This is a genomic window from Variovorax sp. WDL1, from assembly GCF_001541225.1.
Taxonomy (GTDB): domain Bacteria; phylum Pseudomonadota; class Gammaproteobacteria; order Burkholderiales; family Burkholderiaceae_C; genus Variovorax.
The window spans coordinates 1-47,811 of sequence record NZ_LMTS01000242.1; the positions used below are offsets into that span (position 1 = coordinate 1).

At 67.6% G+C, this 47,811-nt stretch carries 41 protein-coding genes; 26 read left to right on the forward strand and 15 right to left on the reverse strand.

The genetic code is table 11. The features are described from left to right. Positions 1-120 precede the first annotated feature (120 nt). The gene (locus tag APY03_RS29850) at positions 121-504 is read right to left on the reverse strand and encodes a hypothetical protein (RefSeq protein ID WP_068682764.1); all 384 of its coding nucleotides are present in this window, start codon (positions 502-504) and stop codon (positions 121-123) included. Between the two features lie 241 nt (positions 505-745). Between APY03_RS29850 and APY03_RS29855 the strand changes: the two genes are divergently transcribed. From APY03_RS29855 to lon, 6 genes are all read left to right on the forward strand, one after another. Beyond that, on the forward strand, positions 746-1,288 hold the full coding sequence (locus tag APY03_RS29855) for a flavodoxin family protein (RefSeq protein ID WP_068682766.1): 543 nt from the start codon (positions 746-748) through the stop codon (positions 1,286-1,288). Then, positions 1,285-2,118, forward strand: a complete 834-nt coding sequence (locus tag APY03_RS29860; protein ID WP_083944647.1) for a universal stress protein — start codon at positions 1,285-1,287, stop codon at positions 2,116-2,118. The genes APY03_RS29855 and APY03_RS29860 overlap by 4 nt, the downstream gene beginning before the upstream one ends. A 176-nt stretch (positions 2,119-2,294) precedes the next feature. Beyond that, entirely contained in the window at positions 2,295-2,501 is a 207-nt protein-coding gene (locus APY03_RS29865; protein WP_068682768.1) for a hypothetical protein, read from the forward strand. A gap of 123 nt (positions 2,502-2,624) precedes the next feature. Beyond that, positions 2,625-3,221, forward strand: coding sequence for a hypothetical protein (locus APY03_RS29870; protein WP_068682770.1), 597 nt, complete (start codon positions 2,625-2,627; stop codon positions 3,219-3,221). A 175-nt stretch (positions 3,222-3,396) separates the two neighbouring features. Continuing rightward, positions 3,397-5,025: a chaperonin GroEL gene (groL, locus tag APY03_RS29875; protein WP_068682772.1), complete on the forward strand. Its 1,629-nt coding sequence runs from the start codon at positions 3,397-3,399 to the stop codon at positions 5,023-5,025. A 54-nt stretch (positions 5,026-5,079) separates the two neighbouring features. Beyond that, on the forward strand, positions 5,080-7,479 hold the full coding sequence (gene lon / locus APY03_RS29880; protein WP_068682850.1) for an endopeptidase La: 2,400 nt from the start codon (positions 5,080-5,082) through the stop codon (positions 7,477-7,479). A gap of 23 nt (positions 7,480-7,502) precedes the next feature. Here the strand turns inward: lon and APY03_RS29885 are convergent, their stop codons facing one another. Next, positions 7,503-8,405 carry a hypothetical protein gene (locus APY03_RS29885; protein WP_443082854.1) on the reverse strand — a complete coding sequence of 301 codons (903 nt, stop codon included), beginning with the start codon at positions 8,403-8,405 and terminating at the stop codon, positions 7,503-7,505. 330 nt (positions 8,406-8,735) lie between these two features. On the opposite strand from APY03_RS29885, the gene APY03_RS29890 reads away from it, so the two are divergent. Next, positions 8,736-8,933, forward strand: coding sequence for a hypothetical protein (locus tag APY03_RS29890; RefSeq protein WP_068682774.1), 198 nt, complete (start codon positions 8,736-8,738; stop codon positions 8,931-8,933). A gap of 15 nt (positions 8,934-8,948) precedes the next feature. Beyond that, positions 8,949-9,995 (forward strand): hypothetical protein, encoded by a 1,047-nt coding sequence (locus APY03_RS29895; protein WP_068682776.1) that lies wholly within the window; start codon positions 8,949-8,951, stop codon positions 9,993-9,995. On the opposite strand, the gene APY03_RS29900 is transcribed toward APY03_RS29895, so the two are convergent. Both APY03_RS29900 and APY03_RS29905 read right to left on the reverse strand, forming a co-directional pair. After that, positions 9,921-10,958: a ribose-phosphate diphosphokinase gene (locus APY03_RS29900; RefSeq protein WP_068682778.1), complete on the reverse strand. Its 1,038-nt coding sequence runs from the start codon at positions 10,956-10,958 to the stop codon at positions 9,921-9,923. The genes APY03_RS29895 and APY03_RS29900 overlap by 75 nt on opposite strands. Positions 10,959-11,001: 43 nt before the next feature. Next, positions 11,002-12,186: a thiolase family protein gene (locus APY03_RS29905; RefSeq protein ID WP_068682780.1), complete on the reverse strand. Its 1,185-nt coding sequence runs from the start codon at positions 12,184-12,186 to the stop codon at positions 11,002-11,004. A gap of 845 nt (positions 12,187-13,031) precedes the next feature. Between APY03_RS29905 and APY03_RS29915 the strand changes: the two genes are divergently transcribed. Then, a complete protein-coding gene (locus APY03_RS29915; protein ID WP_068682784.1) occupies positions 13,032-13,880 on the forward strand; it encodes a formate/nitrite transporter family protein in 849 nt (282 codons plus the stop codon). Here APY03_RS29915 and APY03_RS29920 read toward each other — a convergent pair. The 6 genes from APY03_RS29920 to pcm form a co-directional block, all read right to left on the reverse strand. Further along, positions 13,856-14,119 (reverse strand): acyl carrier protein, encoded by a 264-nt coding sequence (locus APY03_RS29920; protein WP_068682786.1) that lies wholly within the window; start codon positions 14,117-14,119, stop codon positions 13,856-13,858. The genes APY03_RS29915 and APY03_RS29920 overlap by 25 nt on opposite strands. Continuing rightward, positions 14,116-15,264 (reverse strand): dihydrolipoamide acetyltransferase family protein, encoded by a 1,149-nt coding sequence (locus APY03_RS29925; protein ID WP_068682788.1) that lies wholly within the window; start codon positions 15,262-15,264, stop codon positions 14,116-14,118. The genes APY03_RS29920 and APY03_RS29925 overlap by 4 nt, the downstream gene beginning before the upstream one ends. Next, entirely contained in the window at positions 15,261-16,247 is a 987-nt protein-coding gene (locus APY03_RS29930; protein WP_068682790.1) for an alpha-ketoacid dehydrogenase subunit beta, read from the reverse strand. Before APY03_RS29930 ends, APY03_RS29925 begins: the two co-directional genes overlap by 4 nt. Beyond that, positions 16,244-17,257 (reverse strand): pyruvate dehydrogenase (acetyl-transferring) E1 component subunit alpha, encoded by a 1,014-nt coding sequence (gene pdhA / locus APY03_RS29935; protein ID WP_068682792.1) that lies wholly within the window; start codon positions 17,255-17,257, stop codon positions 16,244-16,246. Before pdhA ends, APY03_RS29930 begins: the two co-directional genes overlap by 4 nt. Then, positions 17,254-19,032, reverse strand: a complete 1,779-nt coding sequence (gene acsA / locus APY03_RS29940; RefSeq protein WP_068682794.1) for an acetate--CoA ligase — start codon at positions 19,030-19,032, stop codon at positions 17,254-17,256. Before acsA ends, pdhA begins: the two co-directional genes overlap by 4 nt. Positions 19,033-19,116: 84 nt before the next feature. After that, complete coding sequence (gene pcm, locus APY03_RS29945; protein ID WP_068682796.1) at positions 19,117-21,117, reverse strand: protein-L-isoaspartate O-methyltransferase; 2,001 nt, start codon at positions 21,115-21,117, stop codon at positions 19,117-19,119. 101 nt (positions 21,118-21,218) lie between these two features. Here pcm and APY03_RS29950 point away from each other — a divergent pair, with 101 nt between their 5' ends. Next, the gene (locus APY03_RS29950; RefSeq protein ID WP_083944649.1) at positions 21,219-24,050 is read left to right on the forward strand and encodes an AMP-binding protein; all 2,832 of its coding nucleotides are present in this window, start codon (positions 21,219-21,221) and stop codon (positions 24,048-24,050) included. A gap of 18 nt (positions 24,051-24,068) precedes the next feature. On the opposite strand, the gene APY03_RS29955 is transcribed toward APY03_RS29950, so the two are convergent. Next, positions 24,069-25,661 carry a phospholipase D family protein gene (locus tag APY03_RS29955; RefSeq protein WP_083944650.1) on the reverse strand — a complete coding sequence of 531 codons (1,593 nt, stop codon included), beginning with the start codon at positions 25,659-25,661 and terminating at the stop codon, positions 24,069-24,071. A 159-nt stretch (positions 25,662-25,820) separates the two neighbouring features. On the opposite strand from APY03_RS29955, the gene APY03_RS29960 reads away from it, so the two are divergent. Genes APY03_RS29960 through mgtA form a run of 4 tightly spaced genes read left to right on the forward strand, consistent with a single transcriptional unit; the run spans position 25,821 to position 29,594 of the window. Next, complete coding sequence (locus tag APY03_RS29960; RefSeq protein WP_146039696.1) at positions 25,821-26,246, forward strand: hypothetical protein; 426 nt, start codon at positions 25,821-25,823, stop codon at positions 26,244-26,246. Between the two features lie 36 nt (positions 26,247-26,282). Next, complete coding sequence (locus APY03_RS29965; RefSeq protein ID WP_068682802.1) at positions 26,283-26,801, forward strand: CBS domain-containing protein; 519 nt, start codon at positions 26,283-26,285, stop codon at positions 26,799-26,801. A 34-nt stretch (positions 26,802-26,835) separates the two neighbouring features. Then, positions 26,836-27,066, forward strand: coding sequence for a hypothetical protein (locus tag APY03_RS29970; RefSeq protein ID WP_146039695.1), 231 nt, complete (start codon positions 26,836-26,838; stop codon positions 27,064-27,066). Next, positions 27,051-29,594 (forward strand): magnesium-translocating P-type ATPase, encoded by a 2,544-nt coding sequence (mgtA, locus tag APY03_RS29975; RefSeq protein WP_068682806.1) that lies wholly within the window; start codon positions 27,051-27,053, stop codon positions 29,592-29,594. Before APY03_RS29970 ends, mgtA begins: the two co-directional genes overlap by 16 nt. On the opposite strand, the gene APY03_RS29980 is transcribed toward mgtA, so the two are convergent. Then, positions 29,591-30,262 (reverse strand): DUF6064 family protein, encoded by a 672-nt coding sequence (locus tag APY03_RS29980; RefSeq protein ID WP_068682808.1) that lies wholly within the window; start codon positions 30,260-30,262, stop codon positions 29,591-29,593. The genes mgtA and APY03_RS29980 overlap by 4 nt on opposite strands. Positions 30,263-30,436: 174 nt before the next feature. On the opposite strand from APY03_RS29980, the gene APY03_RS29985 reads away from it, so the two are divergent. From APY03_RS29985 to APY03_RS29995, 3 genes are read left to right on the forward strand one after another with little or no spacing between them, the layout of a single operon-like run. Then, positions 30,437-30,955 (forward strand): universal stress protein, encoded by a 519-nt coding sequence (locus APY03_RS29985; RefSeq protein WP_068682809.1) that lies wholly within the window; start codon positions 30,437-30,439, stop codon positions 30,953-30,955. Then, positions 30,952-33,390 (forward strand): phosphoenolpyruvate synthase, encoded by a 2,439-nt coding sequence (gene ppsA, locus APY03_RS29990; RefSeq protein ID WP_068682811.1) that lies wholly within the window; start codon positions 30,952-30,954, stop codon positions 33,388-33,390. Before APY03_RS29985 ends, ppsA begins: the two co-directional genes overlap by 4 nt. After that, on the forward strand, positions 33,387-33,794 hold the full coding sequence (locus tag APY03_RS29995) for a CBS domain-containing protein (RefSeq protein WP_068682813.1): 408 nt from the start codon (positions 33,387-33,389) through the stop codon (positions 33,792-33,794). Before ppsA ends, APY03_RS29995 begins: the two co-directional genes overlap by 4 nt. 74 nt (positions 33,795-33,868) lie before the next feature. Here APY03_RS29995 and ftsH read toward each other — a convergent pair whose 3' ends face one another. Then, positions 33,869-35,722, reverse strand: coding sequence for an ATP-dependent zinc metalloprotease FtsH (gene ftsH, locus APY03_RS30000; protein ID WP_068682816.1), 1,854 nt, complete (start codon positions 35,720-35,722; stop codon positions 33,869-33,871). Between the two features lie 50 nt (positions 35,723-35,772). Here ftsH and APY03_RS30005 point away from each other — a divergent pair, with 50 nt between their 5' ends. Then, positions 35,773-36,366: a host attachment protein gene (locus tag APY03_RS30005; RefSeq protein ID WP_083944652.1), complete on the forward strand. Its 594-nt coding sequence runs from the start codon at positions 35,773-35,775 to the stop codon at positions 36,364-36,366. 55 nt (positions 36,367-36,421) lie between these two features. Here the strand turns inward: APY03_RS30005 and APY03_RS30010 are convergent, their stop codons facing one another. Continuing rightward, positions 36,422-36,868 (reverse strand): RT0821/Lpp0805 family surface protein, encoded by a 447-nt coding sequence (locus APY03_RS30010; RefSeq protein ID WP_068682821.1) that lies wholly within the window; start codon positions 36,866-36,868, stop codon positions 36,422-36,424. Between the two features lie 232 nt (positions 36,869-37,100). Here APY03_RS30010 and APY03_RS30015 point away from each other — a divergent pair, with 232 nt between their 5' ends. The 3 genes from APY03_RS30015 to APY03_RS30025 all read left to right on the forward strand — a co-directional run bounded on the left by APY03_RS30015 (position 37,101) and on the right by APY03_RS30025 (position 38,780). Beyond that, positions 37,101-37,529 carry an Hsp20/alpha crystallin family protein gene (locus tag APY03_RS30015; protein WP_068682823.1) on the forward strand — a complete coding sequence of 143 codons (429 nt, stop codon included), beginning with the start codon at positions 37,101-37,103 and terminating at the stop codon, positions 37,527-37,529. A gap of 65 nt (positions 37,530-37,594) precedes the next feature. Next, complete coding sequence (locus APY03_RS30020) at positions 37,595-37,990, forward strand: hypothetical protein (protein WP_146039694.1); 396 nt, start codon at positions 37,595-37,597, stop codon at positions 37,988-37,990. Between the two features lie 136 nt (positions 37,991-38,126). Further along, on the forward strand, positions 38,127-38,780 hold the full coding sequence (locus APY03_RS30025) for a BON domain-containing protein (protein ID WP_068682827.1): 654 nt from the start codon (positions 38,127-38,129) through the stop codon (positions 38,778-38,780). Positions 38,781-38,988: 208 nt separating this feature from the next. On the opposite strand, the gene APY03_RS44780 is transcribed toward APY03_RS30025, so the two are convergent. Further along, a complete protein-coding gene (locus APY03_RS44780) occupies positions 38,989-39,210 on the reverse strand; it encodes a hypothetical protein (RefSeq protein ID WP_068682829.1) in 222 nt (73 codons plus the stop codon). 150 nt (positions 39,211-39,360) lie between these two features. Here APY03_RS44780 and APY03_RS30035 point away from each other — a divergent pair, with 150 nt between their 5' ends. The 5 genes from APY03_RS30035 to APY03_RS30055 form a co-directional block, all read left to right on the forward strand. Further along, the gene (locus APY03_RS30035) at positions 39,361-39,816 is read left to right on the forward strand and encodes a universal stress protein (protein ID WP_068682831.1); all 456 of its coding nucleotides are present in this window, start codon (positions 39,361-39,363) and stop codon (positions 39,814-39,816) included. A gap of 13 nt (positions 39,817-39,829) precedes the next feature. Beyond that, positions 39,830-41,266, forward strand: coding sequence for a trypsin-like peptidase domain-containing protein (locus tag APY03_RS30040; RefSeq protein WP_232081273.1), 1,437 nt, complete (start codon positions 39,830-39,832; stop codon positions 41,264-41,266). Positions 41,267-41,436: 170 nt separating this feature from the next. Beyond that, entirely contained in the window at positions 41,437-42,486 is a 1,050-nt protein-coding gene (locus tag APY03_RS30045; protein WP_068682833.1) for an alpha/beta fold hydrolase, read from the forward strand. Positions 42,487-42,686: 200 nt separating this feature from the next. Continuing rightward, entirely contained in the window at positions 42,687-45,281 is a 2,595-nt protein-coding gene (locus tag APY03_RS30050) for a glycosyltransferase (protein WP_068682835.1), read from the forward strand. A 56-nt stretch (positions 45,282-45,337) separates the two neighbouring features. Next, on the forward strand, positions 45,338-47,811 hold a 2,474-nt coding region (locus tag APY03_RS30055), incomplete at its 3' end, for a glycosyltransferase family 4 protein (protein WP_232324469.1).

Genomic DNA, 47,811 nt, shown 5'->3' on the forward strand with positions numbered 1-47,811 from the left:
AACTTGGTGGTGAGTTTGTCTTGGCGCATGAATGACTCCGGTTTCCCGGGCATGTGTAGGAGGTATCCCGGCGACGGCTACGAGTCTGCGCCGGGGAATTCGTGAATCAACTGATCGAGATCAATCCAACGTCCGGGCAGGCAGCCCCTTGCTGCGGCCCTGGCCTCCGCCCTGGCCCTCCCAGCGTGAAGCAAATCCGCCCAGGCCCGCGGGCGCAGTTGCTGGCGGAAATCGGTAGAACTCATCGTTGAGATACCTCGCGACTTCGGCCACGTCATCATCGCTCCAACCGAGCGCTGCGTCCGCCTGCCAGCGCCAGACTTGCGCTCTGAGGCTGGTCCAGTCGGTGGCGAGCTTTCTCTCTCGCCAATGAACCTGCTGGGTATGGCATGCGATGCAGTGCGTGGAGTACAGCAGCTCGCCGCGAGACTGCGCGAGGACCGGGAGCGACAGGCAGGCACCCAGCAGGGCCGTGACGCCCGCAAGAATCAGTTTGCGTGCCATGTGAGTTTCTCCTTCAGCATGTGAGGACGATGCTAGGCACCGCATCTGCAGTAACGGTTGACCTGCATCAAGCTTCGCTGCCCGCCGTGCGGGGAAGTGCAAATAGCACCAAAGTTTGATCTACCGCAAGAGCGCCACACGGGGCCGAAAGCACCATGGGGGCATTCGCTGTCGACGAGCGCAAGGGCCGATCGCCCGCGCCGCTTCACGATTTTTCATGTCGCACCGATGGAGGAACTCGATGAGCAAGGTCCTTGTGGTCGTCTATTCGCGCACCGGCACCTCGCGCCGACTCGCGGAGCAGCTTTGCAGCCGGCTGGGCTGGCAGCTGGCCGAGATCGTCGAGGAACGGCCGCGCAGCGGCATCCTGGGCGTCTTCCGATGCGTGCTGGATTCGCTCTTGCGACGGCGTCCTGCCATCCGCTATGACGGACCGTTCCCGAAGAACTTCGACGTGGTCGTCCTTGTGTCGCCGATCTGGCTCGGCCGATTGGCCGCACCGATGCGCAGCTTCGTCACCAGGCGGCGGGACCATCTGCCTGATCTCGCGGTGATTTCGGTCGCTGGAGGCACAGGCCAGTTTGCCGTGGCCGCCGAAATCGCCGATCTCGTCGGCGAAACGCCCATCGTCAGTACGACATTCACTGCTCGGGAGATCGACGACGGGACATGCGCCGGCCGGCTCCAGTTCTTCGGCGCGGCGCTCAACAGCGCCGAGGCGACTCATGCAGCCGCACGACGACACGTGCACCCGCCGAAGATGGCTGCCACCCGATCGACATGACGCCCATCCGCTCGATCCTGGTGCATGTCGACGGCAGTGCGCATGCCGAGGCGAGACTGCGATTCGCGCACCATCTGGCACGATTGCATGACGCCGTCCTCACTGCCCTGTTCGCAGTAGCACCCCAGTACCTGCCGCTGCTGCCGCTCAAGGGGGACACGCTGACCGGCCGCCTGGCCGGGCGGATCGATCCGGATCATCGCGCGCATGCGTACGAGCTTGTCGAGCGAGCGCGTTCATGGGGGGAAGTCGCAGTCGATTGGCTGGAGCTCCACGGCGAGCCGGTCATCCCGAGCTTCGCACGCCGTGCACTGTCGGCGGATCTCCTGGTGCTCGGCCAGCGCGACCCCAAGGATGCCGCCGGCCTCGACGTGCCCGGCGATTTCACGGAGGCGGTGATCATCGGTGGCGGCCGCCCGGCGCTCGTCGTCCCCTTCGCAGGCTCCGCCACGCCGGCACCAAAGACGGTCCTGGTCGCATGGAAATCGACGCCCGAATGCGCCCGCGCATTGGCCGCTTCCCTGCCCTTCCTGCGCGCCGCGAGCAAGGTCCACCTGGTCTGCGCGAGCGACAACGTCGACGAGGCGTTCCCGGCGCCCGTGGAACTGATCCCGTACCTCCACTTGCATGGCATCGATCACGTCCACGAGCACCGGCGGCTCGACGACAGCGGTGCCGGCCGGGCGATCCTTTCGCTGGCCTCCGGGACCGCCGCCGACCTGATCGTGATGGGGTGCTACGGGCACACGCGGGCACGCGAATTTGTGCTGGGCGGCGCATCGCGTGCCGTCCTCGATTCGATGAGCGTACCGGTGCTCACGGCGCATTGATGCCCTGGGTACGGCGGCATCACCGTGCTCCGTTTCAGGATGACACAAAGCATTGACAGACTGTTCCTCTTCGGTGCCGGGCGTTGACTGGGCTGCAAAGCGCAGCGCCTAGATTGAGATGGCGTCCCGGCAGAGTCCCGATTCCACCAGGCTCGGGGGCGTACGAGGAGACGGCCATGACATCGCATGCATCCACGGGTTGGGAACTCCGCTTCGACGCCCTGTTCGCCGGGCGCCGTGGATTCGTCTTTCCCTGCACCGTAGAGGGTCACGTGAACATGGACGCGCTGAGCGAGCGGGCGCTCAACAACTACCTGTATGCCCGCGCGATGATGGGGCGGGAGGTGACCTGGCCCAGCGTGTACCCGAGCCGGGTGCATTGAGCGTCTGTCAAGGGCTCTCGCCCGCATCGCTGTTTCAGCAGTGTCCATTGCGTTGGCGCAAGCCTTGCCGCGGCGTTCTATCGCACGCTGGGCGTTCCTATCGACCTCATCCAAGGAACGCACATGAAACCCACCACCATGCTGGTCCTGATCGCGATGGCCTTCAGCTCAGCGACATTTGCCGCGGACTACACCCAACCTGGGCAGCTGAGTCCTCCGCCCGGCCCTGTGAAGAAGCCCCGGGATGCCGCAAACAAGGCTGCGCGCGAGACAGAAGCCGCTGCGCGCCAGGCGGCCGACGACGCGAAGGCGGCCTTGCAAAGGAGCGAAGCTACCGCAGGCAAGATCTCGAAAGCTTTCGCCGAGGCCATCCGGCGAGCGGCGCGCAAGGCTGCGGAATCCGCGAGGCGCTTCGAGGAGAAGGCTTCTGCATACGCAAGCAAGGCGGGAGACGAAAGCCGTGAAGCCGCACGCGCCGCTGCGCAGGCGAGCAGCAAATCCGCGGCCGCCGCCCGTGAGGCATTCGCCAAGGCGGAGGACGCGTCCAAACGAGCCGTGTCATCGAGCAAGGAAGAAGCCGAGAAGGCGGCCGCAGAGACCCGTGAAGCGCTCAGGAAGGCGGAAGAAGTGACGCGTGCCGCGGCAAGCGCTGCCAAGGAGGCTGCGCTGCGACCCAGGAAGACGGACCGCCCTGCATCGCCTTCACCTGTGACCAAGTGAGGCAAAGTTCTTCGCGTTCAGCGCCTTGATCCAGCGCAACCAGCGGCGATTCCCTCGCAATGATCGCTCCGGTGTGCTCCGCGTTTGCGCACGATCAACCGGCGCCGTCGCGGCGGCGTCTACCGTGTGCCCCCAGGGCGACGCTTTCGTCGCGGCAAGAAGGAGATCCGCCACCATGACCGCCAAGAAGCTGCTTTTTCGGGAAGACGCGCGCGAGAAGATCCGCCGCGGCGTCGACACGCTGGCCGACGCAGTCAAGGTCACCCTCGGCCCTCGGGGGCGCACCGTCATCATCGACAGCGAGTACGGCCCGCCCCAGATCGTCAACTCCGGCGTCGTGGTCGCCAGGTCGATCGAACTGGAGGATCGCTTCGAGAACATGGGCGCGCAACTGCTGCGGGAGGTCGCGGCCCGTACCAGCGAAATGGCGGGCGACGGCACCACGACCGCCACCGTGCTGGCGCACGCCATGATCCAGGAGGGCCTGAAGTACCTCGCAGCCGGCATGAACCCGATGGACCTCAAGCGCGGCATCGACCTCGCCGTCGAGATGGTCGTAGGCGAACTGAAGGCGATCTCGCAACCCAGCACCACCTCGCAGGAGATCGCGCATGTCGCGGCCATCTCGGCGAACAACGACCGCTCGATCGGCGACCTGATTGCGCATGCAATGGACAAGGTGGGCCGCGAAGGCGCCGTCTCCATCGAGGACGGCTCCGGCCTGGTCAGCGAGCTCGAGATCGTCGAGGGGCTCCAGTTCGATCGCGGCTACCTGTCGCCCTACTTCGTCAACAACGCAGAGAAGCAGGCGGTGGTGCTGGAGAACGTGCTGATCGTCCTGTGCGACCAGAAGCTCTCCAGCTTCAACGACCTGGTCCCGCTGCTCGAGGAAGCGGCGAAATCGGGAGCGCCGCTGCTGGTGATCGCCGAGGACGTCGACGCCGATGCACTGGCCACGCTGGTCGTCAACAGCATTCGCGGCGTCGTGAAGACCTGTGCCGTGAAGGCACCCGGCTTCGGTGATCGCCGCAAGGCGATGCTGCAGGACATGGGCGTCCTCACCGGGGGGAAGGTCATCTCGAGCGAGCTCGGGCTGACTCTTGCAAAAGCGACCCTTGACAACCTCGGCCGCGCGCGGCGCGTGGTGATCGACAAGGACAGCACGACCATCATCGGCGGCGCCGGCGACTCGACAGCCATTCGCGACCGCATCGCCTCCATCCGCAAGGAGCGCGAGGCGCAGGCCAGCGAGTACGACCGCAAGCAGCTCGACGAGCGCATCGCCAAGCTGTCGGGCGGCGTGGCGCTGATCAAGGTCGGCGCAGCCACCGAAACCGAACTGAAGGAACGCAAGCTGCGCGTCGAGGATGCCCTGCATGCCACCCGGGCCGCGGTCGAGGAAGGCATCGTCCCGGGGGGCGGCGTTGCGCTGCTGCGCGCGCGCCGCTGCCTGGCAGACCTGACGCCCCCCAATCTGGACCAGGCCTCGGGCATCAAGATCGTGCAGCGCGCGCTCGAGGAGCCGCTCAGGCGCATCGTCGGCAACGCGGCCGACGAGCCGTCGATCGTGCTGGACAAGGTCGACGCGTCGACGCAGCGAAGCTACGGCTACAACGCCGCGACGCGCCAGTACGGCGACATGCTGGAAATGGGCGTGATCGACCCTGCCAAGGTGACACGCCTGGCGCTGCAGAATGCCGCGTCCATTGCCAGCCTGGTGCTGACCACGGACTGCATGGTCGCCAACGCGCCGAAGAAGGCGCCGGCAGACGCCCGCCCGGGTCTCGAACCCGACATGTATTGAGTCCCACGCCCGCCACGCCTGCTCGAATTCCCGCTCACGCAGGAGAGAACGATGATGCAATCCACTCCATCCGCCCCTTCGACCCCGCTCCCGGAGGCGGCCCTCCAGTTGCCCCTGAACGTCGTGGCCCTGATCCCGATGCGCAACCTCGTCATGTTCCCGCATGTCCTGACGGCCGTGACCGTGGGTCGTCCGAAGTCGATCGCTGCGCTCAAGCATGCGCTCGATGGCGTCGCGCAGATCGGCATCGTGCTGCAGAAGGACCCCGGCGAGAACGAGCCTGTGTTCGACGCGCTCCATGCCGTTGGCACCCTCGCGACGGTCGTCCATCACTTCGATCCCGAGGAGGGCCAGCATCATGCGGTGTGCCAGGGCATCCAGCGTTTTCGCATGATCGAAGCGGCCGAGGGCTATCCCTTCCTGGCGGCGAGGATCGAGCGCATCGAAGAACAAGTCGACGAATCGGCCGAGGCCGAGGCCCTGGCACTCCAGCTGCGCGAGCGGGCCATCGAACTCATGTCCTTCCTGCCCAGCGTGCCGCCCGAGCTGGTGCATGCCTTGCAGACGACCCGGGGCCCGTCGGCGCTGGCCGACATCACCGCGAGTGTGGTCGACGTCGAGGTCAACGAGAAGCAGGCACTGCTCGAGACGATCGCGCCGGCGGAGCGCGTCGCCATGCTCCTGAAGCTCTTGTCGCATCGTCTCCAGGTTCTGCGCCTCTCGAGAGAGATCGGCGAGCGCACCAAGGAACAGCTGGACGAGCATCAGCGCAAGTTCCTGCTGCGCGAGCAGATGAAGACGATCCAGCACGCGCTCGGCGAGGAGGGCGGCAATGCCGAGGAGATGAAGCGCCTCGACGAAGCGATTGCCAAGGCCGGGATGCCGGCCGAGGCAGAGGCTCACGCGCGCAAGGAGCTGGGCCGCCTGCGCAGCATGTCGGACGCTTCTGGCGAGTACTCGATGCTCAGAACCTACCTCGAATGGATGACAGAGCTCCCGTGGCGTGCCCCAGCCTTGGCGCCGATCGACCTTGGCGTTGCGCGCAGGACACTCGAGACCGATCACTTCGGACTCGAACGCGTGAAGCAGCGTATCCTCGAATTTCTCGCCGTGCGCAAGCTCAATCCCGAAGGCCGTGCGCCGATCCTGTGTTTCGTCGGGCCGCCCGGGGTCGGAAAGACCTCCCTCGGCCAGAGCATCGCGCGGGCGATCCAACGGCCCTTCGTCCGTGTTTCGCTCGGGGGCGTCCATGACGAGGCCGAGATCCGCGGCCACCGCCGCACCTATATCGGCGCCCTGCCCGGAAACATCGTGCAGGGGCTGCGCCGGGCCGGCGCCCGCGACTGCGTGATGATGCTCGACGAGGTCGACAAGCTCAACGCGAGCGCGCACGGCGATCCCTCGGCCGCGTTGCTCGAGGTTCTGGACCCCGAGCAGAACAACAGCTTCCGGGACAACTACCTCGGCGTGCCCTTCGACCTGAGCCGTGTGGTGTTCATTGCGACCGCCAACGTGCTCGACAACATACCCCCGCCGGTGCGCGACCGGATGGAGGTGATCGACCTTCCCGGATACACGCAGGAAGAGAAGCTGCAGATCGCGCAGACCTACCTGGTGCGCCGGCAGCGCGAGACCAACGGCCTGAAGGAAGACCAGTGCGAGCTGAGCGTCGGCGCGCTCGAAGCCATCATCGCGAACTACACGCGGGAGGCCGGCGTGCGGCAGCTCGAGCGCGAGATCGGCCGCACCATGCGCCATGCCGCGATGAAAGTGGCAGAAGGGGCGACCGAGAAGATCCGCATCGATGCGGCCGCGCTCGACACCATCCTGGGGCCTGCCAAGTACGAGCGCGAACTCGCTCTGCGCAGCAGCGTGACCGGCGTTGCCACCGGCCTTGCCTGGACGCCCGTGGGGGGCGACATCCTCTTCATCGAAGCGACCCGGGTGCCAGGCAACGGCAAGCTGAACCTGACGGGACAACTGGGCGACGTGATGAAGGAGAGTGCGCAGGCGGCGCTCACGCTGGTCAAGTCCCGTGGAGTCGATCTGCGCGTTCCGTCCGGTAGTTTCGACAACATCGACGTCCACCTCCACATTCCCGCGGGCGCCATACCGAAGGACGGCCCGAGCGCCGGCGTCGCCATGTTCATCGCGCTGGCGTCGCTGTTCACCGATCGCCCGGTGCGGCATGACGTGGCGATGACCGGCGAGATCAGCCTGCGGGGGCTGGTGCTGCCCATCGGCGGCGTGAAGGAAAAGGTACTTGCTGCCCAACGCGCCGGCATCGCCACCGTGCTGCTTCCGGCGCGCAACCTCAAGGACCTGCGCGACGTGCCGGAGAGCGTGCGCGCAAGCATGCAGTTCGTCGCGCTGGAAACGGTGGACGACGCGATGCGCGCAGCACTGGCCGAAGCCGGCGCACGCAAGGCGGCACCCGACCTGGTCCTGGTCTGAACGACGCCCCCGGCACCCGATCGTCAGCCGATCGTCAGCCGGCTTCGGCCCTCTTTGGCGGCTCGCCCCAGCGCATCTTCACAACGGCTTTCACGAAGCGCGCAAGATCGTCGTGCGCGAGTCCGTCGATGCCGGCTGCCCCGGGCACGGCCGCCTCCGCCGAACTCGCGGCACAGCTCGTGCGCGCCCCATGGCGCCGTCAGCGGTGCCCGGACGCTGACGACATAGCCCTTCTCCTTGGCTTTCAGCACTGCATGGGCACGCTCAGGCTCGGCATTCGCCAGCTCGTTCGCAAAAGAGCCGAGTACGCGCCGGCTCCAGGGCGCGTCGGGCAAGACATGCACACTGGCGACTGCCTCCCGGCACAGCGGCGGCACCAGGAACGCCCGCCGGAGATCACTCCGGCGCACATCATCCATGGCGTCGACAACGCCCTCGTGGGCGATCATGTCGCGGGGATCGGGGTAGCGCACCATGACGTCGAAAAGCCGCCGCGGAGCGATGAACACGTCGCGCTCTTCGTCGCCGTAGGCGTTGTAGTTGATCGCCTCGCCGAGGCGCTGCAGCAGGGCCCGGTCCCCGGCATCGAATTCGGCGCCGAGCGACAGGCGCTCGGCAGCCATCGGCAGATTGTCGCCATACGCGCCCACCACGGCCCAGGCCCGGAAGACACCGCCGAGATGGTGGTCGACGAGCAGGCTCGTGCAGACATCGCTCGCGCAGTCGATGTGCGCGTCGAGCAGGGGGTGGTCCGGAATGCGCTCGACCGCATGGTGGTCGAAGTAGCGGATGCGCACGCCCGCCTGGAGCAGACGAAGCAGGTCAGCTCCGTTGCGCTGCATCGACAGGTCGAATACGTTGACTTCATCGCCGGCCTTCGCATGCACCTTCGCCAGCAACGCGATGTCGTGCTTCAAGCCGGTCACCAGCGTTGCGGGCGATGGGTCATGGAGGCGCCATTGGACTGCCGCGCACAGGCCATCGGCATCGCCGTTGCAGATATCGAAGCGCTGCCGGCCCGGGACCATGAGAGGACTCCGGGCATCCACGCGATCCTCGACTGGCTCATCGATCATCCATACACCCCAGAACTTGCACCACGATAGCGCCGGGGCAATGCCTGTGCCTTGATGCAGCGCAACAGAGCGGCGGCTCCTGGAAGATGTGCCATCGGGGGCTCGTTGCTTGCGCACGATCAAACCTCGGCGCGACCGGCGGGCCTATTGTGCGGTAGCAGCCACCACATGGAGCATTCGATGCCTTGGTCACCCGACCGCTATCCCGCCTCGATGCGCAGCCTGCCACCCGTGGTGCGCCTGAAGGCCGTCGAGATCGCGAATGCCCTGCTCGCCGAAGGCTGCGACGACGGCAAGGCCATCCGGATCGGAATCGCGAAAGCCAAGGAATGGGCGCAGCGCCTCGGGGCGACGAACCGGGATGCCGCGGCCCAATGAGAGCACCCATCACATATGGAAGCGGATAAGACCAGCCCGGGAATGGAAGACCGGTTGCGCTGTCTCGAGGCGGCGCTCTCGCCAGACGGCGCCAGCGGTGTCGTGCGTCGCATCGAAACCCACATGTCCTGGCTCCTGATCGGCGAACGGCAGGTACTCAAGCTGAAAAAGCCGGTTTGCTATCCGTTCCTGGACTTCTCGACCGTTCAAGCGCGCGAACGCAATGCGCGGGAGGAGCTACGCCTCAATCGTCGACTTGCGCCGCACGTCTATCTTGGCCTGCTGGCGCTCCAGCAGGACGGTGGCTCGCTTCGCGCCGTTCCCGAGAACCGGCTGCCGGCACACGCCCGCATCGTGGACTGGGCGGTCGTCATGCAACGGCTGCCGGCACAACGCATGCTCGACCAGGTGATCGCACGCGCAGAGGTGCGCGAAGCGGACATCGATGCGGTTGCCGCCATCCTCGTGCCCTTCTACCGGAACGCGGCGCGCGCACAGGTCGGTGAGGTCGAATACGTCCAGCGCTTGCGGCGCGAGCTGAGCGACAGCCGCGAAGTGCTCGAGCGCCCCGAGTTCGGCCTGATCGGCGTGTGCAGGCTGAGCGACCGCATGGACCACGCCATCACGCGGCATGAAGGCCTGCTGCGCAAGCGCGTTGCCGAAGCCCGCATCGTGGATGGACACGGGGACCTGCGTCCCGAGCATGTTGCCCTGACCGAGCCGCCGGTCGTGATCGATGCACTGGAGTTCGACAGTCGTCTGCGCGAGGTCGATCCGTTCGACGAGCTATCCTTCCTCGGGCTTGAATGCGCGGTGGCCGGGGATTATTCGGTGGGTCCCGCACTCCGGGCGCGGCTGGCCCTGGCGCTGCAGGACGCACCTCCAGCGCAACTCCCCGTGCTCTACACCGCGCGGCGTGCCCTGTTGCGCGCGAGGCTGAGCGCCGCGCACCTGCTCGACCCCGCGGTGCGCACCCCGGGGAAATGGCTACCCCAGGCCTCCCGCTACCTGGTCCACGCAGCGGCTGCCCTGGACGGCCTGGAACGGTGCATGGATGCGTGAGTCCTGGTGTCTCCAGGCCGCATGGCTCGCGCTCAAGGCCTCTGCGAACATCGGCACGACGGACGCGACCTCGAGCCTGGCTCGCACCGGGCTGCCTTCCGGCAGGCGAAACGGCGGCACGCTGTCCGTGACGATCAGGCGCGACAGATCGTCGCACGCCAAGGTCTGCGACGCCTGGCCGACGAAGAGGCCGTGCGCCGCGCATCCGACCACCGCCTTGGCGCCCGCACGCCGCAATGCGCGAGCGGCGCGCTGCATGGTGTCGCCGGCAGCGATCAGGTCATCGAGCAGGAGGACGTTCGCGCCTGCCACGTCGCCGGCCACCAGTTCGCCCCCGCTCACCACGCCGGCGCTGCGGCGCTTGTCGACCATCGCGAAGCGCACCGGCTCGCGCAAGTGCGCCTCCAGCGCTTCCCGCCACAGCAGCGCACGCTTGACACCCCCGGGGTCGGGCGACGCCACCGCGATCGGTCCCTGTCGGGACATTTCCCGCGCCATCGGCCGGAACGCATGGTGAGCAGAGAGATGGATCGTGGGGCAGCGAAAGGCATTCTGCAAAGCGGAGGCGTTGTGCGCCTCCAGCACGATGAGCTGTGTCATACCCGCCGACTCCAGCCATTGCGCCACGTAACGCAGCCCCAGTGGGTCGTATGGCTTGGTCCGAAGATCCTTCCGCGCGTAGGCGAGGTATGGAACGACGGCTGTCACGCGCGCGGCGCCATGGTCCTTCAACGTGCCGATGAACATCAGGAGGCGACAGAGCTTGTCGTGGGGGCTGTCCAGCGGTCCGCCATGCAGGCTCAGCACCACGTACGCATCGGCGCCGCAAGGATCCAGCAGCGGTCGCAGCTTGCGCTCGCCGTCGTCGAACACCCGCTCCTCGTGCGGTGACAGCGGCACATTCAGCGCATCGGCGAGCGTGCGTCCAAAAGGATTGCCGGGCTCGAGCGAGAAGATGAGCATGAAGGAAGTCCTCGGCGCACTACCTTGGGACGCCCGCCGGCATTCAGAGCACCTCGATCGCCAACGCGATGCCCTGGCCACCGCCGATGCACAGCGTCACGACGCCGCGCCTGAGCCCGTCGCGGCTCATCGAGTGGATCAGCCGCGTGGCCAGCACCGCGCCGGTGGCGCCGATGGGATGGCCATGGGCAATGGCGCCGCCCTCGACGTTCACCACTTCTTCCGCGAAACCGAGTTCGCGCATGCACGCCAGCGTGATGGCGGCGAAGGCTTCGTTGATCTCCACGCGTTGGACCTCGCTCGCGGTCCATCCAGCGCGCGCCAGGGCCTGGTTGACCGCAGGCACGGGCCCAAGGCCGAAGAAGGCAGGCTCCACGGCGCCGATCCCGTAGGACACGAGCCGTGCCATGGGCTTGAGAAAGTTCTTCTCGGCCCATTGACGCTCGGCGACGAACATCGCCGCGGCCCCGGAGTTCAGGCCCGGCGCGCTGCCGGCGGTGATGGTTCCATTTTTGCGGAACGCCGGCTTCAGCCGCGCCAGCGACTCGGCCGTGGTATCGGGACGGTTGTGCTCGTCCTTGCCGAACCGCGCCGGACCCTTGCGCGTCTCCACCTCGACCACTGCGATCTCTGCATCGAAGCGGCCTGCGGCCTGCGCCGCCGAGAAGCGTTCCTGGGAGCGAAGGGCCCATCGGTCCTGATCCTCGCGAGTGATGCCGCGGGCCTCGACCAGCTCTTCGGTGTGCCATCCCGAGTGCTGGCCGCTGAACGCGTCGTTCAAGCCATCGCGCAACATGCTGTCGAACAAGGTGACATCGCCCATGCGCGCACCCCAGCGGCCCTGCGGCAGCAGGTAGGGCGCGCGATCCATGTTCTCCATGCCGCCGGCGACGGCGCAGTCGACCATGCCGGACCACACCTCCAGCGCTGCGCTGACGATGGCCTGGGCCCCTGAACCGCAGACGCGGTTGACCGTCAGTGCGGGCACCTCGACCGGCAGTCCCGCCGCAATGCCGGCCTGGCGCGCCGGGTTCATCTTCACGCCTGCCTGGATGACATTGCCCATCACCAGGGTCTGCACCTTGTCCGCAGGCAGGCCGGACAACCTGAGGGCTTCCCGCAGTACCACCGCGCCGAGGTCGGGGGCTGCCACATCCTTGAGGCTGCCGCCGTAGGTGCCGATGGCGGTGCGAACGGGATGGCAAAGAACAATGTCGCGATGGGTCATGCTCTACTCCTGGTGTCGATGTGGTGCAAGGCTAGGCTCATGCCTCTTCGTGCGTATTGATCGACATCAAGCCGCCGGGATCGCCAAGACGCCCAGGCGGCTTCGACGGCACTAGAGGTGCTCGCAGCAGGGCCTGGTCGAATGTCGGTGCGTGCGGCAGGCTGCCTGGTGGCTCGCCATGACGCTTCGGCAGCCTCGTGCGCGGCTTGTGCTGCCGCACGATGGGCCTGGAATGCGATCTTCAATGCGTCGCGAGCCCCACGCGCAGCGCTCCTTGCTTCCGGCCGGCTCGGTTCGGCGGCTCGGCGGGCCGCTGCGCTTGAAATCTCGAGCGCCCTGCCGGATGCGATGGAAGCCTTCTCGCTCGCCTCCATGGCGATGTTCGCCTTCGCTCGACTCTCGCCGGTCGCTCGAAGAGCCGAAAGCAGGGTCTTCTCCCGAGCATGACGGGCAGATTCGTGGGCCTTGCGCGCTGCTCGAAGCGTCGCCTCTGTGGCGCGCACGGAAGCACTCCTCGAGGACTGCTCGGCCTTCTTCAGCGCGTTGCCGGCATCCTTGGAAGCCTTCCGCGCGGCAGTCGCCGCATCGAGGGCGGACAAATATGCAGCGTTGCGCGACGCCACCTCAGGTGGGTCCATCGGCATTGCGGCACCTTCCCTGGCGAGGCAAGGGACGCTCAGGGCCAGCCAGACGAGCGGGAGCGCGGCGCGCGCGAGCATACCGAGGTTCCTTGTCCAGACGCTGCAATCTTGAGCTTTCATGCGACACCAGCGTAGCCCCGCCACTGTCGCGGGCCTTTGACCTGGCGCAAGGCTCGGTGCGCCCGTGCACGCGAGCATGGCGCCATGCCAGTGACCAGCGACACCCATCTGGCGGCCCAGCGAGCGCAGCCGCCCCATCGTCCTTCTCCGTTCGGCGCCGATGCCTATGCGCCGACGGAGATCGCCGCGCGCGTGCGTGACCTCGGCGTAGCCAAGGCCCGCCTGCCATGGGCGACGCAGGCGATGCTGGGCGTCCTGGCCGGTGCCTTCATCGGCTTCGGGGCGTTGATGTTCACGCTGGTCGCCAGCGACGCATCCCTCGGCTTCGCCGTCTCGCGGCTCCTCGGCGGGCTCGCCTTTTCGCTCGGTCTGCTACTGGTGATGGTGGCCGGCGCGGAGCTGTTCACCGGCAACCACCTGATAGCGATGGCGTGGGCAAGCGGTGCGGTAGGCAGCGGGGAGCTGCTGCGCAACTGGGTGGTGGTCTGCCTGGCCAACCTGGTCGGGGCCGCCGGGCTCGCGCTGCTGGTGTTCTTGTCCGGGCATGCCTCGATGAACGGCGGCGCAGTGGCCGCCGCCGCGGTACGTATCGCCACTGCCAAGTCCGAGGTGCCGATCGGCGAACTGTTCTTTCGCGGCGTACTCTGCAACGTGCTCGTGTGCATGGCAGCCTGGATGGCCATGGCGGGCCGCAGCGTGGCCGACAAGGCGGTGGCGATCGTCTTTCCGATCACTGCGTTCGTCGCGGCCGGGTTCGAGCATTCGATCGCCAACATGTATTTCTTCCCGTTGGCGATGCTGCTGGGCGCGCCGCTGACCATGCTGGATCTGCTGCACAACCTGGGACCGGTGATCGCCGGCAACCTGGTGGGCGGCAGCGTGCTTGTCGCCCTGGTCTATTGGACGATCTACCTGCGCCCGGAACGACGTTGAGCCATGAGGTACTCGATCACATCCGTGAGCGTGACGAGACGCGCGTAGTCCGACTCCGGTATGTCCACACCGAATTGCGCGCTCAGGGCGACCAGGAAGTTGAGCCAATCCATCGAATCCAGGTCGATCTGACGGCGCAGGGGACGCTTCCAATCGACCGTGGCCGGATCGAGCTCGGGCGCGATCGGACGCAGCAGCGAGAGCACGGTCTCGCCGAGCGCGTGGGCGTCATCGTTCATGGGGTTCCTCCTTGGGCGGCGCCGTCCGCGTCCGATGCCAGGGCCTGCGGCTGCTGCAGCAAGTCGCGCAGCTCGGCAAGGAACAGCGCCCCGCGATGCCCGTCCGACGCGCGATGGTCGGCCGCCAGCGTGGCGCGCAGGACGGGCAGCACCCGAACGGCGCCGTCCTGCGCCCAGGGACGCATGGCGACGCAGCCAAACCCCACCAGGGCGACCTGCGGGGGGTAGATCACGCCGAAGACAGTCTCCACGCCCTGGTCGCCAAGATTCGTGACGGTGATCGTCGGATCGGACATCTCCGAACTGCGCAGCGACCCCGAACGGGCACGCCCAACCAGGTCGTTGAGCTCGATCATCAACGCGTCCAGCGACTTGTTGCCGACATCGTGGATGGCAGGGGCCACCAGCCCGCCGCCGCGCAGCGAGATCGCCACGCCTGCGTGCACCGCGGTGCCCGGCAGGAACACGCCGTCGCGGTAGAAGCCGTTCAACTCGGGCGTTCTGCGCAACGCAACGGCCGCTGCCTTGAGCAGGAGCACCGCCGGAAGCATCCGATCGGCGAGCGCCACGCGCTCGTTGCGCCTCTGCAGCCACGCCAGCGCGTTCTCCATCGGGATCGGCTCGGAGAGGTAGTAGTGCGGAATCTCGCGCTTCGAGCGGCTCATCGCTGTGGCGATCGCCTTGCGCATGTTCTGGTTGCGCTCGGCCGGCGATGCCTCGGGACGGGGCGCAGCTGAAGCGGCCTCGCCGGCATGGGCGGCGGCCTCGATGTCTGCCACGGTCACCGATCCCTGGACACCCGTACCCCTCACCTCGTCGGCGACGATGCCGAGTTCGTGAGCGCGTTTGCGCGCGGCCGGCGATATTGGGCGGCGCAGCACCGGGGCGGCCTGCCCGCTCGCCGCCTCCCCGGGCTCCAACAGGGTGGCCATGGCGGTACCGACCGCGATCTTCTGGCCGGGCTCGACCAGCAGCTGCGCCACCACACCTTCCTGCCAGGCTTCCACATCGACAGCGGCCTTGGACGTGTCGACCACGGCAATCACCTGACCCCGCTTCACGAGGTCGCCAGGCTTGACATGCCACTTCAGCAAGGTGCCTTCGTCCATGTCGGCGCCCAGGGAAGGGAGTTCGAACCGGATCATGGCGCGCGCCCCATCAACGTTTTCACCGCCAGGATGACCTTCGCGGCCTGTGGCAATGCGGCCTCTTCGAGATGCTGGGCGTAGGGGATCGGCACTTCCTCGCTGCACACGCGCGCCGGCGGCGCATCCAGGTCGAAGAAGGCCTGTTCGCCGATGCGCGCCATCAGCTCGGCAGCCAGGCTGCCCGAACGCCAGCCCTCGTCGATGATGACGGCTCGCCGGCACTTGCGCACCGAGGCCATCACGGTCGCATCGTCGAGCGGCCGCAGCACCCGCAGATCGACCACTTCCGCGTCGATGCCGTCGAGGCTCAGTGCCTGTGCCGCCTGCATCGCCTTCGGCAGCGATCCGCCATAGGTGATCAGGCTGACGTCGGTGCCGGCGCGCCTCACCTTGGCGCTGCGAATGTCGACGCGGGAATCGTCGTCGAACTCGCCTTCCATGTTGTAGAGCTGCACATGCTCGAAGAACAGCACCGGGTCCGGGTCGGCGAGCGCCGCCGCAAGCATGCCGCGAGCGTCCTCCACCGTGGCGGGAGCGAGCACACGGATGCCGGGGATGTGCGCGTACCAGCCTTCGAAACTGTGCGAATGCTGCGCTGCCACCTGGCGGCCCGCGCCGGTGGCCATGCGGATCACCAGCGGCACCGAGAACTGCCCGCCCGACATGTGGTGCATCAGCGCGGCGCAGTTGACGATGGGATCGAGCGCCAGCAGACTGAAGTTGACCGTCATTAGCTCGACGATCGGCCGCATGCCGCCCAGCGCCGCGCCGACCCCGGCGCCGACGAAAGCCAGTTCGGACAGGGGCGTGTCGCGCACGCGCTCGGGCCCGAATTCCTCGAGCAGGCCCTTGGACACCGCGTAGGTGCCGCCGTAGAGTCCCACGTCCTCGCCCATGAGGAAGACGCGGGGGTCTTGCCGCAGCGCTTCACGCAGGGCTTCGGCCAGTGCTTGCCGGTAGCTGATGGTGCGGACTGTCACGAGTGCTCCTCGCGCGTGAGCACATCCTGCAACAGCTCTTCGACCGGCTCCCAGGTTCCAGCTTCGGCGAACACCACGGCATCGTCGACCTCCCTCTGCGCCCTCGCGTCGATGGCCAGGAACTCGTCCTCGTCCAGGGTGCCCTGCGCTTTCAGGCGCGCGGTGTACGTATGGATCGGTCCTCGGGTCTTCCACGCTTCCACCTCGCTCTTGCTGCGATACAGCTCGGCGTCGAACATCGAATGGGCGCGAAAGCGGTAGGTCCGGAACTCGATGAACATGGGCCCACCGCCGGCGCGAACCTCGGGGGCGGCGCGCTTCGCAGCCTCGTGGACCGCCACCACGTCCATCCCGTCGACGGCCAGGGTCCGCATCCCGTACGACGCCGCCTTCACGCACAGGTCGGTCTGCGATTCGGAACGCGCCAACGCCGTCCCCATGGCGTAGAGGTTGTTCTCGCAGCAGAACAGCACGGGCAACTTCCACAAGGCCGCGAGGTTCATCGACTCATGGAAGGCACCTTCGGCGACCGCCCCTTCCCCCAGGAAGCAGGCCGTCAGTGCGGTGCGCCCCGAGAGCTTGTCGGCCAGGGCCAGACCGACCGCCAGCGGCAGCCCGGCGCCGACGATGGCCTGGCCGCCGAAGAAGCGGGTCGCCCGGTCGAACAGGTGCATCGAGCCGCCGCGGCCACGCGAGCAGCCCTCCTGCTTGCCGTACATCTCCGCCATGATGGGCCCCATGCCGACGCCGCGCAGCAGTGCATGGCCGTGCTCGCGATAGGTGGCGACGATGTTGTCGTCGGCTTCGAGCGCATGCATCGCGCCGGTGGCCACGGCTTCTTCGCCGATGTAGAGATGCAGGAAGCCGCGGATCTTCATCCTGCCGTACAGCTCGGCGCATTTCTCTTCGAGGCGACGGATGCGCAGCATGTCGGCGAGCATCGTCAGGCAGAAGGGCTTGCCCCAGGGTACGGGGCCGGTGGGGGGCGCAGGCACGCCTGTGTCGTTCATGCGCCGCCCTCCAGCGTGGAGGTATCTCCCTCGGGCAGCCCGAGCTCGCGTGCCTTGAGCAGGCGTCGCATGATCTTGCCGCTGCGGTTGCGCGGCAGGGTCGCAAGAAAGTCGATCTCCTTGGGGGCGACGGCCGCGCCGAGGCGCCTGCGCGCGTGTGCGAGGAGGTCCATGCGCAGCGCCTCGCCGGGCGCATGGCCGGCCTTGAGCGAGACGAAGGCCTTCACCGTCTCGCCGAGCAGGGCATCGGGCTTGCCGATCACGGCAGCCTCCGCCACCGCAGCGTGCTCCATCAGCGCGCTTTCGACCTCGAACGGGCCGATCAGATGTCCGGCGGACTTGATGACGTCGTCCGCGCGGCCTACGAACCAGAAGTAGCCGTCGGCATCGCGCCGGGCCAGATCGCCCGTGAGATAGAAGCCGCCGGCAAAGCACCTGCGGTAGCGGGCCTCGTTGTTCAGGTAGCCCCGGAACATCGATGGCCACCCGGCGCGCAGGGCCAGCTCGCCTTCGACGTCCGGCTCGTCGACGACCCGTACCCGGGGCTCCTCGCCCTCCACGTCCAGATGCTCGACGATGCGGGCATCGATGCCCGGCAGCGGGCGCCCCATCGAACCCGGCTTGATGTCGAAAGCCGGGGTGTTGGCGATCATGATCCCGCCGGTCTCGGTCTGCCACCAGTTGTCGTGGATGGGCAGGCCCAGCGCCTCCTTGCCCCACCAGACGGCCGCCGGGTTGAGCGGCTCGCCCACGCTGGCCACGAAGCGCAGGTCAGGATAGGCGTGGCGCCGCGCCTGCGCCACGCCGGACTTCATCAACATGCGGATCGCCGTGGGTGCCGTGTACCAGACGCTGATGCGTTCCTGCTCGAGCAGGCCGTACCAGCGCTCGGCATCGAATTCCTCGACATCGACCAGCGAAGTCACGCCCAGCAGGAGCGGAGCGATGATGCCGTACGAGGTTCCGGTCACCCAGCCAGGATCGGCGGTGCACCAGAAGCGGTCCTCGGGATGGAGGTCGAGCGCGTAGCGCGCAGTGGCGCGGTGGGCGACCACGGCGCCATGCACATGCTGTGCACCCTTGGGCGCGCCGGTGGTGCCGCTGGTGAAGTGCAGGAGCGCAGGGTCTTCAGGCAAGGTCGCCGCGGTTTCGAACGCGTCAGGAGCCGCGGCGAGCAGCGCGCCGAGGTCGAGCGTGCCGGGTTCGGCGGTGGCGCCGCCCTCCTCCGCGATCAGCAGGACGTGCCGCAGCGACGGCAGCTGTGCGCGCCACTGCTGCAGCTTTCGGCGGTACAGCCCGTCCGTGGTCACGAGCACCTGGCCTTCGCCGATGCGGATGCGCGTGGCGATGGGCTCCGGGCCGAAGGCCGAGAAGAGCGGTGTCACCACGGTGCCGTTCTTCAGTGCGCCGAGCACGGCGACATAGAGTTCCGGGATGCGCCCGGCGAGCACGAACAGGCGATCGCCCTTGCCGATGCCGAGCTGGCGCAGCACATTGGCAAAGCGGTTGGTCCGGCGCGCGAGTTCGCCATAGCTCAGGTCCAGCGGCGCCGCGTCGCGCGACACGAAACGCAGGGCTGTCCGATCCTTCAGGGGGCCGCCCGCATGGCGATCGACAGCCTCGAAGCCCATGTTGAGACCGCCGCCGGGAAGGCCCTGGAGTTCGGATCGGGCCGCATCCCAGCTGAAGGCGCGGCATTCGGCGTCGTAGTCCAGCAGGTTCGGCAGCACGCGGCGATCCCGGGCAGTCTTGCGGATGAGTGAGGAACCTTCCATGGTGTCTCCTGGCACGCAGTCTGCGCGGCTGCGTCGGCCGGCCGCTTGCGACAGATCAAGAATCAGGCGGCTCGGCGCACTCCGTCACAGCCCGAACGGATAGGTCTCCGGCAGTCCTTCGATGGTTTCCGTGTCCAGGGGCTTGACGGCGTGCGTCTGGTCGAACCAGATGTATTCGTCGAACTGCCGCGGCAGGACCGCCTGGAAGTAATGGCTCTGCAGTTCCGTCTCGGGGCGGTACAGCACGCCGATGGCCCGTTCCAGCCGCGGCTGCGACAAACCGTCCAGCAGGCGCGCGGATGCGGGGGCGCGCAGGGGAAGAATGAAGTTCGGGACCTCCGCCTCGTGGCACAGGCGTTCATAGCTGCCGGCGAGGGAGGGCCGGATCGTCTTGGCTTCCATCGGCCCGTCCCACTCGGTGGCTGCCGCCACCGTGCCGCTGTCCGTGCCGAAGCCGATCAGGCAGGCCGCACTGCCGAACGCCTGCCGGCACAGCTGGCCGATGTTGTGCTCGCCGCGTCGCGACATCTCGGTGGCCCTCGCATCGCCGATATGGGAGTTGTGCGCCCACACGATGGCCTTGCTGGCGGGTCCGTGAAAACTCAGCAGGTCCTTCAGCGTCTCGAACATGTGGCTGTCACGCAGGTTCCACGATGCGCGCGAGCCGTAGTACATGGTCCGGTAGTAGCGCTCCGCGTTGGCGACCAGCCGTGCGTTCTGCACCGCATCGAGAAAGCGCTCGCCGTCGCGCCCCGTGTAGATCCGCTGCCGGTGCAGCAGATCGCCGAGCATCGAGACCACCTCCTGCTCGCAGCTTCGGTACCTTGGGTTCAACGCCGCGTAGCCGTAGCTGGCGGGATCGGACTGCCACGGCGTCAGGCAGCCGTAGCGCTGTCGTGCGATACCGGCGGTCGGCGGATCGACGTCCTCGAGGTAGCCGACGACCGAGTGGATCGAGTTGTACAGGCTGTAGAGGTCGAGACCGTGAAACGCCACCCGGTCGGCCGCGTCGATACCTGCATTGTGGTCGCGCAGCCAATCGACGAAGTCGCGCATCTCCCGGTTGCGCCACATCCAGGCCGGGAAGCGGGCGAACGCCGTCCAGTTCGCCGGACGATGCCGCCCGTGGCGCACGTAGCGGTCGATGCGAGCCGCATCGGGCCAATCCCCTTCGATGGCGATGAAGTTGAAGTTCTTGCGCAGGATCAACTCGCGCGAGATCTGCTCTCGCATGCGATAGAACTCCGACGTGCCGTGCGTCGCCTCGCCCATGAGCACCACGCGGGCGTCTCCGATGCGCTCCAGTAGCGGGCCGAGATCCGCCGAGCCCACCGCGTCGAACCGTTCGCAGCCCGCTGCGATGGCCTTCGCCAGGATCGAATCCGGGGACCCGGGCGCGCTGCGCCCGTCTCGACGGGCCGGGATTCGCCGCGACCCGGCGTCGAAAGCGGCAACCCGCACGTCGGCAATGTCCTCGGTCCGGAATTCGTCTTCCGACACTCGCGTCACGCGGACTAGTTCTCGAACGGCCGGATCGATGCCCACCGACATGACGAGCCGGCCCCCGATCGCCAGTTGCTGCCCCAGCGCCTGCGGCACGTGCGGGCCGGGAGCATTCACCATGATGGCATCGAAGGGCGCATGGTGCTCGAAGCGCTGGCTCACGTCGCCGTGAAGGACGTGCACGTTGGTGCAGCCCAGTGCCATGAGCGCGCTCGCCGCCTTGGCCGCGGTCGTCCCGCTGGTCTCCACGGTACAGACACTGCGCGCCAGGCGCGAAAGCACGGCGGTCGCATAGCCGGTGCCGGTGCCGATTTCCAGCACCTTCGCGCGATCGTCGATCGAGAGGGCTTCGGCCATGACCGCGACCAGGTAGGGCTGCGGGATCGTCTGTTCCGCATCGACCTGCAGCGCCGAGTCGTCGTAGGCAAACTCGCGCAACGGCTCCGGCACGAACATGTGCCGCGGCACCGCGCGCATCGCCTCCAGGACGTTGGGATCTCGCACGCCCCGCCCGGCGATCTGGTCGTCGACCATGGCAGCACGAAGCTGAATGAAGTCGATCTGCGTCATGTCCGCTGCCATACAGGCCTCCTTGGCTCACCCCTTCACTCTACGCATGGCTGCCGTCCAAGACCTTGCGCCAGCGCAACGGAACCGGCCGTCGACCGCGTATGGTGTCCAGGATGGAACAGGGGTCGGACATCGATGTCGCGCCAACCGCGCCGGGCAGACCCGACGTGACACCGGAGCGCCTGGCGTTGGTGATCCAGGCCTTGGTGCATGAACTGCGCGGCGGCGAAACAGCGCCCCCCGATCTGGACGACGACCTGCAGCGCACGCTCGGCATCGACAGCCTGGCGCGCATGGAATTGATGCTTCGGCTCGAACAGGCGTTCGACGTGCGCATGCCCGAAGCCGCGATGCAGGCCGCGCAGACGCCGCGCGACCTGTGGCGCGCACTGACGGCAGCCGCACCGCGCAGCAGCATCCGTCCGCCAACGCCCGCCAAGGCTGGCTCGTCGCCGCCCTCCCTTGGCGCGGCCGATTTCCCGGTCCAGGCGAAGACCTTGATCGACGTCCTGCAGTGGCATGCCGACAAGCGCGGCAAGCTGCGCCATGTCGCACTGCTGGCCGGCGACCAGCCGCCACAGGAGCTCGACCACACCGCCTTGCTCGAGCACGCACGCACGATGGCTGCGGCGCTCCAGCGGCTGGGCGTCGCGCCTGGCGAGGCGGTGGCACTGATGCTGCCCACAAGCCTGGCGTTCCTGGAATGCTTTATGGGCATCTTGCTGGCGGGCGGCGTGCCAACCCCGATCTACCCCCCATTTCGCGCTTCCCAGATCGAGGATCATCTGCGCCGCCAGGCCAACATCCTCGCCAACGCCCAAGCGGTGCTGCTGGTCAGCGATGAACAAGCGCTGCCGGCGGCACGCATACTGCGCGCGGGCGCCCCCGAACTGCGTGCAGTGGTGACCGTGGATCGATTGCGCGCCTCGGACGGGCCATGGCATCCCGTGCCTCGCGGCCCACGAGACACGGCACTGATCCAATACACGTCGGGCAGCACCGGCCAGCCCAAGGGCGTCGTGCTGACGCATGCGAACCTCCTGGCCAACATCCGGGCCATGGGCCAGGCCATGAAAGCAGGGCCGGACGACGTGTTCATCAGCTGGCTGCCGCTGTACCACGACATGGGCCTCATCGGCGCATGGCTTGGCAGCCTCTACCACGGCGTACCGTTGGTGCTGATGTCGCCGCAGGACTTTCTCGGGCGGCCATCGCGTTGGATACGCGCGATCAGCGAGCACCGCGGCACGGTCACCGCGGCACCGAACTTCGCCTACGAGATCCTTGCCACCAAGGTGCCGGACGACGAACTGCAGGGCTTGGACCTGAGTTGTTGGCGGGCTGCAATGAACGGCTCGGAACCGGTGCATGCGGCGACGCTGGATCTGTTCCGCCAACGTTTCGGGCCATTCGGCTTCGACCGGCGCGCCATGATGCCCGTCTACGGGCTCGCCGAAAGCGGCGTGGGACTGGCCTTTCCCCCGCTGGACCGAGGGCCGAGGATCGACGTCATCGATCGGCAGGCGCTGCACGAAAAGGGATGCGCCGAACCCGTTGACGCCGTGCGGCCGGGTGCAATGCAGGTGGTGGGCTGCGGGATTGCGCTGCCCGGCCATGAACTGCGCGTCGTGAACGAGCACGGCGCGGAACTGCCCGACAGGCAAGAGGGGCGGATCGAGTTCCGCGGCCCGTCGGCGACGCAAGGCTACTTCCGCAATCCGGAAGGCACGAAGGCGTTGTTCGACGGCGACTGGCTGGATTCGGGCGACGTCGGCTATGTGGTGGACGGCGAGGTCTTCCTCACCAGCCGCGCGAAGGACCTCATCATCCGTGGCGGCCACAACATCCATCCCTATGACCTGGAGGAAGCGGTGGGCGCTTTGCCGGGTGTCCGGCGCGGCTGCGTCGCGGTGTTCGGGGCGGCCGATCCTCACAGCCGCAGCGAGCGGGTGATCGTGCTGGCGGAGAGCCACACCGATGTCCCGGCTTCCCGGGCAGCGCTGCGCGACCGGATCGCGCAGCTGTCGATCGAGGTCCTGGGCCTGCCCGCCGACGACATCGTGCTGGCGCCGCCACACACGGTCCTGAAGACGTCCAGCGGCAAGATCCGGCGCGCTGCGTGCCGCAGGCTGTATGAGCAGGGCGAGCTGGGCCGGTCGGAACGCGCCGTCGCGTGGCAGCTGGCGCGCCTGTGGCTGGACGCCCTGCAGCGGCGGTGGCGCGAGTCCGTGCGCCGGGATGCCTCTGTGCTCTTCGCGGTCTGGTTGTGGACAGTCTTCGGCATCGGGGCCGCCCTCGGTGCAGCCGCGGCGCTGCTACCCGCACCGGCAGTGCGCAAACGAGTGGCGCGTGCCATCGCCCGCGCCGGCTTGAGCGTCTCGGGGCTGCCGATCCATGTCGAGGGCCAGGCGACCCTGCAGAACGCCCCCGGGATCATCGTCGCCAATCATGCGAGCTACCTCGACTGGCTGCTGCTGACCGCAGTGCTGCCAGCCCGCGCATGCTTCGTGGCGAAGCGCGAGCTCGCACAGTCCGCTCCCTTGAAGTGGGTGCTCGAACGCATGGGCGTGCGATTCGTGGAGCGCGACGACGTGCACGCCAGCGTCGAGGACGCCAGGCGCCTGGAGCAGGCGGCCAAGGCGGGCGAGAGCCTTGTCTACTTCCCCGAGGGGACGCTCGCCCGTGCGCCGGGCCTGCGGCCGTTCCACATGGGCGCCTTCGTCGCCGCGACGGGGGCGGGCCTTGCCGTCGTGCCGGTCAGCTTGCGCGGAACGCGGTCGGTGTTGCGCGACGGATCGTGGCGGCCGCGCCGTGGCCCGATCGCGGTGGTGGTGCACGACCCGCTGCGTGTAGAGGGCAATAACTGGTCGGACGCGGTGCATCTGCGGGACAAGGCCCGCGAGCAGATCGCGCGAGGTTGCGCGGAACCTGTGGTGGCGGGATGAGCCGCGGGTCGTGCCCCGTCACAGCATGTGCTCCGGAAAGAGCCTGCCCAGCAGGCCGGCGATGAGCCGGCGCCAGCCGCTGGCCAAGGGCTCGCTGGCATAGCGCACCGGCTTGCCGTCCGCCAGGCCATGCCAGACGACCTGCGCGGCGCCGCTGGCGTCGGGCTCGGCAAGCTCGACTCGGTATGCCTGGCCGAGAACGGCCGACTCCGCAAACAAGTCTCCGAGTTGCCGACCCAGCGTATCGCTCTCGATCAGCGCCGCGATCTCGGTGTTTGCAGAACGCGAGCGCGGGTCCAGGTTCATGGATCCGATCAGCACCCATCGCTGGTCGACCACGATGGCCTTGGCGTGCAGGCTGGCTCCGGACGACAGGCCGGGGCGCGCGCTGCCCGACGCCGGCAGGGTCGGCAGAAATTCGTGCAGTTCGACACCGCATGCCAACAGTCGCGGCCGGTAGCGGGCATAGCCCGAATGAACAAGTGGAACGTCGGTGGACGCGAGGGAATTGGTGAGCACCCTGACACGCACGGATCTCCGGGCCAGCCCGCAAAGTACCGCAACGCCGCGCTCGCTCGGGATGAAATAGGGTGAGACCAGGAGGACCTCCCGACGCGCTGCCTCGACGATCGGCCGCGTCGCTGCAGCGATATGCCCGACCTCCGTATCGCCGGCCTTCGACTTGGCCGGGCTGTCGTAGAGGGCTCTTGCTGGCGCGGTGACGAGCACCAGCTTGCCGCCGCGCACCTCGCGCCAGAAGTCCAGGGCCCGCAAGCGCTGCACATAGTCCGTTTCGCGAAAGCGCTCCGCATGTGCCTCCATCTCGGCGTACAGCCGCTGCGCCTCTGCAGCCTGCGGCGGCTCACCCAGGAATGCTTCGACCGGGATGGCCGACTCGCTGTTCCAGTACTCGTCGAAGCTGCGCGATACCTGTGCCACGAGGGGTCCGGCAGCCAGTACGTCGAGGTCTGCGAAATCGCCCGACCTGCGCACGTTGAAATAGGCGTCGCCGAGATTTCGCCCACCCATCACGACCACCGCGTTGTCGGCGATCCAGAGCTTGTTGTGCATGCGGCGATTCAGGCGCGCCCCGTCACCCAGGAAGTCCAGCCACTGGAGCAAGCCGAGGGGACCGCGATGCGCAAAGGGATTGAACACCCTGACCTGCACGTTGGCATGCGCCGCCAGCGTCGCAAGGTCGCGATCCCGGCCGGCCGCATACAGGTCATCGATGAGCAAGCGGACCCGCACGCCACGCTTCGCCGCGCGCAACGCCCGGTAGAGCAGCATCGTGGCCGTGGTGTCCCGAGCGACGACGTAGTACTGCAGGTCCAGCGAACGCTGCGCCGCATCCGCCAGCGCGGCACGTGCCGCAAAGGCATCTTCGCCTGACACCAGCAGGCGGAACCCCGATTCGCCGCCCGACTTCGGCATCTGGTCCGCGAAGGCGCGGCCCAGGAAGGTCTGCTGCGCACCGTCGATGGCATACGACGCGGGGCGCGGCACCTCCCTCGGCAGCAGCGCGCAGCCAGCCGCGAGCGCGACGGTCGCGAGCATGACCATTCGGCGGACTGTCCCCAGGCTGATGCACAGGCGCTCCATGGATTGCATGCTTGCATTGCGCGGCGCTCCGGGCCTTGCGCTTCGTCAAGGCACACGGGAGCGATCGTCCAACCCTTGGGTCGCCCCAAGGCACGTTGTTGATCCAGCGCAAACGTGGGCGGCGCCCTCGTATCAAGAATGGGCCACATGCACCCGAGGACATCCCCCATGAACACTCGCAGATCCGCCTTTCTTGTCGCCGCCGCGCTGATTGCCCTGCAAGGCGCATCCGGACCTGCGCTTGGTACCCCGTTGCCCGTGCTCGCACCGGGCGCGCATGCCAGCGGAGGCGTCAGTTACGAGGGCCAGCAGGAAATGCAGGCGAACCAGGACTTGTACAACCTGCGCCTGACTTTCGCCGAGGCCCAGACAGGCGCCTACCTCGCAGGCGTGACCGTCATCATCGAGCCCGCGAACAAGAGCGCGCCATTGGGCCCGTTCACGGACTGCGGTCCCCTCTTCTACGTCGCATTGAGTCCCGGCGTCTACCGCGTCGTCGCGAGCTACGCGGGGCTCACGCGCTCCAAGACCATCCGCGTGGGCAAGACAGCCACGCAGGCCACCCTCTACTGGCCCGCCGCCAGCGAACTGTGAGACATCGATCCGCCCCCACCTCTCAAGGAGAAACGCATGAACATCGGTTCCATCTGCACACGGCGCATGATCGCCGTGGACAGCAGCAGCACGCTCGCCCAGGCCGCCGGCCTGATGCGCGAACATCACGTCGGCGCCCTGATCGTCACGAGCCAGACCGCAGCGGGTCCCTGCGTGACGGGCGTCGTCACCGACCGCGACCTGGTGATCGACGTGCTTGCCCGCGGCCTGGAGACCGCAGGCATCAAGATCGGCGACCTGGCGAGCGACAAGATCGCAAGCGTCCCTGAAGAAGCCGACATCGCCGGCGCCATGGCGGTGATGGAGGCCCATGGCGTACGGCGAGTGCTGGTGACCGATGGCGAGAAGCGCGTAACCGGCATCGTCTCGCTCGACGACCTGATGGACGCGTGCGCGAAGGAACTGGCCGGCCTCGCCGCGGTGATTCGCAGCGGCATCGAGCGCGAGGTCGCCGAATCCAGGGGCGACCCGCAGCCGCCGAAGCCGATGCCCTTGCGCGTTCCAGCCGTGGGCACCGCGGGCTGGACATCGTGACGGGGCGATGGCCAGTCCGGCTCGGGAAAGACCCATGAAGATCACCATCCGAATGTCTGCCAGGAGAGCGTGCGAGGTGCAGGTCGGCACGACCCATCATCCCTACACAGGACCGCTTCCAGAAGTCGGGCAGACCATCGTGATCCCCGAGGACGCCAACGTCGAGCAGGAGGCCACGGGCAAGGCGAAGGTCACCAAGATCCTGTGGCACTACAACCCGACCTCCAGCGCGCTCTGGCCCGAGATCGTGTGCAGGATCGCGTAGGGCAGGTCGCAGAGAGCTACTGGAGCCTCCCGCCCGGGCGGCTGATGGCGCAGTTGCGCGCGACGGACCGCGGCCTCACCACGGCGGAGGCGGCCGTGCGCCTGGCCGGGTACGGACCCAACGCCATCGAGGCGGCAACGCGCGCGAGCGCCCTGGGCCTCTACGCAAGGCAGTTCAAGAGCCCGCTGGTGCTGATCCTGATCGTCGCCTCGGTCATCTCCCTGGTCGCCACGGAATGGCTCGATGCCGGCGTCGTGCTCGCCATCGTCCTGGGCAGCACGATCCTCGGGTTCGTGCAGGAGTACGTCGCCAGCAACGCTGTCGAACGGCTTCGCTCGCAGGTCACCCTCAGGGCCCTCGTGATGCGAGATGGGGTCGAGCTCACACTGCCTTCTGCCGAGGTGGTGCCCGGGGACGTGGTGCGACTGAGGGCCGGCAGCCTGGTCCCGGCCGACGCGCTGGTGCTGGATGCGAATGATTTCTTCGTCAGCCAGGCGGTGCTCACCGGGGAGACCTTCCCCGTGGAGAAGATGCCCGGCTCGGTGGCGCCGGCAGCGGGCCTGAACGAGCGCAGCAACTGTGTCTTCATGGGCACCAGTGTCCGCAGCGGCACGGCGCGGGTGCTCGTTGCGGCGACGGGCAGGCGATCCGTCTTCGGCCAGGTCGCGGGAAAGCTCGCGCTGCGCCCGGCATTGACCGAGTTCGAGCGCGGTATCCAGCGTTTCGGCTACCTGCTCACGCGCATCATGCTGGTGATGGTGATGGTCGTGCTCGCGATCAACATCTTCATGGACAAGCCGCCGGTGGAGTCGCTGCTGTTCGCGCTGGCGCTCGCGGTGGGTCTGGCGCCCGAGCTGCTGCCCGCCATCATCAGCGTCACGCTGTCGCACGGCGCCAAGCGGATGGCGCGCCTGGGCGTCATCGTGCGGCGCCTGAATTCCATCGAGAACCTGGGCAGCATGGACGTGCTGTGCACCGACAAGACGGGCACGCTCACGGCGGGGGTCGTGCAGCTCGATGCCGCGGTCGACCTGGCCGCCCGCCCCAGCGCGGCGGTACTGCGCCTCGCCTGCATTAACGCGCGATTCCAGACCGGCATGGCCAACCCGCTGGACGAGGCCGTGAGCTCCGCTGGCGACAAGGCGGGCGTGGACCTGGCGACCGTCAGCAAGGTGGATGAGATCCCCTACGACTTCGTTCGGCGCTCACTCTCGGTGGTCGCGGCCGACCCCACCGGCGTGCGCACCCTCGTGACCAAGGGTGCGCTGTCGAACGTCCTGGCGATGTGCGACCGGGTGCGCGACGGCACGGCGGCTGCCGCGCTGGATGCGGCAGCTCGGGCGCAGATCGAGGCGAGCTACGACGGCTGGAGCACCCAGGGATTCCGCGTGCTTGGCGTGGCTTCGCGCACGGTCGACCGACGCAGCGCTTCCTATTCCCGGGGCGATGAAACCGGGATGTGCTTCGAGGGTTTCCTGCTCTTCCTCGATCCGCCGAAGGACGATGCGCGCCAGACCCTCGTGGACCTGGCGCAGCGCGGCGTGCAGCTGAAGATGATCACCGGCGACAACCACAAGGTGGCTCGGCACATTGCGCAGGCGATCGGCCTGCCGGTCGAGGCGACCCTGACAGGCGCCGCCCTGGACACGATGAGCGACGAGGCCCTGCTGCATGCGGCGCAGCAGACCACCGTCTTCGCCGAGGTGGACCCGAACCAGAAGGAGCGCATCATCCTTGCGCTGCGCAAGACCGGCCACGTGGTCGGGTACATGGGAGACGGCATCAACGATGCTCCTGCCCTGCACAGCGCGGACGTGGGCATCTCGGTCGACACCGCAGTGGACGTAGCCAAGGACGCCGCGGACTTCATGCTGCTGCGCAAGGACCTGGCCATCCTGCGGGCCGGCATCGACGAAGGCCGCATGATCTTCGCCAACACGCTCAAGTACATCCTGACCACCATCAGCGCCAACTTCGGCAACATGTTCAGCATGGCGGTCGCATCCGTCCTGCTGCCGTTCCTGCCCCTGCTGGCCTCGCAGATCCTGCTGAACAACTTCCTGTCGGACATTCCCGCCGCCGCCATCGCCAGCGACACGGTGGACGACGAATGGGTGGCGAAGCCGCGCCGCTGGGACACGGCATTCATTCGCGACTACATGGTGCTGTTCGGCCTCGTGAGTTCGGTGTTCGACTTCCTCACGTTCGGCGCCCTGCTGTGGCTGTTCCAGGCCACCCCCGAGGAGTTCCGCACCGGCTGGTTCATCGAATCGCTGCTGACGGAACTGGTGATCGCGCTCGTGGTCCGCACGCGCGGCCCCTTCTGGCGCAGCCGGCCGGGACACCTGCTGCTCGCGAGCACTGCGGCGGTGACGGCTCTGGCGCTCGCGCTGCCATACCTGCCGTTCGTGTCCGTCCTCGGCTTCGTGCCGCTGCCCGCATCGCTGGTGCTGGCGATGATCGTCCTGACCCTGGCCTATGTCGCGGCCGCGGAGGTGGCCAAGCGATTCTTCTATCGGCGGCGCTAGCTGTCGCATCGGACACGGGCCGCGCTTGCGGCGGAAGTACGGTGTCGATCGCGCAGGACGATGACCGGTACTGCAATTCCGCTCAAGAGCAGGAGCCAGTCTTGCGCGACGTCGAGCAGGATGGCGGCGCTGCCGCCCACCAGCGACCAGAAGAGTGGAATGGCGAGCAGCCAGCGCGGCACCGGCGTCGTCGTGAGCAGCAGCAAGCCGAAAGTGAAGATCGTGACCGGACAAGGCGTGATGCCGAACATCGGAACCTCGGGATAGCGATGGCCGGTCCACACCCCCAGCAGCGGGTAAAGCACCGCCGCATAGATGACAAGAGCCCACCCCAACCAGGCACTTGGCCTCCCGCTGGTGCCGAAGTCCATGCGGCCGCGCAGGACGGCCGCATGGAACAGGCCTGCGCCCTGCAGGACGAACAGGGCACCGAAGAGCAACGCCGCCTGGTTGAGGGCCGAGAAGAACAGCCAGTGGTATGCGATTCCGGTCCAGGCCCACATCAGGGCCAGGCCCGTTCCGATGACGCGGCTGCCTGCGCGCGAAGGCCGAACGACCATGCCGGCCATGACGATGCCGAGCAGGTAGCCAATGACTTGCATCGGCCAAACGGCATCGTTGTAGGCGCCGAAGAGGGCGATGAACTGATCGGTGGCAAATGGCAGCATGAGGTCTACATGGAGAGTGCACGGCCTTCCGCTGGATAGGCGAACTTCGCTTCGAAGCATGCGCCGCAATGTTCCGCCTCGCACGTCGACCTGCCTTGCGCCACATCAAGGCGCGGTGCGCCAGCGTTCCGATACTGGCAGCTCCTCTCCATTCAAGATTGAAGGGAACCTGTCATGTACCAGAAAATTCTTGTGCCCCTCGACGGCAGTGCGACGGCGCAACGCGGGCTGGAAGAAGCCACCCGGTTGGCGAAACTGACGCAGGGCCGCCTGCGGCTCTTCCACGTGATCGACGAACTCTCGTTCGCGCTTGCCATGGACGCCTATGCCGGCCACGCCGGGGACTGGCTGAGTGTGCTGCGCGAGGATGGCGAGCGGCTGCTCGCGGAAGCGAAGGCTGTCGCGAATGCCGCCGGCGTCGAGGCCGACACGGTCCTTCACGACAGGCGTTCCGGACAAGTTCACGAGCTGGTCACCGCCGAAGCCGCCAGATGGCCCGCGGATCTGATCGTCCTGGGCACGCATGGCCGCCGCGGCGTAGGTCGCGTCGTCATGGGCAGCAGCGCGGAGCACATCCTGCGGCATGCGCCCGTGCCGGTGCTGCTCGTGCGGGCGTCGGAGAGCGAAACCAGGCCGAAGCCGCTGGAAGCAGGGCACGTGAGCCAGCCGACGGGGGCCCTGGCCTTCGAATGATGGCAACCTATATCCGCTGGTTCTCCGAGATCGGCGCGGACGACGTGGCGAGCGTCGGCGGCAAGAATGCGTCGCTCGGCGAGATGTACCGCGCGCTGACGCCCCATGGCGTGCACGTGCCCAACGGCTTCGCGATCACGGCCGAGGCCTATCGACGCACCCTGGAGCTCTCCGGCGCGATGCCGCGCTTGAGGGATGCGTTGGCCGGCCTGGATGTCCAGGACATCGATGATCTCGCGCAGCGCGCGCAGCGTGCGCGGGAAATCGTCCTTGCCGCAACGCTCCCCGAGGAGCTGACGAGCGAGATTCGCACGGCGTACGCCCGGCTGCGAGCGGAGTGCGGCGCCGACATGAGCGTCGCGGTGCGCAGCTCCGCCACCGCGGAGGACCTGCCGACCGCCAGCTTCGCGGGCCAGCACGAGAGCTTCCTGAACATCTCCGGCGAAGCGAGGCTGCTGGACTCCGTGCGCCTGTGCTTTGCCAGCCTGTTCAAGGACCGTGCCATCGCCTACCGGGTCGACAAGGGCTTCGACCACTTCAAGGTCTTCCAGTCGGTGTGCGTGATGCAGATGGTGCGTTCCGACCGCGCTGCCAGCGGTGTCATTTTCACGCTCGACACCGACACCGGATTCCGCGATGTGGTCTTCATCACCGGCGCGTACGGCTTGGGCGAGAACGTCGTCCAGGGCACGGTCGACCCGGACGAGTTCTACGTCTTCAAGCCCACCCTGAAGCTGGGCCGCCGCGCCGTACTCAGGCGCAAGCTGGGCAGAAAGGAAGTGCGGCTGGTCTACTCGAAAGCGGCCGGCAAGGAGCCCACCTGCAACCTGCCCACCGCCCCGGAAGACCAGGCTCGATACTGCATCGACGATGCCGACGTGCTGGCACTGGCCGATGCGGCCGTGGTGATCGAGGACCACTACAGCCGCCATGCGGGCCGGCCGACCCCGATGGACATCGAATGGGCCAAGGATGGCCTGGACGGCCGGATCTACATCGTGCAGGCACGGCCCGAGACGGTCGCTTCCCGCAAGCCGCTCGACCGCATCGACGAGCATCGGCTGCATGCGACGGCGGCGCCGGTGGTCACCGGCCGGGCCGTCGGCGCGACGGTCGCGGTCGGAAGGGCCCGCGTCATCACCGATGTGTTGGCGCTCGGCCAGTTCCAACCCGGGGAAATCCTGGTTGCCGACACCACGATGCCCGATTGGGGCACCGTGATGAAGATCGCGGCCGCGGTCGTCACCAATCGCGGCGGCCGCACCTGCCACGCCGCCATCGTCGCCCGGGAGCTCGGCATTCCAGCGGTCATCGGCTGCGACGACGCGACGGCGAAGATCCGCACCGGCGACGAAGTCACCGTGTCCTGCGCGGAAGGCGCCGAAGGCCGCGTCTACGCGGGCGCAGTGCCGTTCGAGAAGACCAGCGTCGACCTGTCGGCGCTCGGTAGGCCCGAGACGCATCTGATGGTCAATCTCGGCAATCCCGACAGCGCCTTCCAGACGGCGCGGCTGCCCACCGACGGCGTCGGGCTGGCGCGCATGGAGTTCATCGTCGCCGAGCACATCAAGGTGCATCCGATGGCCCTCGTTCACCCGGAAAAGGTCGCCGACCCGGCGCAGCGGGCCGAGATCGCGCGGCTGACCCGAGGGTTCGAGCGTCCGGCCGACTACTTCGTGCGCGAGTTGTCGGAAGGGGTGGGCATGATCGCCGCGGCGTTCAATCCGAAGCCGGTGATCGTGCGCATGTCCGACTTCAAGACCAACGAGTACGCCAGCCTGCTCGGCGGCAGCGGGTTCGAGCCGAAGGAGGAGAACCCGATGATCGGCTTTCGCGGGGCCTCGCGCTACACGCATCCGGCCTACGCGGAAGGCTTCGCGCTCGAATGCGCCGCCATGAAGCGAGTGCGCGAGGAGATGGGGCTCGTCAACGTGAAGCTGATGATTCCGTTCTGTCGCCGGGTCCAGGAGGCCGAGCGCGTGCTCGAGGCGATGGCCTCGCATGGCCTGCGGCGCGGCGACGCGGGTCTGGAGATCTACGTCATGTGCGAGATCCCCAACAACGTGATCCAGGTCGATGCCTTCGCCCGGCTCTTCGACGGCTTCTCGATCGGCTCCAACGACCTGACCCAGCTGGTGCTGGGCGTGGACCGCGACTCGCGCCTCGTGGCCTTCGATTTCGACGAGCGCGACGACGGCGTCAAGGCGATGATTCGCCAGGCCGTGGAAGGCGCGCAACGCAACGGCCGTCACGTCGGCATCTGCGGCCAGGCGCCTTCGGACTATCCGGAAATGGCGGCGTACCTGGTCGAGCTCGGCATCGATTCGATGAGCGTGACACCGGACACGCTGCTCAAGACCACGCGCGACGTCCTCGCCGTCGAAGAGCGGCTCGGGCGCCCTCCCCGCCAGCAACCGCAAGGATCAAGTTCATGAACCCGCCCATCTCGTCAATGATGCAGCGCCCGGTGTACAGCGTGACCATGGAAGACAGCGTCGCGCAGGTGGAAGCCATGCTCGCCGCCAGGCACCTGTCGTGGGTGCCTGTCCTGGAGCCCGCACGCGGCGAAGTCGCGGGCATCATCAGCGCATCGGATCTTGTTGCATTCCATGCCCAGGGTCGGGACGCCGCCACAACGCACGCATGGCAGATGTGCTCCTACAAACCCATCGTCGTCGACGTCGCGATGCCGGCCGGCCAGGTGGCGGCGCTCATGGTGGAGCGCGGCGTCCACCACGTGGTCGTGACCGACGACACCGGCATCGCCGGCGTGGTGTCGTCGCTGGACTTCGTGCGGAGCTTCGCGGCAGCCCCTGACGTTCCGCCGGCTTCAAAATGACGCGTCCCCGCCGTCACGCTGAACCCCGCCGCCGGATGGACGGCTTCCGTCAAGATCGGCAGCGATCCGGGTGATCACATCGCCGGGGCAACGGCGGCCAGGGCCGGCGCCGCGGCGCTGCTGACCAGGGCGAGCAACTCCGATTCCTCCAGCGTCTCCTTGGCCATCAATGCATGCACGCATCGGTCGAGCGTCGCGCGGCGCGCGCGCAGCAGCTGGGTCGCGCGTTCCAGGGCATCCTTCAACAGTCCGCGCACGGCGCTATCGATCTGCTGCGCGGTCTGTTCGCTGGCGGCGCCGGCCTGCCCGGATGCCGGGTGCTGTGCGGGCTCGAGAAAGAGCGACGCCGGCTCGCCGTACACCACAGGGCCGAGGCCGATGTCCATTCCATAGCGCTGCACCATGTCGCGCGCCAGGTCCGTCGCCTTGACCAGATCGTCCGCGGCGCCGGTGGAAGGCTCGCCGAAGACCAACATCTCCGCGGCCCGCCCGCCGAGCAGCACTGCCAGCTTGTCGAGCAGCTCCGCGCGCCGCAGCAGGTGACGATCCTCCGAAGGCCGCTGCAGCGTATAGCCGAGCGCGCCGATGCCATGCGGCACGATAGAGACCTTGTGCACCTTGTCGGCGCCGGGCAGCGCCAGTGCTGTCAACGCATGGCCCAGTTCATGGGTGGCCACCAGCCTGCGCTCCAGCGGGCCAAGGATGCGGTTCTTCTTCTCGATGCCGGCAACGATGCGCTCGATGGCCTGCGTGAAGTCGGACATCGTCACCGCATTGCCCTTGCGCCGGGTCGCGACCAGGGCCGCCTCGTTGACCAGGTTTGCGAGATCCGCACCGGCAAAGCCGACCGTGATGGCGGCAACCTGATCGAGATCCACATCCGGGGACAGGCCGATCTTCCTCGCGTGCACCTTCAGGATCGCGGCACGCCCGTTGCGATCCGGCCGGTCGACCAGCACCTGTCGATCGAAGCGGCCGGCGCGCAACAGCGCCGGGTCCAGCGTCTCGGGGCGATTGGTGGCTGCCAGCAGCACGACCCCGACGCTCGGATCGAAGCCATCGAGTTCGACCAGCAGCTGGTTCAGCGTCTGCTCGCGCTCCTCCTGGCCGCCGGCCATCGGGAACGCGGCGCGCGCCTTGCCGAGGGCATCGAGCTCATCGATGAAGATGATGGCGGGCGCATTGGCCCGCGCCTGCTCGAAGAGATCGCGCACGCGTGCCGCCCCGACACCGACGAACATCTCGATGAACTCGGAACCGCTGATCGAGAAGAAGACCACGCCGGCCTCCCCGGCGACCGCTCGCGCGAGCAGGGTCTTGCCGGTGCCGGTCGGCCCCATCAGGAGCACGCCCTTGGGAATGCGTGCACCCAGGCGGCCATGCTCCTTCGGATTCTTCAGGAAGTCGACGATCTCCTGCAGCTCCTCCTTGGCTTCGTCGACCCCGGCCACGTCTTCGAAGCGCACGCCGGTGCTCTTTTCCATGTAGACCTTCGCCTTGCTGCGGCCGATGCCCAGCAGCCCGCCGCCCATCCCGCCTCCAGCGCGACGAGCCAGGAAGCTCCACAGGCCGAACATCAGCAGGACGGGGAGAATCCACTGCAGGAGGGTCTGAACCCAGGTCGAGCTGTGAACCCGTTGATAGGGCACATCGAAGGACGCGAGCCGCTGCGCGATCTGTGGTTCCACCATCGTCGCCGCAACGAACTGCCTGCCCTCGGCGTCGGGCGTCTTGAGCCGTCCGGTGATCACCGTGTCGCCCACGGTGACTTCGGCGATCCGCCCATCGAGCAGCTGCCGCTCGAAGGTGCTGTAAGGAAGCACCTCGACGCCCCGGCTCTGCGTCCAGTAGTCCCACATCAACAGGCCGAGCGCGGCCGCGAGCCACACGGCGCCAAGGTTCAGATGGGTCAACTTCCACTTCTTCATGGTGGCCTCGTCAAATATTGGGATTGAGGCACGGCGGCCGAGCGGCGGCCTTGACGCAGAGCAAGCCCATGCGTCGAACGGGCGGGGTGCAAAGGAGGCATCGCTCCTCCCGATTCTTGCGCTGGCGCAAACCCGGCAATCGTGAAGACGCGCAACATGTCCCACACATCTCAGGAGCTCTTCCCATGAAAGATCAGTGGATTCTTGTTGCCAATGCCTCGATCGCTCGGCTGTTCAGGCGTGGGTCGGCCAGCGAGGCGTTGGTCCCCGTGGAGACGATGACGCATCGGGAAAGCCGCCTCAAGGCCTCCGAACTGGCGCACGACCGGCCAGGTCGCGAAGCCAACGACAACAGCAGCGGTGCCAATCGCTTCGAGCCGCGCAGCGATGTGCGCCGCAAGGAGCATCTGCGCTTCGCGCACGAAATCTCCGAGCGCCTGGACAAAGGGCTGGCCGCGGGCGAGTTCGGCTCGCTGCTGGTTTTCGCTTCGAGTCCCTTCCTGGGCGAACTGCGGGCGCTTCTGAGCGAACCGGTCGAGAAACATCTGAAGTTGGCGCTCAACACCGACCTCGCCGGACTTGACATGGCCGAGATCGAGTCGAGATTGCCGCATGTCTTGGGCGACGCGAACCGATCGGCATGACCGCCGTTCCTTCGCTCTCATGACGACGAGGCCGGCGATTGCCGGCGCGTCCGTCTCAGCCTTGCACTCGCCAGCTGCCGTCTGCCTGTCGGCACGCGGTCCCCGTGACCCTCTCCAGGCGCCCTGCCACCATCGCCTCGACCGTGTAGTCGCGGCACGGCGCACCACGCACCTCATAGGTTTGCACAGGCGTCACCACGTAGGTGTTGCCTGTATCGGGGTTGCGCCATTTCGATGAACGTCCGGTCGCAACCGTCTCGAATGCGTGCGCGGTATGCCTGCGATCGCCCTCGTCCATCGCTCGCCCGGCCAGCCCGCCGACCCCGGCGCCGACGAGGGCTCCGATGATGGCTCCAGCGGTGCCGTGGCCGCTGACCTCCGCGCCGGCGACGCCGCCCGCACCGCCGGCAGCCATTCCGGCCTGCTCGGGCGTGGGCGGCGAAGTGCAGGCGCCCAGCAGCATGGCTGCCACGGCGCCCGCAAGAACCAGTCTGTGTGCCATTCGAGATCTCCTGCTGCGCAGACGATGCTAAGCATCGCATCCGTTGCAGCGGTTGCGCTGTATCAAGCTTCCTGGGGGCCGCGAGCCGGCGAGCCTGGCCGCGCAACTGTGTGCAAGTCGCGCGCATGAGAGTTGAGGAAGATCAAGCCGCTTATCGGCGCGCCTGCCTACATTGACAAGGCGCGGTTCAAATGCCCGCGTCTTCGCAATCACTTCTACCCAAGGAACCATCATGAGCAACCTGAGACTGCTGGACCCGGTGTTCGGCAACGACTTCGAAACCGCGCTGCGCCGCTTCTTCTCCCCGACCGTCTTCGAGGGCGAGACCGCGCCGCTGAAGATGCGCATCGACGTGAAGGAGAACGACAAGGCCTTCACCGTGCAGGCCGACATTCCGGGCGTCAAGAAGGAAGACATCAACGTGAAGATCGACGGCAACGTCGTCAGCATCGACGCCGAGTCGAAGAGCGAGAAGGAGACCAAGGGCGACGGCGACAAGATCCTGCGCAGCGAGCGCTACTACGGGTCGGTTTCGCGCACGTTCAGCCTTGGCCAGGACGTCGACGACACGAAGGTGCAAGCAAAGTACCTCGACGGCGTGCTCACGCTGGAGCTGCCGAAGAAGGCGCCCGCTGCCTCCTCGAAGATCGTCATCGAGTGAGCTGCCATGCGGCCCTGAAGACCGGGCGAACCGGTCCTTGGGGCCAGAGGCTTCCCACGAATAGCATGATGTTCGACGATCCAAGCAGCGCCCGGTCCTCCGGGGGCGTCGCTCCGCTCAGTCGCACCAATTGTCTGTCTACGCTTCGCGCCATCGAGAATGACATGGAGACAGCACTCGAGGCCGCGCGCAAGGCACGTGCAGCCCATTGCCTGGAGTCCTTGCGCGGGCTTCTCTCGCATTTCGAGCTGGGCCGCCATGAAGTCCGGATCAGCGCGTTCTCGGATTCCACATGCCTGATCGTGCGCGTTCGTTCGCCGCTCTCCGACGGCCATGCGCGGCAGCCGGGCAAGCTGCGCTCCGATGGAGTGGTGCTCGACGTTCTTCAGGAGATCGACGACTTCCTTCAGGACCATGAGGAATGGACACGCCTGCTCGACGGCGAGATCCTCAATCCATGACAAGGCGCGATGGGCCTGCGAAACGCACGCGTGTGGTTCTCTTGATCCAGCGCAACGCGGTGGCGGCAATCTCTTCCTACAGTGGCATGGGCTCCTTTCTGGAGACCAGCCGCGATCTCTCAATGAAAGGCAAGTCATGAAATCCGATACGCAACTCCGAACCGACGTCCTGGCCGAACTCGACTGGGACCCGGCGATCAAGGCCGGCGCAGTCGGCGTCACCGCCAAAGAGGGCGTGGTCACCTTGACAGGCCATCTGGGCAGCCATGCCGAGAAGGTGGCCGCCGAACGCGCGGCGCAACGGGTCCGGGGCGTGAAGGCGCTTGCGGTCGAGTTGACGGTCAAGCTGCCCGCTGGCGATGAACGCACGGATGCCGACATCGCGCGGGCCGTGGAGCACGCGCTCGAATGGACCATCCTCGTGCCCACGGGGAAGATCAAGCCGATGGTCGAGGCCGGCTGGGTGACGCTGAACGGGGAGGTCGAGTGGGAGTACCAGCGCCGCGCAGCGGAGAACGCGGTGCGCCACCTGATGGGTGTCACCGGCGTATCGAACATGGTCAAGATCGCCCCGAAGCTGCACGCCGCGGACGTTGAGAAGAAGCTGCGGGAAGCGTTGGCCCGGCAGGCGCAGCGCGAGAGCGACCGCATCCGGATTTCGGTCGACGGGTCGAAGGTCGCACTGCGCGGGAGCGTTCACTCCTTCGCCGAGCTCTACGCCGTCCGCGACGCCGCCTGGTCGGTGCCGGGCGTGACTTCGGTCGACAACGACCTGGTGGTCCTGGACTGAAGCCGAGCCCGGCTGACGGCGCGAAGCTCGATGTCATGAAGAAGCGCTCGACTCCCAAGCCTTCCACCGCACCCGCAAAAGGGCGCCGGGTCCGATCGCCGATGCCTCCCGCTCCCGGCGAAGCCGCAGGCGATGCGATCGGCAGCACGCGGCGGGGCGCGTGGGATACGGATCGAACCGATATCGAAAGGGCCAACGAAGGGCATGGTCAATCGATCGAGACCGCATCGCGCGATGCGGAGGCAGGGGGCGTCGAAGCGCCGGAATCTCTCTCGGAAGGCAAGAAGGCCCTGCCTTTCGAATAGCCGCCGATCGCAACAGGCGCGTTCGCCGACATCACCTTCGGCTTGAGGATGATCTCATTCGTCAGGCCCAGGACACCGGTCAACGCGCGGACAGCCTCCATGGCAGCGTTGCGCTGGTAACTCATATCCAGTGGGCGAACTGAAACGCAGGGTGCGCATGCATGAACGTTGATGCAGCGCAAGCGCGGCGGCACGCTGGCAACGAACAATGAGCCTGCTTGTCGCAAGGCCGGCGGCGGGCAGGTCCAAGACGGCCGACGAAACGAGGAAACGCCATGTACCAACATATCCTGGTTCCCCTGGATGGCAGTGCCACCGCCGAACGCGGACTGCGCGAAGCAGTCCGGCTCGCCGCCGAGCAGAAGAGCAAGCTCCATCTGCTGCACGTGATCGAGGATTTTCCGACGCTGATGGAGATGTCATCGGCCGTGAGCTTCGACTCCGTGATGCGCGAGGTACGCGGCTACGGCGAGGACGTGCTTTCGAAGGCCAAGGCTGCGGCCGCGGCAGCCGGCGTGACGGCGCAGACCTCCCTGCGTGAGGTGACGCGCGGCCGGATCGCCAGCGTCGTGATCGACGAGGCGCGCAGCTCGGGCTGCGACTTGATCGTCATGGGCACGCATGGGCGGCGCGGCTTCAGCCGTCTGGCGCTCGGCAGCGACGCCGACCTGGTGGTGCGTCAGAGCCCCGTGCCCGTCCTCCTGGTTCGTGACGATCCGGAACAGTCCTGAAGCGCCACGCCTCGTGCGACAGCCACGCCAGCTCCTCTGCGCCCTCGCCTGCGCCTGCCTGCTCTGCGGCTGCGGCACCAGTCCGGCCCAGGTCCCGCCGGCAGGCATCGAATCCCCCCCGCAGCAGGTGGCGGCCTTCTCGACTCTGGTCGCGAGCCGCAGCGCGACGGTGGTGGACATCAGCACCCTGCGCATCGGGCGCGATGAAAGCGAAGGCGAGACGGGCCTGGAATTCGCGCCCGAGAACGATTTCGCGGACCGGCTTGCCTGGCCGCTTCCGGCCAGCGCGACGATCAGCCAGATCCGGGACCTGGCCTCGGGGATCATTGTCTCGAGCGACGGGCTCATCCTCACCAGCGCACACGTCGTCAGCCATGTCGACGAAGCACAGGTCCGCCTGGACGACGGGCGCCGGTTCACGGCCCGTCTGGTCGGCAGCGATCGGCAGACCGATGTCGCGTTGCTGAAGATCGACGCCGAGGGGCTTCCGGTTGCGGTCATCGGCGATTCATCGCAGCTGCGGCCGGGCGACTGGGTGGCGGCGATCGGCGCGCCGTTCGGATTTCATGGAAGCGTCACCACCGGCGTGGTGAGTGCGAAGGATCGACTGATCGCCGGCGCCGGCGAGATTCCGTTCATCCAGACCGACGTCGCCATCAACCCCGGCAGCTCGGGCAGTCCGCTGTTCAACAGCCGAGGCGAAGTGGTCGCGATCAACTCGATGATCTACAGCGGCAGCGGCGGCTACATGGGCCTGTCGTTCGCGGTGCCGATCAACCTGGCCATGCAGATCTCCAAGCAGTTGCGCGCCACCGGCGCGGTGCGCCGGGCGCGCCTGGGTGCCGAGTTCCAGGAGATGACGCCCTTGCTGGCGGATTCGTTCGGTCTTGCCCTGTCCGCCGGCGCGCTGGTCGTCAACGTGGAGCCGGACAGCCCGGCCCGGCGCGCGGGCCTGGCAGCCGGCGACATCGTGACGGCCATGGATGGTGCGCGCTTCTCGCACTTCTCCGAGCTGCTGCAGCAGATCGCCGGGCGTGCACCTGGCACGCGCAGCCGCCTCGAGCTCTGGCGCCGCGGCGAGCCGCACACGATCTGGGTCACGCTCTCCGAGCAGCCGGGCACACGGCTCCCCTCGCCCAGTACCACCGAGCCCGAATGGAACGACGGTCTCGGCCTGAGTCTTGCAGAGCTGTCGGCTGCAACGCGCCAGCTGCTTCGCATCGACGCGGGGTTGCTGGTGCGCGAATCGAGCGGGCTCGCCCGCAGCGAGGGCATCCGGGCGGGCGATCTGATCGTCGCCGTCAATGACCAGCGCCTCGAACGCGTGGACGATTTCCGGCGCGCGCTGTTGCACGTGAGCGCGGGCCGAACCGTCGCATTGCTGGTCATGCGCGATCGCCGGCTGGCCTATGTGCCGATCAGGATCTCCGGGCGGCCCGTGTCGCACTGACCTCCAGGGTCCTGTTCTGCCGCATCTACCTTGATACCAAGGTATGGACCGACACCATCGTGCAATGGCTTCTCCATTTCGCCTGTCGTTTGATGTGCTGCCGCGCCGATGGGCACTCGCGCCGCTGAATCCGACCCACCAGCACACACCCCCACTCAAAGGATGTACCCATGCCTGACCAGCTCACCATCCCCCGCCGTTCGTTCCTGGGCAAGGCAGCCGTGGGAGTTGCCGCAACGCAGCTGGCGGCCAGCATCACGGCGTTTGCGCAGCCGAGAGACCTTGCATCGACGCCTGCACCGAGCCCCTCGGCCCCGCTGAACCTTCTTGGACCCATCAAGAACGTCGAGGCGGGCGTGCTGAATGTCGGCTACGCAGAGATGGGGCCGGCGAGCGGCGCCCCGATCGTCCTTCTGCATGGTTGGCCCTACGACATCCACACCTACGTCGATGTCGCACCATTGCTGGCCTCGGAGGGCTTCCGCATCATCGTCCCGCACCTGCGCGGCTATGGCACGACAAGATTCATTTCCAGCACGACGCCCAGGAACGGCCAGCCGGCCGCGATTGCTGTCGACATCATCGCGTTGATGGATGCGCTGAAGATCCAGAGGGCGACGATTGCCGGCTGCGACTGGGGCGCACGAACCGCCTGCATTCTTGCTGCGATGTGGCCGGAGCGTGTCAAGGCACTGGTTTCGGTCAGCGGCTACCTGATCGGGAGCCAGGCAGCGGGCAAGGCGCCGTTGCCACCCAAGGCTGAGCTGCAGTGGTGGTACCAGTACTACTTCGCCACCGAACGCGGCCGAGCCGGGTACGAGAAGCACCGTCGCGAGTTCTCGAAGCTGATCTGGCAGATCGCATCTCCGCGATGGGCCTTCGACGACGCCACGTTCGATCGGAGTGCCTCGGCGCTGGACAACCCGGACCACGTGAGTGTGGTGGTCCACAACTATCGGTGGCGCCTTGGCTTGGCGGAAGGCGAGTCGAGATACGACGACCTGGAACGTCGACTCGCCGAGGCCCCGACCATCAATGTACCGACCATCAGCTTCGAAGGCGATGCCAACGGTGCCCCACATCCAGCTGCGGCTTCCTACGCCAGGAAGTTCTCGGGCAGATACGAGCATCGCGTAGTCGAAGGCGGCGTCGGTCACAACCTGCCCCAGGAGGCGCCCGGGGCCTTCGCCGCAGCTGTGGTCGAACTCGCTCGCCTCTGACGGACCGTCGCTCTTGCTCTTCCGGGAACCGATGACGCAGTTTGCGGGCGCATCGTCGCGTCCGGTGGCCTGTTCGGAGGCCGTGCGCTGCGCCGCATCGGCGCGTTCGATAGGATCCGGGCTCGACAACGACCCCGCCTCTCGCGCCTCCCATGCACGACCCGACCTCCCGAGATGCCGCCTCAGCGGCGGCCCCTGGCATGAACGTCAGAACGGCGATCTTCATCCTCGGGATGCATCGCAGCGGCACTTCGGCGCTGGCGCGGGTGGTCAACCTGCTTGGCGCATCGTTGCCGCGGCGGGTGCTGCCGGCAGGGCTCGGCAACGAGCTGGGCCATTGGGAGCCGGAGGCCGCCGTCGCACTGCACGACCGGATGCTGGAGGCCGCGGGCACGGCGGTCAACGCACTCAGCGGGCCGCCGGATGCCTGGTTCGCGACGCCCGCGGCGGAGGCCTTCCTCGCGCCCATGCGGCAGCTGATCGACACCGAGTTCGCCGGCGAGCCGCTCTTCGTGTTCAAGGACCCGCGCACCGCGCTGCTGTTCCCGCTGTGGCGCCGCGCGCTGGCGGATCTCGGCGTGCGATGCCTGCCCATCGTGATGCTGCGCGACCCCCTCGAGGCGGCGGCATCGCTGGTGGACCGCCAGGCCAAGGCGGTGCCTTGGCAATCCTGGAGCCTGGAACGCGCGGGGCTGCTCTGGCTGCGCTACATGCTGGCGGCCGAGCGCCATACCCGCGGCGGCGTTCGCGCGTTCTGCAGCTATGCGGACCTGTTGGACGACTGGCGGGGGGTGGCGACGCGGTTGGCCGACGACCTCGGGTGCGCGTGGCCACGGGCGTTGGCGCAGGCCGCGCCCGACATCGATGCCTTCCTGGACGCGGGCCATCGCCATCAGCGTGCGGAGCGGATGCAGGCCAGCCGCGGCGGCGTCTGGTCGTTCTGGATCGGTCCTGCCTTCGAGGCGTTGAGCCATGCCGGCGCCCGCACCGGGGTCGAGCCGAAGCAGGCGGTCCTGGACACGGTCGGGCAGTCCTTCGCGGATGTGTGCGCGGCGTTGCTGCCCATCGCCGAGCCGGCCGATTCGATGATCGTGGGCCTGCCGGCCGCCATCGCAGCGCCCGCGGTCGCAGGGCAGCGCAGCCTGTGCCTCGTCGTCACCGCGTTCATGCTGGACGCGGTGCGCACCGGCGAACTGGTGACCATGCTCGATGCCTTGCGCGGCTGCGACACGCGCGTCACCCTGGTTTCCGCCGGCGCATTTCCTGAAGCGGCAAGCCGCGCGCTGGCCGCGCTCGCCACGGAACAGGGCGTCGAGCTCCAGCCTTGCGCAGAAAGCGCGCTGACGATCGAACCCACCTTCCTGAGGACGACGGTCGAGCTGTTGCGCCATTTACGCGCGCGGCAGTTCGACGCCGTGCTGTTCCCGGACCGCGAAGGCCCGGGCTACGCGAGCATCGTCGCGAAGCAGGCGGGCCTCGCATTGGCGGCGACGAAGCTCGGGGTGATCGCCTTCGGCCAAGCCCGCTCGCAGCGCGAGCGCGAGCGTCGCTTTCCGGGCGATCTCGTCACGCTGTCGGTGGAACACATCGAACAGAAGGCCGTCGAGGGCGCCGATGCCGTCCTCCAGCCGCCGCAGGCCGTCGGCCCGTGGATGCACGACGCCGCGCAGCGCGTGGTGGATGCGGCCCCGCCGGCCAGCATCACCGTCGTGATCAGCCATTTCGAGCGGCCGCACTTGCTCGACCAGAACCTGCAGGCGCTCACGCGACAGACGGACCGCGACTTCTCCGTGCTCGTGGTCGACGACGGCAGCGAGGGCGCCGATGCGCTCCAGTACCTGGACGGCGTCGAGGAGGCTTATCGTCACCTGAACCTGCGCTTGATCCGGCAGGCCAACCAGTACCTGGGCGCGGCGCGCAATGCGGGCATTCGCGCTGCCGCGACGGAATTCGTGATTCTTCTGGACGACGACAACCTCGCCTTTCCGACGATGGTCGCGACGTTGCGGCAAGCGGTGCGCGCACTGCAGGCGGATGTGGTCACCTGCGGGATCCGCCATTTCCACGACGCCGATGGAACGCCGGATGCCGGCGGGGCGGGCCACGGACCGGACCAGTTCTTCGCGGGCGGCCCGCTGCTCGTCGGCGCCGTCCACAACTGCTTCGGGGATGCATCCGGCATCTATCGCCGCCGGATCTTCGATCGCGTGGGCTATTTCCACGAGCAGCGTGGCGTGACCTACGAAGACTGGCAGATGCACCTGCGGGTCGCGGCGGCGGGATTGCGGCTGGTCAGCCTGCCCGAGGCCCTGGTCTGGTACAGGGTGCGCGCAGACAGCATGCTGCGCACCACGCATCGCCACGACAACGCGCGCGTGATCGCGTCCACGGTGCGCGCGATGCCATGCTCGGCGCTGGAGCCGTTGACGGATTTCCTCATCGGGCAGGAGGAAGAGCGCGTCCGCCTGAACCTCAACATCGAAGCCATGCGGGCGGCGGCTGCCGCCCATGCGGCGGCGCTCTCCGAGACCGGCATCGAGGCCTCGCGCCACGCGCTGGCGCTCGAGCAGATGCTCGAGGCACGGACGAAGGACGCGCGCACGGCCGAGCGCTACGCGCAATCCCTGGAAGAGGCGCTGGCGGAGGCGCGCACGGCACGCGACGCGGCGGCCGAATACGCACGCAGCCTGGAGTCGGCGCGCGCCGCGGCGGAGGCCTATGCACGGGAGCTCGAGGCGGAGCTGGCGCGCAGGGACCGCGTGGCAGCGCCGGAACCTCCGAGCCCCGATGGTTAGAATTCGCGACTTTTCGCGACTTTTCCCGACATTGGAGAAATATGCCCTCCTGCTCCATGAGCGGGAAGCCGCACCTTAGCAATGAGCTGGCGGTCTTCACGATCGCCGCAAGCAACTACCTGGCCCATGCGAGTGTCCTCGGCGCATCGGTCGCCGAGCATCACCCCGGGCTCAAGCTCACCGTCTTCCTGCTCGATACGCCGCCGCAGGGGCTGCCGCTGTCCGAGCACCTCGTCATCGTTCCCGCCGAACAGGCTTTCGAGCGCCAGGAATGGAATCACCGGCGGGCGCACTACGACATCCTCGAGTTCGCCACGAGCGTCAAGCCCGCGTGCTTTCGCTTCCTGTTCGACCACAGTGCGCGGCGTGCGATCTACCTCGATCCGGACATCCGCGTGTTCCAGCGGCTCGACCAGTTCTGGGGCGGCGACGAATCGGACGACGCACTGGTCCTGACCCCGCACATCCTCACGCCGCTTCCCGATGACGGCTGCAAGCCCGACGACCTCGCGATCATGAGGGCCGGGCTCTACAACCTGGGCTTCGCCGCGATGCGGGATACGCCGGACGTGCGCGGGCTGCTCGACTGGTGGGATGCGAAGCTTCACCACCTCTGCCTGCACGACGTCCGCGAAGGCGTCTTCACCGACCAGAAGTGGATGGACTATGCGCCGCTGCTGCTGCGCAGCAGCAGCGCGGTGCTGGAGCATCCCGGCTTCAACGTCGCGTACTGGAACCTGCATGAGCGCGTTCCCCGCCTCGAAGGCGGGCGCTGGCAGGTGGAGAGCCGCAAGAAGGCGGACTGCGACCTCGTCTTCTTCCATTTCAGCGGCTACGCGGCAGACCAGGGCGGAATCTCGAAGCACGAAAACCGCTTCGGCAGCCAGCCGCCAGGCGATGCGCTCCGGCTGTTCGAAGACTATGCGGGCGCCCTCGAGGCGGCCGGCGTCCGGGAGACCCGCGCGATCGAAGCGCCGCGCGCCGCTTTCCGCGACGGCACGTCCTGGGACACCGCGTGCCGCGCGCTGTACCGCCAGGCCATCGCTGAAGGCCTGGCGTTCGGCGATCCGCTGGAGGAGCCGGCCTTTCTCGACTGGGCCGCGGGCGTCGCGCCCGGCGACCATGTCGGACGCTACCTCCGGGCGGTGCTGCGGCTGCGGGGCGACGTCGCCATTGCCTACGACGACGGCCGCCAAACGGCCGGGCTGTTGACGTGGCTGCGGATTTCGGGTCAGCCGGAGATGGGGCTCGACCCCGCGCTGGTCGAACGCTTCGCCGGGACAGGCGAGCCGGATGCCGCGCGTGTCAATTACGTGGGCTACCTGCGCTCGCACATTGGCGTCGGCGAGGCAGCGCGGCAGAGCATCGCGGCGCTGGAAGCCGCCGGCGTCGCGGTGCGGACGCACGACATTTCGGCCGATGCGGCGGCGCCGATCGGAAACTATGCAGTCCCGGGCGCCCGGCTGGCGGGTGCGGCGGCGGTCACCATCCTCGGCTGCAACGCGGATGTCCTGCCGGGTGTGCTCGCGGCGTTGCCGGGCGACATGCGCGACACCTATCGCATCGGCTGCTGGTACTGGGAGACGCCCTGCTTCCCGGAACAATGGGCGAACCGCTTCGACCTGGTGGACGAGATCTGGGTCGCGTCGCGATTCGTGGCCGACGCGATCCGCGAAAAGGCGACCGTGCCCGTGCTGGTGATGCCGCCCATGGTGCGTCCGCCCCGGCCACGGCGCGACCGGCCCTGGCTGGCCACGCTGCTGCCCGAGGTCACGGCAGACGAATTCGTCTTCCTGTTCCAGTTCGACGTCGCCTCCGTCCCCTTCCGCAAGAACCCCGAGGGCGCGATCGCGGCCTTCAGCGAGGCTTTCTCGCCGGAGGAGCCGGTCCGCCTCGTGCTGAAGCTGTTGAACGGGCATGCCGAGCCGCGGCTCGTGGACGCGCTGCGCAGTGCGGCGGCAGGCCGGCGGATCTCGCTGCTGGACGCGGCGCTGGAGCGCGCCGACAGCTTCCGCCTGCTTGCCAGCGCGGACAGCTTCGTCTCGCTTCACCGCTCGGAGGGCTTCGGCCTGTCGATCGCCGAGGCCATGGCCTATGAGCTGCCCGTCGTGACGACCGGCTGGAGCGGCAATGCAGACTTCACCACGGACGACAACGCCGCCATTGTTCCGTGCGACGTCGTGCCCGGCGCGCTCGCGCACGGGCCCTATCCGGCCGGCACGCCCTGGGCGGAACCCAGGCTGGACGTGGCCGCGCAGCTGATGCGCCGGGTCTGGACCGACATGGCCTGGCGCGAGGCGATCGGCCAGGCGGGCGCGGCGACGGTGGCGCAGCGCTACAGCGCGGCCACGGTCGGCACCGCAATGCGCGAGCGCCTGCTGCGCATCGAGCGCTCCGCGCGGGTCAACGTCCGGCGGCAGCAGGCGCCGGCGGCGGGTGCGCATGCATCGGACCGCACCCGGTCGGCCGCCGTCCGGATCGCATCGGACGTGCTGCGTTTCCCCGGCTACTACCTGGCGCGGCTGCCGCG

Excerpts from the sequence above, each read along its gene's own strand:
- APY03_RS29850 (WP_068682764.1), bottom strand. The coding sequence starts at position 504 with ATGGCACGCAAACTGATTCTTGCGGGCGTCACGGCCCTGCTGGGTGCC.
- APY03_RS29955 (WP_083944650.1), bottom strand. The coding sequence starts at position 25,661 with ATGCAATCCATGGAGCGCCTGTGCATCAGCCTGGGGACAGTCCGCCGA.
- ftsH (WP_068682816.1), bottom strand. The coding sequence starts at position 35,722 with ATGAAGAAGTGGAAGTTGACCCATCTGAACCTTGGCGCCGTGTGGCTC.
- APY03_RS30045 (WP_068682833.1), top strand. The coding sequence starts at position 41,437 with ATGCCTGACCAGCTCACCATCCCCCGCCGTTCGTTCCTGGGCAAGGCA.
- APY03_RS30020 (WP_146039694.1), top strand. The coding sequence starts at position 37,595 with ATGATGTTCGACGATCCAAGCAGCGCCCGGTCCTCCGGGGGCGTCGCT.
- pcm (WP_068682796.1), bottom strand. The coding sequence starts at position 21,117 with ATGGCAGCGGACATGACGCAGATCGACTTCATTCAGCTTCGTGCTGCC.
- APY03_RS30035 (WP_068682831.1), top strand. The coding sequence starts at position 39,361 with ATGTACCAACATATCCTGGTTCCCCTGGATGGCAGTGCCACCGCCGAA.
- APY03_RS29895 (WP_068682776.1), top strand. The coding sequence starts at position 8,949 with ATGGAAGCGGATAAGACCAGCCCGGGAATGGAAGACCGGTTGCGCTGT.
- APY03_RS29870 (WP_068682770.1), top strand. The coding sequence starts at position 2,625 with ATGAAACCCACCACCATGCTGGTCCTGATCGCGATGGCCTTCAGCTCA.
- APY03_RS29860 (WP_083944647.1), top strand. The coding sequence starts at position 1,285 with ATGACGCCCATCCGCTCGATCCTGGTGCATGTCGACGGCAGTGCGCAT.
- lon (WP_068682850.1), top strand. The coding sequence starts at position 5,080 with ATGCAATCCACTCCATCCGCCCCTTCGACCCCGCTCCCGGAGGCGGCC.
- groL (WP_068682772.1), top strand. The coding sequence starts at position 3,397 with ATGACCGCCAAGAAGCTGCTTTTTCGGGAAGACGCGCGCGAGAAGATC.
- APY03_RS29915 (WP_068682784.1), top strand. The coding sequence starts at position 13,032 with ATGCCAGTGACCAGCGACACCCATCTGGCGGCCCAGCGAGCGCAGCCG.
- APY03_RS30025 (WP_068682827.1), top strand. The coding sequence starts at position 38,127 with ATGAAATCCGATACGCAACTCCGAACCGACGTCCTGGCCGAACTCGAC.
- APY03_RS30015 (WP_068682823.1), top strand. The coding sequence starts at position 37,101 with ATGAGCAACCTGAGACTGCTGGACCCGGTGTTCGGCAACGACTTCGAA.
- APY03_RS29985 (WP_068682809.1), top strand. The coding sequence starts at position 30,437 with ATGTACCAGAAAATTCTTGTGCCCCTCGACGGCAGTGCGACGGCGCAA.
- APY03_RS29970 (WP_146039695.1), top strand. The coding sequence starts at position 26,836 with ATGAAGATCACCATCCGAATGTCTGCCAGGAGAGCGTGCGAGGTGCAG.
- APY03_RS29950 (WP_083944649.1), top strand. The coding sequence starts at position 21,219 with ATGGAACAGGGGTCGGACATCGATGTCGCGCCAACCGCGCCGGGCAGA.
- APY03_RS29890 (WP_068682774.1), top strand. The coding sequence starts at position 8,736 with ATGCCTTGGTCACCCGACCGCTATCCCGCCTCGATGCGCAGCCTGCCA.
- APY03_RS30050 (WP_068682835.1), top strand. The coding sequence starts at position 42,687 with ATGAACGTCAGAACGGCGATCTTCATCCTCGGGATGCATCGCAGCGGC.
- APY03_RS29995 (WP_068682813.1), top strand. The coding sequence starts at position 33,387 with ATGAACCCGCCCATCTCGTCAATGATGCAGCGCCCGGTGTACAGCGTG.
- APY03_RS29965 (WP_068682802.1), top strand. The coding sequence starts at position 26,283 with ATGAACATCGGTTCCATCTGCACACGGCGCATGATCGCCGTGGACAGC.
- APY03_RS29855 (WP_068682766.1), top strand. The coding sequence starts at position 746 with ATGAGCAAGGTCCTTGTGGTCGTCTATTCGCGCACCGGCACCTCGCGC.
- APY03_RS29960 (WP_146039696.1), top strand. The coding sequence starts at position 25,821 with ATGAACACTCGCAGATCCGCCTTTCTTGTCGCCGCCGCGCTGATTGCC.
- APY03_RS44780 (WP_068682829.1), bottom strand. The coding sequence starts at position 39,210 with ATGAGTTACCAGCGCAACGCTGCCATGGAGGCTGTCCGCGCGTTGACC.
- pdhA (WP_068682792.1), bottom strand. The coding sequence starts at position 17,257 with ATGAACGACACAGGCGTGCCTGCGCCCCCCACCGGCCCCGTACCCTGG.
- APY03_RS29905 (WP_068682780.1), bottom strand. The coding sequence starts at position 12,186 with ATGACCCATCGCGACATTGTTCTTTGCCATCCCGTTCGCACCGCCATC.
- APY03_RS29925 (WP_068682788.1), bottom strand. The coding sequence starts at position 15,264 with ATGATCCGGTTCGAACTCCCTTCCCTGGGCGCCGACATGGACGAAGGC.
- APY03_RS30010 (WP_068682821.1), bottom strand. The coding sequence starts at position 36,868 with ATGGCACACAGACTGGTTCTTGCGGGCGCCGTGGCAGCCATGCTGCTG.
- APY03_RS29865 (WP_068682768.1), top strand. The coding sequence starts at position 2,295 with ATGACATCGCATGCATCCACGGGTTGGGAACTCCGCTTCGACGCCCTG.
- ppsA (WP_068682811.1), top strand. The coding sequence starts at position 30,952 with ATGATGGCAACCTATATCCGCTGGTTCTCCGAGATCGGCGCGGACGAC.
- acsA (WP_068682794.1), bottom strand. The coding sequence starts at position 19,032 with ATGGAAGGTTCCTCACTCATCCGCAAGACTGCCCGGGATCGCCGCGTG.
- APY03_RS29920 (WP_068682786.1), bottom strand. The coding sequence starts at position 14,119 with ATGAACGATGACGCCCACGCGCTCGGCGAGACCGTGCTCTCGCTGCTG.
- APY03_RS29900 (WP_068682778.1), bottom strand. The coding sequence starts at position 10,958 with ATGCTCATCTTCTCGCTCGAGCCCGGCAATCCTTTTGGACGCACGCTC.
- APY03_RS29980 (WP_068682808.1), bottom strand. The coding sequence starts at position 30,262 with ATGCTGCCATTTGCCACCGATCAGTTCATCGCCCTCTTCGGCGCCTAC.